General features: G+C 39.3%; 54 protein-coding genes (2 of these 54 running past the window's edge). 11 read left to right on the top strand and 43 right to left on the bottom strand.

What is annotated here, in order from left to right; genetic code table 11:
• The 12 genes from nuoL to hexA form a co-directional block, all read right to left on the bottom strand.
• Positions 1-868, bottom strand: partial view of an NADH-quinone oxidoreductase subunit L gene (gene nuoL / locus GWJ05_RS11865; protein WP_036935580.1) — the beginning only. Its footprint begins 968 nt before the window's first position; only the first 868 of its 1,836 coding nucleotides appear in the window; its start codon is at positions 866-868; its stop codon lies beyond the left edge, outside the window.
• On the bottom strand, positions 865-1,167 hold the full coding sequence (nuoK, locus tag GWJ05_RS11860; protein ID WP_023581731.1) for an NADH-quinone oxidoreductase subunit NuoK: 303 nt from the start codon (positions 1,165-1,167) through the stop codon (positions 865-867). Before nuoK ends, nuoL begins: the two co-directional genes overlap by 4 nt.
• A complete protein-coding gene (nuoJ, locus tag GWJ05_RS11855) occupies positions 1,164-1,697 on the bottom strand; it encodes an NADH-quinone oxidoreductase subunit J (protein WP_036935578.1) in 534 nt (177 codons plus the stop codon). The genes nuoK and nuoJ overlap by 4 nt, the downstream gene beginning before the upstream one ends.
• 12 nt (positions 1,698-1,709) lie before the next feature.
• Positions 1,710-2,252 (bottom strand): NADH-quinone oxidoreductase subunit NuoI, encoded by a 543-nt coding sequence (nuoI, locus tag GWJ05_RS11850; RefSeq protein WP_036935576.1) that lies wholly within the window; start codon positions 2,250-2,252, stop codon positions 1,710-1,712.
• 14 nt (positions 2,253-2,266) lie between these two features.
• A complete protein-coding gene (gene nuoH, locus GWJ05_RS11845; protein WP_006533300.1) occupies positions 2,267-3,244 on the bottom strand; it encodes an NADH-quinone oxidoreductase subunit NuoH in 978 nt (325 codons plus the stop codon).
• A complete protein-coding gene (gene nuoG, locus GWJ05_RS11840; protein ID WP_115370756.1) occupies positions 3,244-5,976 on the bottom strand; it encodes an NADH-quinone oxidoreductase subunit NuoG in 2,733 nt (910 codons plus the stop codon). Before nuoG ends, nuoH begins: the two co-directional genes overlap by 1 nt.
• Positions 5,977-6,029: 53 nt before the next feature.
• Positions 6,030-7,394, bottom strand: a complete 1,365-nt coding sequence (nuoF, locus tag GWJ05_RS11835) for an NADH-quinone oxidoreductase subunit NuoF (protein ID WP_036935572.1) — start codon at positions 7,392-7,394, stop codon at positions 6,030-6,032.
• Positions 7,391-7,936 (bottom strand): NADH-quinone oxidoreductase subunit NuoE, encoded by a 546-nt coding sequence (gene nuoE / locus GWJ05_RS11830; RefSeq protein WP_006533305.1) that lies wholly within the window; start codon positions 7,934-7,936, stop codon positions 7,391-7,393. Before nuoE ends, nuoF begins: the two co-directional genes overlap by 4 nt.
• Before the next feature lie 2 nt (positions 7,937-7,938).
• Positions 7,939-9,735, bottom strand: coding sequence for an NADH-quinone oxidoreductase subunit C/D (nuoC, locus tag GWJ05_RS11825; RefSeq protein ID WP_036935570.1), 1,797 nt, complete (start codon positions 9,733-9,735; stop codon positions 7,939-7,941).
• A 76-nt stretch (positions 9,736-9,811) separates the two neighbouring features.
• Positions 9,812-10,486, bottom strand: a complete 675-nt coding sequence (locus tag GWJ05_RS11820; RefSeq protein WP_004243697.1) for a NuoB/complex I 20 kDa subunit family protein — start codon at positions 10,484-10,486, stop codon at positions 9,812-9,814.
• A gap of 17 nt (positions 10,487-10,503) precedes the next feature.
• Positions 10,504-10,956 (bottom strand): NADH-quinone oxidoreductase subunit A, encoded by a 453-nt coding sequence (locus GWJ05_RS11815; protein ID WP_036912633.1) that lies wholly within the window; start codon positions 10,954-10,956, stop codon positions 10,504-10,506.
• Between the two features lie 800 nt (positions 10,957-11,756).
• The gene (gene hexA / locus GWJ05_RS11810; protein ID WP_036935567.1) at positions 11,757-12,674 is read right to left on the bottom strand and encodes a transcriptional regulator HexA; all 918 of its coding nucleotides are present in this window, start codon (positions 12,672-12,674) and stop codon (positions 11,757-11,759) included.
• Positions 12,675-13,528: 854 nt separating this feature from the next.
• On the opposite strand from hexA, the gene GWJ05_RS11805 reads away from it, so the two are divergent.
• Both GWJ05_RS11805 and yfbR read left to right on the top strand, forming a co-directional pair.
• Positions 13,529-14,743 (top strand): pyridoxal phosphate-dependent aminotransferase, encoded by a 1,215-nt coding sequence (locus tag GWJ05_RS11805; protein WP_036938933.1) that lies wholly within the window; start codon positions 13,529-13,531, stop codon positions 14,741-14,743.
• 136 nt (positions 14,744-14,879) lie between these two features.
• The gene (gene yfbR / locus GWJ05_RS11800) at positions 14,880-15,461 is read left to right on the top strand and encodes a 5'-deoxynucleotidase (RefSeq protein ID WP_036935565.1); all 582 of its coding nucleotides are present in this window, start codon (positions 14,880-14,882) and stop codon (positions 15,459-15,461) included.
• A 99-nt stretch (positions 15,462-15,560) separates the two neighbouring features.
• Here yfbR and GWJ05_RS11795 read toward each other — a convergent pair whose 3' ends face one another.
• The 5 genes from GWJ05_RS11795 to yfbV form a co-directional block, all read right to left on the bottom strand.
• Positions 15,561-16,799, bottom strand: a complete 1,239-nt coding sequence (locus GWJ05_RS11795; protein ID WP_036935563.1) for a hypothetical protein — start codon at positions 16,797-16,799, stop codon at positions 15,561-15,563.
• A gap of 191 nt (positions 16,800-16,990) precedes the next feature.
• Positions 16,991-18,820: an SLC13 family permease gene (locus GWJ05_RS11790; RefSeq protein ID WP_036935561.1), complete on the bottom strand. Its 1,830-nt coding sequence runs from the start codon at positions 18,818-18,820 to the stop codon at positions 16,991-16,993.
• Between the two features lie 97 nt (positions 18,821-18,917).
• Entirely contained in the window at positions 18,918-19,592 is a 675-nt protein-coding gene (locus tag GWJ05_RS11785; RefSeq protein ID WP_036935559.1) for a sugar phosphatase, read from the bottom strand.
• 37 nt (positions 19,593-19,629) lie between these two features.
• A complete protein-coding gene (locus tag GWJ05_RS11780; protein ID WP_087802569.1) occupies positions 19,630-20,124 on the bottom strand; it encodes a YfbU family protein in 495 nt (164 codons plus the stop codon).
• Between the two features lie 139 nt (positions 20,125-20,263).
• Positions 20,264-20,719: a terminus macrodomain insulation protein YfbV gene (yfbV, locus tag GWJ05_RS11775; RefSeq protein ID WP_036935557.1), complete on the bottom strand. Its 456-nt coding sequence runs from the start codon at positions 20,717-20,719 to the stop codon at positions 20,264-20,266.
• A gap of 392 nt (positions 20,720-21,111) precedes the next feature.
• Here yfbV and ackA point away from each other — a divergent pair, with 392 nt between their 5' ends.
• The 3 genes from ackA to GWJ05_RS11760 all read left to right on the top strand — a co-directional run bounded on the left by ackA (position 21,112) and on the right by GWJ05_RS11760 (position 24,833).
• Positions 21,112-22,314, top strand: coding sequence for an acetate kinase (ackA, locus tag GWJ05_RS11770; RefSeq protein WP_036935555.1), 1,203 nt, complete (start codon positions 21,112-21,114; stop codon positions 22,312-22,314).
• A 77-nt stretch (positions 22,315-22,391) separates the two neighbouring features.
• On the top strand, positions 22,392-24,536 hold the full coding sequence (gene pta / locus GWJ05_RS11765) for a phosphate acetyltransferase (protein ID WP_036935553.1): 2,145 nt from the start codon (positions 22,392-22,394) through the stop codon (positions 24,534-24,536).
• A gap of 153 nt (positions 24,537-24,689) precedes the next feature.
• Positions 24,690-24,833, top strand: a complete 144-nt coding sequence (locus GWJ05_RS11760; RefSeq protein ID WP_072024199.1) for a Hok/Gef family protein — start codon at positions 24,690-24,692, stop codon at positions 24,831-24,833.
• Positions 24,834-24,903: 70 nt separating this feature from the next.
• Here the strand turns inward: GWJ05_RS11760 and alr are convergent, their stop codons facing one another.
• The 4 genes from alr to GWJ05_RS11740 all read right to left on the bottom strand — a co-directional run bounded on the left by alr (position 24,904) and on the right by GWJ05_RS11740 (position 28,510).
• The gene (gene alr / locus GWJ05_RS11755; RefSeq protein ID WP_087802114.1) at positions 24,904-26,127 is read right to left on the bottom strand and encodes an alanine racemase; all 1,224 of its coding nucleotides are present in this window, start codon (positions 26,125-26,127) and stop codon (positions 24,904-24,906) included.
• Between the two features lie 354 nt (positions 26,128-26,481).
• A complete protein-coding gene (locus tag GWJ05_RS11750; RefSeq protein WP_036935549.1) occupies positions 26,482-27,738 on the bottom strand; it encodes a PTS ascorbate transporter subunit IIC in 1,257 nt (418 codons plus the stop codon).
• 10 nt (positions 27,739-27,748) lie between these two features.
• Complete coding sequence (locus GWJ05_RS11745; RefSeq protein ID WP_036935547.1) at positions 27,749-28,036, bottom strand: PTS sugar transporter subunit IIB; 288 nt, start codon at positions 28,034-28,036, stop codon at positions 27,749-27,751.
• Between the two features lie 30 nt (positions 28,037-28,066).
• The gene (locus tag GWJ05_RS11740; protein ID WP_036935545.1) at positions 28,067-28,510 is read right to left on the bottom strand and encodes a PTS sugar transporter subunit IIA; all 444 of its coding nucleotides are present in this window, start codon (positions 28,508-28,510) and stop codon (positions 28,067-28,069) included.
• A gap of 227 nt (positions 28,511-28,737) precedes the next feature.
• On the opposite strand from GWJ05_RS11740, the gene GWJ05_RS11735 reads away from it, so the two are divergent.
• A complete protein-coding gene (locus GWJ05_RS11735) occupies positions 28,738-29,784 on the top strand; it encodes a LacI family DNA-binding transcriptional regulator (protein ID WP_161681420.1) in 1,047 nt (348 codons plus the stop codon).
• Here GWJ05_RS11735 and yfcD read toward each other — a convergent pair.
• On the bottom strand, positions 29,781-30,323 hold the full coding sequence (gene yfcD / locus GWJ05_RS11730) for an NUDIX hydrolase YfcD (RefSeq protein ID WP_036935541.1): 543 nt from the start codon (positions 30,321-30,323) through the stop codon (positions 29,781-29,783). The two genes, GWJ05_RS11735 and yfcD, sit on opposite strands and share 4 nt — an antisense overlap.
• Before the next feature lie 198 nt (positions 30,324-30,521).
• On the opposite strand from yfcD, the gene GWJ05_RS11725 reads away from it, so the two are divergent.
• A complete protein-coding gene (locus GWJ05_RS11725) occupies positions 30,522-31,139 on the top strand; it encodes a glutathione binding-like protein (RefSeq protein WP_036935539.1) in 618 nt (205 codons plus the stop codon).
• A gap of 63 nt (positions 31,140-31,202) precedes the next feature.
• Entirely contained in the window at positions 31,203-32,108 is a 906-nt protein-coding gene (locus GWJ05_RS11720) for a TIGR01777 family oxidoreductase (RefSeq protein ID WP_161681419.1), read from the top strand.
• Positions 32,109-32,395: 287 nt separating this feature from the next.
• On the opposite strand, the gene GWJ05_RS11715 is transcribed toward GWJ05_RS11720, so the two are convergent.
• From GWJ05_RS11715 to GWJ05_RS11665, 11 genes are all read right to left on the bottom strand, one after another.
• Positions 32,396-32,977: a UbiX family flavin prenyltransferase gene (locus GWJ05_RS11715; RefSeq protein WP_036935535.1), complete on the bottom strand. Its 582-nt coding sequence runs from the start codon at positions 32,975-32,977 to the stop codon at positions 32,396-32,398.
• A 119-nt stretch (positions 32,978-33,096) separates the two neighbouring features.
• Positions 33,097-34,614 (bottom strand): amidophosphoribosyltransferase, encoded by a 1,518-nt coding sequence (gene purF / locus GWJ05_RS11710; RefSeq protein ID WP_036935533.1) that lies wholly within the window; start codon positions 34,612-34,614, stop codon positions 33,097-33,099.
• 30 nt (positions 34,615-34,644) lie between these two features.
• The gene (gene cvpA, locus GWJ05_RS11705; protein WP_023581692.1) at positions 34,645-35,136 is read right to left on the bottom strand and encodes a colicin V production protein; all 492 of its coding nucleotides are present in this window, start codon (positions 35,134-35,136) and stop codon (positions 34,645-34,647) included.
• Positions 35,137-35,320: 184 nt separating this feature from the next.
• Complete coding sequence (gene dedD / locus GWJ05_RS11700; protein WP_036935531.1) at positions 35,321-35,977, bottom strand: cell division protein DedD; 657 nt, start codon at positions 35,975-35,977, stop codon at positions 35,321-35,323.
• Positions 35,967-37,265, bottom strand: coding sequence for a bifunctional tetrahydrofolate synthase/dihydrofolate synthase (gene folC, locus GWJ05_RS11695; protein ID WP_036935529.1), 1,299 nt, complete (start codon positions 37,263-37,265; stop codon positions 35,967-35,969). Before folC ends, dedD begins: the two co-directional genes overlap by 11 nt.
• Positions 37,258-38,220: an acetyl-CoA carboxylase, carboxyltransferase subunit beta gene (accD, locus tag GWJ05_RS11690; protein ID WP_036935527.1), complete on the bottom strand. Its 963-nt coding sequence runs from the start codon at positions 38,218-38,220 to the stop codon at positions 37,258-37,260. The genes folC and accD overlap by 8 nt, the downstream gene beginning before the upstream one ends.
• A gap of 169 nt (positions 38,221-38,389) precedes the next feature.
• Complete coding sequence (locus GWJ05_RS11685) at positions 38,390-39,091, bottom strand: DedA family protein (protein ID WP_036935525.1); 702 nt, start codon at positions 39,089-39,091, stop codon at positions 38,390-38,392.
• A 24-nt stretch (positions 39,092-39,115) separates the two neighbouring features.
• Positions 39,116-40,000, bottom strand: coding sequence for a tRNA pseudouridine(38-40) synthase TruA (truA, locus tag GWJ05_RS11680; protein WP_036935523.1), 885 nt, complete (start codon positions 39,998-40,000; stop codon positions 39,116-39,118).
• Positions 40,000-41,010, bottom strand: coding sequence for an aspartate-semialdehyde dehydrogenase (locus GWJ05_RS11675; protein ID WP_036935521.1), 1,011 nt, complete (start codon positions 41,008-41,010; stop codon positions 40,000-40,002). The genes truA and GWJ05_RS11675 overlap by 1 nt, the downstream gene beginning before the upstream one ends.
• Before the next feature lie 45 nt (positions 41,011-41,055).
• The gene (pdxB, locus tag GWJ05_RS11670; RefSeq protein ID WP_036935519.1) at positions 41,056-42,183 is read right to left on the bottom strand and encodes a 4-phosphoerythronate dehydrogenase PdxB; all 1,128 of its coding nucleotides are present in this window, start codon (positions 42,181-42,183) and stop codon (positions 41,056-41,058) included.
• Between the two features lie 149 nt (positions 42,184-42,332).
• Positions 42,333-43,115, bottom strand: a complete 783-nt coding sequence (locus GWJ05_RS11665) for an AraC family transcriptional regulator (RefSeq protein ID WP_087802112.1) — start codon at positions 43,113-43,115, stop codon at positions 42,333-42,335.
• A gap of 121 nt (positions 43,116-43,236) precedes the next feature.
• Here GWJ05_RS11665 and GWJ05_RS11660 point away from each other — a divergent pair, with 121 nt between their 5' ends.
• A complete protein-coding gene (locus GWJ05_RS11660; RefSeq protein WP_036935517.1) occupies positions 43,237-44,157 on the top strand; it encodes a DMT family transporter in 921 nt (306 codons plus the stop codon).
• 561 nt (positions 44,158-44,718) lie between these two features.
• Here GWJ05_RS11660 and fabB read toward each other — a convergent pair.
• On the bottom strand, positions 44,719-45,930 hold the full coding sequence (gene fabB, locus GWJ05_RS11655) for a beta-ketoacyl-ACP synthase I (RefSeq protein WP_036935515.1): 1,212 nt from the start codon (positions 45,928-45,930) through the stop codon (positions 44,719-44,721).
• A gap of 205 nt (positions 45,931-46,135) precedes the next feature.
• Here fabB and mnmC point away from each other — a divergent pair, with 205 nt between their 5' ends.
• The gene (gene mnmC / locus GWJ05_RS11650; RefSeq protein WP_036935513.1) at positions 46,136-48,187 is read left to right on the top strand and encodes a bifunctional tRNA (5-methylaminomethyl-2-thiouridine)(34)-methyltransferase MnmD/FAD-dependent 5-carboxymethylaminomethyl-2-thiouridine(34) oxidoreductase MnmC; all 2,052 of its coding nucleotides are present in this window, start codon (positions 46,136-46,138) and stop codon (positions 48,185-48,187) included.
• A gap of 80 nt (positions 48,188-48,267) precedes the next feature.
• Here mnmC and GWJ05_RS11645 read toward each other — a convergent pair whose 3' ends face one another.
• From GWJ05_RS11645 to prmB, 7 genes are all read right to left on the bottom strand, one after another.
• Complete coding sequence (locus GWJ05_RS11645) at positions 48,268-48,819, bottom strand: GNAT family N-acetyltransferase (protein WP_036935511.1); 552 nt, start codon at positions 48,817-48,819, stop codon at positions 48,268-48,270.
• 110 nt (positions 48,820-48,929) lie between these two features.
• Positions 48,930-49,826 carry a hypothetical protein gene (locus tag GWJ05_RS11640; protein WP_087802110.1) on the bottom strand — a complete coding sequence of 299 codons (897 nt, stop codon included), beginning with the start codon at positions 49,824-49,826 and terminating at the stop codon, positions 48,930-48,932.
• Between the two features lie 329 nt (positions 49,827-50,155).
• Positions 50,156-50,428: a YfcL family protein gene (locus GWJ05_RS11635; RefSeq protein WP_036935508.1), complete on the bottom strand. Its 273-nt coding sequence runs from the start codon at positions 50,426-50,428 to the stop codon at positions 50,156-50,158.
• Between the two features lie 153 nt (positions 50,429-50,581).
• Entirely contained in the window at positions 50,582-51,136 is a 555-nt protein-coding gene (locus GWJ05_RS11630) for an elongation factor P hydroxylase (RefSeq protein ID WP_036935505.1), read from the bottom strand.
• Positions 51,137-51,154: 18 nt separating this feature from the next.
• Positions 51,155-51,955, bottom strand: coding sequence for a sulfite exporter TauE/SafE family protein (locus GWJ05_RS11625; RefSeq protein WP_161681418.1), 801 nt, complete (start codon positions 51,953-51,955; stop codon positions 51,155-51,157).
• Between the two features lie 173 nt (positions 51,956-52,128).
• Positions 52,129-53,214, bottom strand: a complete 1,086-nt coding sequence (gene aroC / locus GWJ05_RS11620) for a chorismate synthase (protein WP_036935501.1) — start codon at positions 53,212-53,214, stop codon at positions 52,129-52,131.
• 85 nt (positions 53,215-53,299) lie between these two features.
• Positions 53,300-54,232, bottom strand: a complete 933-nt coding sequence (gene prmB, locus GWJ05_RS11615; RefSeq protein ID WP_036935499.1) for a 50S ribosomal protein L3 N(5)-glutamine methyltransferase — start codon at positions 54,230-54,232, stop codon at positions 53,300-53,302.
• 585 nt (positions 54,233-54,817) lie between these two features.
• Here prmB and smrB point away from each other — a divergent pair.
• The gene (smrB, locus tag GWJ05_RS11610) at positions 54,818-55,360 is read left to right on the top strand and encodes an endonuclease SmrB (protein WP_036935497.1); all 543 of its coding nucleotides are present in this window, start codon (positions 54,818-54,820) and stop codon (positions 55,358-55,360) included.
• Between the two features lie 78 nt (positions 55,361-55,438).
• On the opposite strand, the gene sixA is transcribed toward smrB, so the two are convergent.
• Together sixA and fadJ are read right to left on the bottom strand one after the other, a co-directional pair.
• The gene (gene sixA / locus GWJ05_RS11605; RefSeq protein ID WP_087802109.1) at positions 55,439-55,912 is read right to left on the bottom strand and encodes a phosphohistidine phosphatase SixA; all 474 of its coding nucleotides are present in this window, start codon (positions 55,910-55,912) and stop codon (positions 55,439-55,441) included.
• Between the two features lie 390 nt (positions 55,913-56,302).
• On the bottom strand, positions 56,303-57,671 hold the 3' portion of the coding sequence (fadJ, locus tag GWJ05_RS11600; protein WP_161681417.1) for a fatty acid oxidation complex subunit alpha FadJ. The gene runs 788 nt beyond the window's last position; only the last 1,369 of its 2,157 coding nucleotides appear in the window; its start codon lies beyond the right edge, outside the window; its stop codon occupies positions 56,303-56,305.

Genomic DNA, 57,671 nt, shown 5'->3' with positions numbered 1-57,671 from the left:
TGATTGCACCGATAATACCAACTAATTCCAGCACATCTGGAGCCATTAAGAATAGCGCATTGCTACGTGCCACTAAGTACACACCCGCTGTAACCATGGTTGCAGCGTGAATTAATGCAGATACCGGTGTTGGGCCTGCCATAGCATCCGCTAACCAAGTTTGTAATGGAAGCTGTGCAGATTTACCTACGGCACCGCCTAATACCATTAACATTGCCCAGTTAATGACACTTGAGCCTACTGCTAATTGTTCAGGAGCAAGCACTGCCATTTCACGGAAGCTCAATGTCCCTAATTGGTCAAACAGGATAAACATACCAATCGCTAAGAATACATCACCGATACGCGTTACAATAAACGCTTTCATCGCCGCTGCGCCATTAGCAGGATTGCTATAATAGAAACCAATTAACAGGTAGCTACATAGACCAACCCCTTCCCACCCCATATACATCAACATCATGTTATCAGCCAGTACTAAAACAACCATACTTGCGATAAATAAGTTGGTATAAGCAAAGAAACGAGAATAGCCTTCTTCGCCACGCATATACCACGATGCATACATATGAATAAGGAAGCCAACACCGGTAATAACACCCAGCATGGTTAATGAAAGGCCGTCAAGAACCAGCGTGAACGGAATATTAAAATTCCCTGCTGACATCCAGTTCCATAAAGTCAGAACAGAAGTTTCTTGCCCATTGGCAAAAAAATCCATCCCCACCCAAAGTGTCACTAACGCCGATAAACCAACCGAGCCAGTACCAATCCATGCAGATACGTTTTCAGACCAACGACCACGTGAGAAAGCAAGCAGTAAAAATCCCAGCAGTGGTAGCAGAATGGTTAAATAGAGTATATTCATCCGCGCATCTCACTAACTGTATCAATATTGATGTTTTGGCGATGTCTATGAAGCTGTAACAACAATGCCAAACCAATACTTGCCTCTGCCGCTGCCAAGCTGATTGCCAGAATATACATTATCTGACCATCTGTTTGACCCCAAAAGCTACCCCCGACAACAAACGCCAGTGCAGCTGCATTAATCATAATTTCTAGTCCGATCAACATAAACAACAGGTTGCGGCGAAGTACTAAGCAGGTAAAACCTAACACAAACAGTACCGCAGCCAAGATCAAACCATGTTGAAGAGGTATCATTTTTGCTCCCCTGCGTTTTCGTTTTCAACGAGATCGTCATGGCTCTGATCACGACCAATGTGATAAGCAACAATCAATCCAGACAATAAGAGAACAGATGCTAACTCAACAGCCAGAATATACGGCCCAAATAAGCTAATACCGACCTCTTTCGCGCCAATCACTTCTCCAGCAATTTCGCCGTGAGTGACACTACTAATGGCATAAATTAACACCGCTAATAGCGCCAAAGATAAAAGTGCAGGTCCAATCCAAAATTTCGGTTGTAGCCACTTTCTCTCTTGATCAACGACAGATTTACCTAAGTTGAGCATCATTACCACGAAAACGAACAACACCATAATGGCGCCAGCGTAAACAATGATTTCTAATGCTCCTGCAAAATAGGCACCTAACGAGAAGAAAACCACAGAGAGTGCAATCAAGGAAATCACCAAGTACAACAGTGCGTGTACTGGATTGGTATGAGTGATAACTCTCAATGTTGCAAGGATGGCAATCAGCCCCGCGATGTAAAATGCAAATTCCATGAATATCGCTCCTTACGGTAACAGGCTTTTGACATCGATAGGTTTAGCTTCATCATCTGCTTCACCTTTGTCTTTGCCATTAATCGCCATACCTGTTTTACGGTAAAAGTTATATTCAGGATATTTGCCGGGTCCAGAAATCAACAGATCGTCTTTTTCATAAACCAGATCCTGACGTTTAAACTCACCCATTTCGAAATCCGGCGTTAATTGCAACGCCGTTGTTGGGCAAGCTTCTTCACATAAACCGCAGAAAATACAGCGAGAAAAGTTGATACGGAAAAATTCCGGATACCAACGACCATCTTCATGTTCTGCTTTCTGTAATGAAATACAGCCAACTGGACAGACTGCTGCACACAAGTTACAAGCAACACAGCGCTCTTCACCATCGGGATCACGCGTCAATACAATACGTCCACGATAGCGTGGTGCAACATTGACAGGTTCTTCCGGGTACATCTGTGTTTCACGTTTGGCGAAAGCGTGTAAGCCAATCATCCAAATGCTTCGTACCTGGGTGCCGAAACCAGTCAATAACTCTTTTAAAGTCATGGTTCAATCACCCCTTATTGAGCGTTGTAAAGTATCACTGCAGCAGTTACCAGCAGATTGATAAGCGTTAACGGTAAGCAAATTTTCCAACCAAAAGACATCACTTGGTCGTAACGCGGACGCGGTAACGAAGCACGAATAAGAATAAACATCATCATGAAGAATCCTGTTTTCAGTGCAAACCAAATGAATGACGGTAAGAAAGGACCTTGCCAACCACCAAAGAATAACGTCACGATAAGACCTGATACCGCAACGATCCCGATATATTCACCGACAAAGAACAAACCGAATTTCATACCGGAATATTCAATGTGATAACCATCCGCAAGCTCTTGCTCTGCTTCTGGTTGGTCAAATGGATGACGGTGACAAACAGCAACACCGGCAATCGCAAACGTAATAAAACCAAAGAATTGTGGAATAACATTCCACATATTCGCTTGTGAATTCACAATATCTGTCAAGTTAAAAGAACCTGCTTGAGCAACAACCCCTAAGATTGAGAGTCCTAAGAACACCTCATAACTTACGGTTTGTGCTGACGCACGCATTGCACCTAACAATGAATATTTATTATTACTTGACCAACCTGCAAATAACACGGCATAAACCGCGATACCCGCAACCATCAAGAAGAATAAAATACCAATGTTTAAGTCAGCAACAACCCATGTTGAACTAACCGGTACAATGGCAAATGACAGCAATAAAGATGAAAACGCAATTACTGGTGCTATGGTGAAGATAAAGCGGTCAGCAAATTTTGGGATCCAGTCCTCTTTAAAGAACATTTTGATCATATCCGCGATTAGCTGTGCTGAACCTGCATAACCTACACGGTTAGGCCCATAACGATTTTGGAATAACCCCAGTAATCGGCGTTCCCCCATACTCATAAAAGCACCACAGGTGACCACGACAAGCAAGATCACCACGGCTTTTAGAACAGTGAGTAAAATCTCTGTAACTTCAGGAGATAACCAGCTCATTATGCAATACCCCGCAGTTGACGAACCGATACACCCACCAGCGATGGAGAAATACCTGCCATACCTAACGGCAAGCCGATTTGACCTTGAGTCAGGTGAGCACTAATTTTCACAGGTAAGGTGAATTCACGACCTTCATAAGTAAACATCGCTTGCTGACCTTGAGTTAACGCTAATGCTTGTGCATCAGATTCGCTCAATGTCAAATAAGCGGTTTCCATACGAGATTGGATAACTTCCGCGCGTTGCGATAACTCTTCACTCCCAAATAAACGGTAGTAAGGTGCGACAATCCATTGATTTTTCTGGGCATTAAATGGCGCAGGAATATCTGTGAAGTAGTCAAGTGTATTATCACCACTTTCGATTAAGCGTACACCCGGATCGCCAAAGCGTAAGCTCCCACCCACTTCTGCTTGGAATTTGTTCCATGCTTGAGGTGAGTTCCAACCCGGAGCCCATGCAAATGGAATTTGTTGGCGAGGTGCTGTTGGGCTGTTATTACCTTCCATTGAGAATGCAAATGGCGTATCGATATCTTTTGGTTGGCGTTGTTCATGAACAGATACATTTGCCAACATGGAAGTACGACCACTGTAACGATGTGGCTCACGCGCTAGTTTTTGACCACGTATACGGAATGACGCATTCGGGGCTGCATCAACAATGCCTGCAAACTGAGGAAGACTTGTTGCACAATGCTCAATCACATCGTCTAACTGAGTCCAATCTAACGTTCTTTCATGCCATTGTGAATCAACTGCACTTAACCAACGCCAACTTTCATGCATCACCACTTCTTTGTTATAGAAAGAAGGTTCGAAAACTTGGAAGTAACGTTGTGCTCTACCCTCTTGACTCACCATTGTTCCGTCGCTTTCAGCAAACGAAGATGCAGGAAGAACCAGATGTGCTTTCGCCATAATTTCTGTTTGCTGGTGGTCAATAACAATTAAGTTATCAACTTTCGCAATCGCATCATCAATCATGTTGGCATCGTAATGGCGATATAAGTCATTTTCCATAACAACAACGGTGTCAGCTTGACCACTGCGCATAATTTTTAAAGCATTATCAATAGGTTGCGCATTAATCATAGCAAGCCCCATGCTGTTTGCATCATCAGCAACAAACGAAAGCCCTACTTCATTACCTTTTGCTTTTAATGCAAACGCAATGTTGGCAGCAGCTTTAATAACGTCTTCGCTACCTGCATGACTACCACTGATAATTAGTGGTTTTTTCGCTTGAGAAAGTGCTTGAACAACCATCTCGATATGTTTATTCAGCGCTTCATCAATGCCATCAACCGCAGGTGCTTCACCATTAATGTTATTGGCAATTGCAAAACCTAAGCGTGCTTGATCAACAACCGGGGCGCGATAACTCCACGCAGCAACATCATCAAGACGAGTTTCATCAACATGAGTCACAAACAGAGGATATTTCGCACGTTGCCCGATATTCATAATCGCAGCAATTTGCCAGTCAGCAACTTTTTGAGCGGCAGCCATTTCGCGTGCTTTACCTTTCACTGCTTGGCGTACAGACAATGCCATACGAGCACCGGTTTGCGTTAAATCTTCACCTAACACTAAAACCGCATCGTAATCTTCAATTTCACGCAGAGATGGCGTATGAACACCACCTTTCTGTAAAATCTCTAGCATTAATGTCAAACGTTTCTGCTCTGATGCAGAAATACCGCTATAGAAGTTTTCAGCCCCCACAACTTCACGTAATGCAAAGTTACTTTCGATACTTGCACGTGGTGAGCCAATGCCGATAATACGCTGGCTTTTCTTCAGCATATCCGCGGCAGCTTGAGTTGCTTGTACAGCATTGATCTCTAACCAGTTACTTCCTAAACGTTTTTTAGGTTGGCGAGGTCGACTTGCTAAATTCACATAACCATAGCCAAAACGACCACGGTCACAGAGGAAATAGCGGTTCACTGTCCCGTTATAACGGTTTTCAATACGACGTAGTTCGCCATAACGCTCACCTGGGCTTGTATTACAGCCCATGCTACAGCCTTGGCAAATACTTGGTGCAAACTGCATATCCCACTTACGGTTATAACGCGATGAGTGAGTTTTATCAGTAAATACACCTGTCGGACAAATTTCAACTAAGTTACCCGAAAATTCGCTCTCTAATGTGCCATCTTCAACACGACCAAAGAAAACGTTGTTATGCGCACCAAAAACACCTAAATCAGTACCATCAGCATAGTCTTTGTAATAACGAACACAGCGATAACAAGCAATACAACGGTTCATTTCATGAGAAATAAACGGTCCCAGATCTTGGTTTCTATGTGTACGCTTTGTAAAGCGATAGCGACGCATAGTGTGACCTGTCATTACCGTCATATCTTGAAGGTGGCAGTTGCCTCCTTCTTCACAAACTGGACAGTCATGAGGATGGTTTGTCATATACCATTCAACAACGCTTTCACGGAATTTCTTCGCTTCTTCGTCATCAATAGAAATAAACGTGCCATCAGTCGCGGGTGTCATACAAGACATCACTAAACGACCGCGGGTATCCTCAGCATTTTGATACTGCTTAACCGCACACTGGCGGCAAGCGCCAACGCTTCCCAGCGCTGGGTGCCAGCAAAAATAAGGAATATCTAAGCCTAAATTAAGACAGGCTTCTAACAGGTTATCAGCCCCGTTAACTTCATATTCTTTGCCGTCTACATGAATCGTAGCCATAGTCAGCATGCTTCCCAAAGGCCTGCACAGCAGGCGTTAAACCTAGAATGTGTCGTGAAAAATTACCAGCGGCTTTTCAGCAAGTTAGGCTGAATACCTCTGATCAAGTTGGCATTGGTATAATCTTCTTGAATAATGCCCGCTTCAAATTCTTCACGGAAATATTTAATGGCGCTTTGTAAAGGTTCTACTGCACCCGGTGCGTGAGCACAGAATGTGTGTCCTGGACTTAAAGAACGACATAAATGCTCAAGGGTTTCAATATCACCAGGACGACCTTTACCGTTTTCTATCGCACGTAAGATTTCGACACTCCATGGCAAGCCATCACGACAAGGTGTACACCAGCCACAAGATTCGCGCGCAAAGAATTCTTCTAAGTTGCGCGTTAATGAAACCATATTAATTTCATTATCTACCGCCATCGCAAGCGCTGTGCCTAAACGGCTACCTGCTTTGGCAATCGTGCCAAAATCCATTGGGAGGTCGAGGTGATCTTCAGTGAGAAAGTCAGTACCTGCCCCCCCTGGTTGCCATGCTTTCAATTTAAGGCCATCACGCATACCGCCTGCGTAATCTTCAAGGATCTCACGCGCTGTTGTACCAAAGGGTAATTCCCATAAGCCCGGAAATTTCACGCGACCTGAGAATCCCATTAATTTAGTCCCCGCATCTGGGCTTTTGCCTTCACTTAAGCCGATATACCAATCTTTACCGTGTTCAATAATCGCAGGCACGTTACACAGTGTTTCGACGTTATTGACACAAGTTGGTTTACCCCATGCGCCTGATGTTGCGGGGAATGGAGGTTTAGATCGCGGGTTCGCACGACGACCTTCTAATGAGTTGATTAAGGCTGTTTCCTCACCACAGATGTAACGACCTGCGCCTGTATGAACAAACAATTCAAAATCAATACCTGAACCAAAGATGTTTTTACCAAGAAAGCCTGCTGCTTTTGCTTCCTCGATTGCGTGACGTAAATGCTTAGCGGCTTCAACATATTCACCTCGAAGGAAAATATAACCACGATAAGCTTTTAGTGCGTGAGCACCGATAATCATCCCTTCAATTAACAGATGAGGAAGTTCTTCCATTAAGAGACGGTCTTTATATGTTCCCGGCTCCATTTCATCTGCGTTACAAAGGATGTAACGGATATTCATGCTTTCATCTTTTGGCATCAGGCTCCATTTCAAGCCTGTTGAGAATCCAGCACCACCACGACCTTTTAGACCAGCATCTTTAACTTCAGTGGTCACTTCCGTCGGTGACATACCTTTTAATGCTTTTTCTGCCGCTTTATAACCGTTTTTAGCACGGTATTCATCCAACCATACAGGCTGACGATCATCGCGTAAGCGCCACGTTAGCGGGTGCGTTTCTGCGCTACGAATAATCGGTTTTGCTCCCGAAATTGCTGTCATGGATACTGCTCCAGTAACGTTTCAATCTCTTCAGGTTTAACAAAGCTGTGAGTATCGTCATCTACCATCATAGTAGGACCTTTATCACAATTACCTAAACAGCAGGTTGGCAGTAATGTAAAGCGACCATCTGGTGTTGTTTGACCTGGAATGATATTAAGATGCTTTTCAATTGCTGCTTGAATGCCTTGATAACCTGTAATATGACAAACCACGCTGTCACAAAAACGAATAATGTGACGACCAACGGGTTGACGGAAAATTTGGCTATAGAACGTAGCAACGCCTTCAACATCGCTAGCAGGGATCCCAAGAACATCCGCAATCGCATAAATTGCGCCATCTTCGACCCATCCACGGTTCTTTTGCACAATTTTCAGTGCTTCAATAGACGCGGCTCGCGGATCTTCGTAGTGATGTTTTTCTTGTTCAATTTCAGCGCGTTCTTCTTCAGTTAATACAAACGTCGCTTTCTTTGAGTGCGTGACATCAACAATTTCAATCTGCACAGCATCATCTTTTTGGTTTAATTCATTTTGCATGATTAACGATCCACATCCGACATTACAAAATCAATACTTCCCAGATACACAATCAAGTCAGAAACCAAGCTACCGCGGATAACCGCTGGGATTTGTTGTAAATGAGCAAAGCTAGGCGTACGAATACGTGTACGGTAGCTCATTGTGCTGCCATCACTGGTTAAGTAATAGCTGTTGATCCCTTTAGTGGCTTCAACCATCTGGAATGATTCATTAGCAGGCATAACCGGGCCCCATGAAACCTGTAAGAAATGGTTAATCATCGTTTCGATATGCTGTAATGTGCGCTCTTTAGGTGGAGGCGTTGTCAGTGGATGGTCTGCTTTAAATGGCCCTTCTGGCATATTTTTATAGCACTGTTCCAAGATGCGTAAGCTTTGGCGTAACTCCTCTACTTTTAGCATTACACGATCGTAACAGTCACCATTACTTGCGACAGGGATTTCAAATTCAAAGTTTTCATAACCTGAATATGGACGCCATTTACGTACGTCAAACTCCACTCCTGTTGCACGAAGACCCGCACCTGTAACACCCCACTCTAACGCTTCTTTCGAGTTATAGGAGGCAACACCGATAGTGCGGCCTTTCAAGATGCTATTTTGCAGTGCTGCTTTTACGTAAGAATCTAGACGTTTTGGCATCCAATCTAAAAATTCACGTAATAAGCGTTCCCAACCGCGAGGTAAGTCATGAGCAACACCGCCAATACGGAACCATGCTGGGTGCATACGGAATCCGGTAATCGCTTCAACAATGTTGTAAACTTTCTGACGATCAGTAAAGGCGAAGAACACTGGCGTCATGGCGCCAACGTCTTGGATAAAAGTACTGATATACAATAAGTGACTATTAATACGAAATAGCTCAGATAGCATGACACGAATGACTTTAACGCGTTCAGGCACTTCAATACCGGCAAGTTTTTCCACTGCAAGTACATAAGGCATTTCGTTCACGCATCCGCCAAGGTATTCGATTCGGTCTGTATATGGGATATAGCTGTGCCAAGATTGGCGCTCACCCATTTTTTCAGCACCACGGTGGTGGTAACCCACATCAGGTACACAGTCGACGATTTCCTCGCCATCAAGCTGAAGAATAATACGGAATGCACCGTGAGAGGATGGATGGTTAGGGCCGAGGTTTAAGAACATAAAGTCCTCATTCTCCGTACCGCGCTTCATCCCCCACTCTTCAGGTTTAAATGTCAGCGATTCCATTTCCAGATCCTGCTTCTGCTTTGTCAGCACATAAGGATCGAACTCTGTCGCACGCGCAGGATAATCTTTACGCAGTGGATGACCTTCCCAATCAGGAAGCATCATTATACGGCGTAAATTTGGGTGCCCATTAAAGACAATCCCAAACATATCCCAGACTTCACGCTCATACCAATTCGCGTTAGGAAAGAGAGATGTGATAGTCGGAACATTAAGATCATTTTCACTTAATGCGACTTTCAACATAATATCTTTATTACGATCGATTGATATCAGATGATAGAAAACGGAAAAGTCTGCTGCTGGTAAGCCTTGACGGTGTGTACGAAGACGCTCATCAAAGCCATGCATATCAAACAGCATGACATAAGGTTTTGGTAAAGATTTGAGGTATAGCATTACCTCAATGAGTTGTTCCCGCTTAACCCAAACAACTGGCATGCCAGTACGAGTAGGCTGGAACGTAAACGCATCTGGCCCAAATTTCTGACGCAGTTCATTAACCACCTGATCATCAATATGATCGGTCGTTTCCCACGCTGGCCGAGCGCCTTTTTGCGCTATCTGATCGGTCATTTCTATTCACCACAACGTTGATCAGGGTTACTATGATCGCAACACATTGCTCTGGTTACGTCTTAGGCAAAAGCCTTTAAATTTCGTCAGGAGTACGCAGATTTTTAACTGCGATACGCTCACCGTGTTTTCTTTCTCGTTCTGATTGCATATTGGCACGGTAAACGCCTTGGTCGCCGACAACCCATGATAATGGGCGACGTTCTTTTCCAATGGACTCTTGTAATAACATTAATGCTTGCATATAAGCTTCAGGGCGTGGCGGGCATCCAGGAATATACACATCAACAGGGATAAACTTATCCACACCTTGCACTACAGAATAGATGTCGTACATACCACCAGAGTTAGCACATGCCCCCATAGAGATAACCCATTTAGGCTCCAACATCTGATCGTATAAACGTTGAATAACAGGTGCCATTTTCGTAAAGCAAGTCCCCGCAACCACCATAAAGTCAGCTTGACGAGGGGATGCACGTAATACTTCTGAACCAAAACGTGCTACGTCATGCACAGCCGTAAATGACGTCACCATTTCAACGTAACAACAAGAAAGACCAAAGTTATATGGCCATAAAGAGTTTTTCCGTCCCCAGTTCACAACGTCATGCAACGCATGTTCCAGTTTTCCCATATACACGCTGCGATGAACGTGAGCATCTAATGGGTCACTGACGATTTCCTGTGATTGCAGGGGATAACGGTCATTCTCACCGTTCGGATCGATGCGGGTGAGTGTATAATCCATTTCTAATGCCTCGCTTATTACTGCTGCGGATGTTTGCCGCTGGTTAATCGAACATGGCTTTTACTCGCAGTTTCACGGCGAGAACGGACAGGCGTCCAATCTAATGCGCCTATGCGAACCAAATAGAATAATCCAGCTAATAAAATAGCGATGAAGACTGATGCTTCAATAAAGCCTAACCAGCCGACTTCACGAACGGAAACAGCCCAGGCATAAAGAAACAGTGCTTCAACATCGAAAATAACGAAGAACATGGCAACTAAATAGAATTTAGCCGACATGCGCAGACGAGCGCTGCCAACAGAATCAAGACCTGATTCATAAGGAACATGTTTTGCCCTTGCTTGTGCGCGTCCGCCTAAATAGCGGGCACCCAACAACATGAGCGAACATAACCCCAATGCGCCTATGAGGAAGACAGCAAATGCCCAGTGATGGGCGATAACTTCGGTGGTTGTAGACATACTCATTGCTTACTCATCAAAGGTGGTGTCAATTAACCAACTCTTATCCGGCGGTTTACACCACATTTCTAATTACGAAAAAAAAGGCGAATTAAACAGACTTGCTAATTAAAGAAATAATAACAGTCTATTTATACCTTTCTTCTTTTTTGGAAAACTTTGCGACAAATCACTCAGTTTTCCATCGCGATTTAACAAATTTAACACTCGTTTTTAACATACAATTACTGGCTAATGCTAAAACGTGTCAGTCAACCTACAAATTTTCTGCTAACACGCTTAGTCTAACCGATAATTCGATTTTACTACACCAGTATCTCAGGAAAAACCTGACTCAATACAGGCAAATGTGCCTTATTTTTTTGATCAAACTCACAAAATAGTCGAAAAAATACTTAATCAGTTTAAAATTTATCCAAATTTTAACAAATTAACTTTCCAATATTGTGGAGGAGGTCAAATATCCATTTTGATTTGTGTTTTTATTCTCTTAAAACCTAGACAATCTTTTTATTTGTTAACAAATCCTACAACTGATTAACCAGGGGGGAAGGTAAACATTTTTTTAACACGTGGTTGAGAGGGTTATGGAATGAAATGTCACAAAGATGAATACATAAATCAACATAAATATTAACATAATGTTACTATCCACCAAAATGATAATAAAAAAACGGGAGTAAATGCGTTTAATTGCATCTATTCCCGTTTATCATTATTTATCACTACTCAGTCTTATTTGACTGTTTTTTTAATCTTTAATTTTTGTGTTCTAACACACAATATTTACACAATTATTAATATGATTATTCCAGTTCCGTAGAGTTGATATCTTCAGGAGCAGTGACAGTATAAGGTGTTTTCTTGTTTTCAATTGCATTGAATACAGTTAACACCGCTTCATTTTGTTCATCAAAGTTACGATATAACCAATATTGTGTTTCAGGTAAACGCGGTAAACCTTCGCTTTCACCTAAAATACGTAAATCGGCATTTTGCATTTCAAGTGGACGCGCTGTAATACCCACTTCTGCATTTACAGCAGCACGAACAGCAGATAAAGAGGCTGCTTCATAAGCAATACGCCATTGAATACCCGCATCATCGAGTGTATTCGTTGCTAATTGACGAAACGGATTCGTTTCATCCATGACAACTAAAGGGATAGGTTCATTCATTTGTACTTGGAAATCAGGCGCACAGTGCCATAACACGGGTGCTGTACGTAATGCTGTACGTGGATGATGCCCAATCCGTGCCGTTGTTAATGCTAAATCAATTTCATGATTATCTAACATTGTTTCAATATATTGAGAACGCTTAATACGGACATCAACCGCTAAACGTGGATACACTGATGCGATACGGTTTAATAAAAAAGGTAATAACGTATCAACAGAGTCGTCAGAAGCACCAATACGTAGCTCTCCTTCCGCATCGCTATACGTTAATGACGCAGTTGCATCATCGTTTGCACGTAAAATTTGACGCGCATAACCTAATAATTGAAGGCCATGCTCTGTAAGTAATTTATTACGACCATGACGGGCGAAAAGCTCTCTGCCCACCAATTGCTCTAAACGTTGCATCTGCTGGCTAACAGCAGACTGGGTTCGACATACCGCTGCAGCTGCAGCTGCAAACGTGTTTAAATCTGCTACAGCGACAAACGTTCTAAGCAGATCGAGGTCGAGATTCATTATCGGACGATTTGCATTAATCATTGTTTATTCTTCACTTATTTTTGATTTTTAAATTACATATACCTGGTGTTTTTTATCAAAAGTCTAAAAAAGACTTCAGATTTAGACAGTACTCTACTCTGAAAAAGAGAGCAAAGACATACAGATTACTTTACATTTGTTTCTTATCGTTTACACCTCCTAGATAGAAAGGAATTGCATATTTTTGTAACAAATTAAATTTTATTATCATTTTAAGCATTCACAAGAAAGAACTGTATACCATCATCACAAGTTAGACATGGATCATACTATATTGCTTTCTCATGCATAATTTTTAACATTTTGAAAATAATTTAAATTACCTTAACTATGCACTCCAATTTAAGTATCTTCCCCTATAAATTAAATTTAAGATTTAAATTTAATTTATACTTAAACTGATTGATTGCTATAGAATAAAGTAGATTTAACCATATTATTTGAAAATTTAATATATTAAGTCAGATAATACAAACCCGATAAAATTATTCAATAATTGATTATGCAACATTTCGTCTACCTGCCTACCACATCAACTTATCTCTGATCACCACACTAAAAAGCCCCCTCTCTTCGGAATAATAGTCTGGTTTTAAATTTAAAAGTAAAACATAACACCAACATAAGCGATACAATCAGTTATCAAAATAGTATTCTAAGAATAAACTGACCTTTTACACCAAAAATTACCTAGCATCTTCAAAAGTTTGTAACGTAAGAGTACAGTGATAGAACAGTTATTTGCTGGGACAGCCTTTTTATTCGTATCTTTCTATATGAATAGTCATTGGCGATAAATGTCGTTAAGTCGCCACAGCGGAGATACACGTCAGACCCTATTAGGTAAACGCGCTATGAATCAAATTAAAAAATCAAATAAACTCGAACATGTCTGTTACGACATTAGAGGTCCGGTTTTGCAAGAAGCAAAACGTCTGGAAGAAGAAGGTAACAAAGTTTTAAAACTCAATATTGGTAACCCGGCACCTTTTGGCTTTGAAGCACCTGATGAGATCTTAGTAGATGTTATTCGTAATCTACCAAGTTCACAGGGCTATAGTGATTCGAAAGGGCTGTTCTCTGCGCGTAAAGCTATCATGCAGCATTATCAAGCTCGTGATATGCGTGATGTCACTGTTGAAGACATCTATATTGGTAATGGTGTTTCTGAATTAATCGTACAAGCAATGCAAGCCTTATTAAATAATGGTGATGAAATGCTTGTACCAGCCCCTGATTATCCTTTATGGACGGCTGCTGTTTCTCTCTCTGGGGGAAATGCGGTTCATTATATGTGTGATGAACAACAAGGTTGGTTCCCTGATCTCGATGATATTCGCAGTAAAATTACAAAAAACACCCGTGGTATTGTGATTATCAATCCAAACAATCCAACAGGTGCGGTATATAGTAAAGATATTTTACTGGAAATCGTTGAAATAGCCCGTCAACATAACCTTATTATCTTTGCCGACGAAATCTACGATAAAATTCTCTATGATGATGCAGAGCACCACTCTATTGCAGCGATGGCGCCTGATTTATTAACAGTCACTTTTAATGGTTTATCAAAAACCTATCGGGTTGCTGGTTTTCGTCAAGGTTGGATGGTATTAAACGGCCCTAAAAAGCATGCTAAAAGTTATATTGAAGGCTTAAATATGCTAGCTTCTATGCGTTTATGCGCCAATGTCCCGATGCAACATGCCATTCAAACAGCATTAGGTGGCTATCAAAGTATTAGTGAATTTATTCTGCCAGGTGGCCGTTTATACGAACAACGTAATCGCGCTTGGGAACTCATCAATCAAATACCAGGTGTATCTTGTGTTAAACCAATGGGTGCATTGTATATGTTCCCTAAAATTGACTTACATCGCTACAGTATTAAAGACGATCAGAAAATGATCCTTGATTTATTACTGCAAGAAAAAGTGCTATTAGTGCAAGGTACAGCGTTTAACTGGCCATACCCAGACCATTTCCGTATTGTCACCCTTCCTCGTGAAGATGATTTAGATATGGCAATTCAAAAATTTGGTCGTTTTATTGTGGGTTATCACCAATAAAATTATCTTATATTAGAACAAAACGCAGTATAACAATCCGTTATATTGCGTTTTTTATTTTCTTTTTTTATTGGCGTTTACATCTGATGGCTATCCACTCACAATAATGCCTTCAATCACGCAATTGGGAGATATTATGAGTTACTTTTTTGCCCACCTTTCTCGCTTAAAACTCATTACTCGTTGGCCTTTAATGCGTAATATTCGCCAAGAAAACGTTTCTGAACACAGTTTACAGGTCGCTTTCGTTGCCCATGCCTTAGCCATAATTAAAAATCGGTTGTTTGACGGTAATGTCAATGCAGAACGTATCGCATTACAGGCGATGTATCATGATGCCAGCGAAGTGATCACCGGTGATATGCCAACACCGATTAAGTACCATAATCCACAAATTGCTCATGAATATAAAAAAATAGAAAAATACGCACAGCAAAAATTGATTGAAATGTTACCCGAAGAGTTACAAGACGATTTTCGTCCTCTTATCGATGAGCAACGACATAGTGAGGAAGAAACCTTTATTGTAAAACAAGCCGATAGCTTATGTGCTTATTTAAAATGCCTTGAAGAATTAGCTGCGGGCAATAGCGAATTTAATTTAGCTAAAAATCGCTTAGAAAAAACCTTAGCGGAGAGAAATAGCCCTGAAATGGACTATTTTATGAGCGTTTTTGTGCCAGGCTTTAGTTTATCTCTAGATGAGATTAGTGAGTAATTAAGTAAAACATTTTTATAAAAAGGTGAGTGATAACAATAATCACTCACCTTAAAATTTGAGGCTGTAATTTAATTTTTATTGATTTAATGATATGAATCAATCTTCATTTTTCACTCTGTCTTTATCAGGATTAATATCATTATCACTTATATTTTTTATATTTTCCATTTCCCTTATATTTTCTGCTAAAAGCTTCAATGTATTGGATTCAAAACTTACGATCAAACCTTCTGTTAATTTATTTAGTCTATCGATTTTGCTATTATCTTTACCAATAACTAAATTTCTTATTCCTTTCACACCTCGCATAAACATATTACTTCTATTGATACTTTTTGTTTTTCCCATAGCAAGCTTTATTATATCATTTTTATTTTCATAAAGTTTTAGTGCTTCCATATAATCTAATGCTTGGTCAATTGCCGAATTAACTGTTTCCAATCGCTTTTCTGAGTTCAATGTAGCAGCAAACTCTAGACCTTTATCTTTTATCATTTTCTCAATAATATTTTCAGCTTGTTCTAAATTAACATGAATATTATTATCATTAAGATAATTTTGAGTTATTCCTTGGAAGATATCATGTGTATTTAAATCACTTTTATTTCTAACGATATTTTTATTTTTAAAATCATTAACAAGTTCAAAAAGGTTTTCTATTTTTTTATCAAACTTATTTGACCCCATTGTTTTTAATATATTCTTCGCTCTGTTAGTGATGTTTAATTTATTTTTTCTAGCATCTATATATCCTTGGTATTTCTCATTTAAATAATCCTTTACATACTCAACAGAATCATTCTTATTATTATTTTCTAATATAGAAAATATTATTGCCTCATCAGCATATTTTAATTCTAATGAAATAGAAAAATCACTCATTGCTTTTGATGATTTATTATGAAACTCAGGTGCTAATGAGGTGAAATTATTATATTTTGATAATATTTCATTCCCCACACTTTCTTTATTATTATTAATCAAACTATTCGCAATCAATCCTTTAAAAACAGTATGACGTGTAGAAATAGCCTGTTTTATCTGTTTTAAATCATCGCTAACACTTTGAGTCATATTTTTATTGTGCTCATTAGAAAAAACACTGTTTTTATTATTCACTCTTGTTGTTGATTTACCCTGAATATTTTTTTCTATTATTAACTCTTTTATTTTACCACTTAATACTTTATTACTTTCTTCTGAGGTACGATTATTTCCATTAGCTTTAAAGTCTATACTACTGTTTAATATGGTACTTATACGCCTATCACTTTGACTATGTTTATCATTTGAAATCGAAATGCTTTTTTGGGCAGTTACTAGCTTTATGTCCATTATATATCTCTCTTATTAAATTATATTCAACTCAATAATATGACTATACTTTTTTTTCTAAGAAAGATTTTAAAAAAACACACATCCATCAGCATTACATATGCAACACATAAAAAATCATCAGTCAATAAATAAAAAACGTCGTTTATTAATTAATAAACGACGTTTCAGCAAAGTAAAAATATTGATATTTAGAATGGAAATAATAGTGGGATAAGAAATACACTTATTGCCATCACAATAATCGTAAATGGCACGCCTATTTTCATAAAATCAGCAAACTTATAACCACCGGGCTCAAGAATAAGCGTATTTACTGGTGATGAAACTGGTGTCATAAATGCAGCAGAGGCAGCAACACCAATCACCATGGCAAAAGGGAGTGGTGAAACATTCATTTGATTTGCCGCTGCAATAGCAATTGGCGCCATTAATACCGCGGTTGCCGTATTCGAAATAAACAACCCGATTGACGCGCAAAGTATAAATAAACATACCAGCATCACTTGTGGACCCGCACTACCCGCAACATCCATTAAACCGTTTACAATAAGCTCAATACCACCTGTTTTTTGTAATGCAGCAGCAAAAGGCATCATACCTACAATCAAAATAATGCTTGGCCAATGGATGGAACGATAAGCACTCTCCATATCAATGCACCGGAATTTACCCATTAATAAACAAGCAATAAGTGCCGCAATAAAATTAGGCACTTCATTTGTCACCATTAATGCCACCATTAATGCTAACGAAAATAATGCATGAGGTGCTTGAGATGAAGCTGGAGCAACCGTTTCAATTTCTGCGGCTAAATTTAATACGATAAAATTACGCGGTTTAGTTGATAAAATTCGAATAAGTTTCCAATCACCAATCACCAATAACACATCACCAAGGCGTAATGGTTCATCGACAATTTTACCCGGCAACGCATTACCTTCTCGACGAATAGCAACAACATTTAATCCATAGCGAGTACGAAATTTAATTTCTCTTAATGATTTTCCTAATAACTCTGAATCAGGGTTCATTGATACTTCAGCCAGTCCTACATCACGGGATTGCTCAGAAAAATATTCTCCACGCAATACCATGGGCTCTAACATCTGCTCACGACAAAACTCGCGTAAATCGACATCACTAGCTGACATATCGACTAACAAAACATCGCGCTCTCTTAATTCAGTCCCCCCTGTTGCGCTGACCATCACGCGCCGAAACCGCCTCCAGCGTTCGATGCCAACAACGTTTGCACCATAACGAGAACGTAGGTGTAACTCATCAAGTGAATGCCCTATAAGTGGAGAGCCTTTACGAATCGCTAAACGACGAGCACGTCCTGCTAATTGATAATCACGAATAAGATCACGGAATGTACGACGATAAGCCTCTTTATGTTTGCCATTATCATTATTTCCTAACCAACGGCGTACTACCAGCATATATAAAATGCCCGCTAATAATACGGCGATACCAATAGGCGTAATGGAGAAAAATTGAAAGCTGGGTAAACCTTCTCTGACTAATTCACTGTTAACAACCATATTAGGTGGCGTTGCCACTAAGGTCATCAATCCACTGATAAGCCCCGCAAAACCTAGAGGCATCATTAAACGACCTGGTGATGTTTTCATGCGAGCAGCAACACTCAGTACAACAGGAATAAAGATGGCAACAACGCCTGTCGAACTCATAAATGCACCTAAACTTGCAACACATATCATTAATAGCACCAGCATTTTAACTTCACTGCTACCCGCAACACGAACTAACCAATCCCCCATTTGATAAGCGACACCGGTTCTTACTAGCCCTTCGCCAATAACAAAAAGAGCTGCAATCAGTAATACGTTAGGATCGCTAAACCCTACCGTGGCTTCATTTAAAGTAAGTGTACCGCTAAGAACGAATGCGATGATGACAAGTAAAGCGACCACATCCATGCGGATTTTGTTGGTCGTAAAAAGGACAATAGCTATCAATAGCAGGCTTAAAACCCATAATAATTCGCTATTCAAAATGGCCTCGATCAGCAATAAGTGAAAACAGGTTAAGACATCAATTCACTACATTGATAAGTAGACCATTTTTACATCAATAAATCTTCTAGTATGATCAAAGAAAAGACTCTCTTTTGTGCGTTATTATCACTTTTTCAGCTTGCTTCTCGATTTGAATATCATTCAAAGAATCAATAATTAAATGAATCTCATTACGACGAGGGAGGGAGAGAGGGGCATGAACAGCAACCACTTGACATCCAGCATCTAAACCCGAGTAAATACCTGCGGCTGCATCCTCAAAAACCACACATTCTTGTGGCAATAAACCTAATTTTTTTGCGCCTAGAAGATAAGGTTCAGGATCAGGCTTGCCTTTACTAATACATTCAGCTGTAACCCAATATTTGGGTTCAGGAATACCTGTAACAGATTGACGCGTTGATGCGATTGGTACGGTACCTGAAGTCACTATTGCCCAAGGAATATCTAATTCATTAAGGTGGTTAATTAGCTCAATGGCCCCCGGAAGAGGTGCTAAGCCCTCTGTTTGGGTTGATTCTAACTTTTCTAACCAACGAAAAGTTTCTGTTACCTCTTGCTCAGTAGCATTAGGCATAAAATGGCGAATCGACTCAATGGCAGGCTTTCCATGGATATAGTCATTAATTTCTTGTGTTGATACGCCAACGCGCTCACCAAATAGCGCCCAACAATATTCAACGACAGGTAATGAATCAACTAATGTTCCATCTAAATCAAACAGAAAACCTTTACATGTGATCGCCATAATTTATGCCTACCTTAGAATGATGCGTTACTTATTATTACGCATTAAGAATTTGTTGGATTTCAACGGCGCTAAGGTGATATTGACGAGGGCAGGCTAACCAAACAGCCAGCATTCTTTGGTATTTTTCCCACATCGGTGTTTGTGAGTTGAAACCATGACTGCCACTATCAAAATGTGTATAGCGCCCTTCTGTATTCACCATAAAACGCACATAACTAAGATAGCGGGATTCTGTCGCCGCATCAAAGCCGATAAATGCGACTCGACGTGCATCAGGCATTTCTTGTTCTTTTAAATTATCACGAGAAACTTGCAGTGCATGGTACATTTCCATGACGTTAATAATGGTACGGCAAGTCTCCTCAGACATTTCATCAAAATCACGGTCTAGTTCACGTAATTGTAATCCGTAACCGCGTTCAATGATTGTCTGATAACGACGATAACGTTCAGCGTTATCAGGATCCATCATCATCATCATTTTATATTGATTAGAGAGGATCAAGCGTTGTGCATGTGTCATTTCCATCATTAATTCTCCAAAGAAATCATTGAGGAGAGCATGACATTAATCAAAAGTATTGAGTAGTGTTAACGACGCGTTTTTTGATCTCAACGGGGTAATTCTAAGGACAATAATGACAAATGACGAAGGTAGAACAAATGTTCTACACATCATCAAGAAAAGAGCGATCAAGTTGCTTAAAAGCACGTTTTAATAAATGTGCTAGAGAAAGGTAAGTCGGTGTTTGTTCTACCGGTGCTAAAGCAATGCCCGCTTCTTCAAATTTAGCGCGAATTTCATAAAACCAGCGTAATAATGCCGCAGGAAGTGGCGTTGATGCACGCTTGCCCAACCACCATAATCCTTGCATTGGTAAGCTACAAGCAAAGAGCGCTGTGGTAATTGCGGGACCTAAATTTCCGCCCAATGCAATCTGCCATGTCATGGTAAAAATGGCGATGGGTGGCATATAGCGAATGCCAAATCGTGTTGCCTTGACAATACGGTTTTCAGGGAAAACAGGCGCTAACTGCTTTTCAACCGGCCAGGTTTTTAAATACTCATTACCCAAACGAAGCTTCTTAAAAAAGCCGGGAGGAGTCACTGTCGGTTCGCTCATAATGACCTCAATCAATTTCTTCTGTAACTTTTAAAAAATATCTATAAAGAATAAAAATCTTTTAGTAGAATTAAGTATATTTTGTCTTTGTTGCCTTTACTCTGTATCCTGTGCCCATTCTAAAGGTTTGTGGCAATAAAGCGCTATATTTTGTTTGCCGGCGTGATTTTCAACCCTTTTCGCCGATTTTAACGCGAAAAGTTAATGGGTGAATAAAAATCGTCCAATTAATGATTGGCAACTATAATTAGCATCAAGTTTTTTACTTTAAGCATGATGCGCGTCATTAATGTCATCATAGTAATGCGATAGGCTTTTATGATTGACGTTTTATTAACCACCGTCTTTATAATATAAAAGACACTACGACAACAAGATAAATAGGTAATTCCATGTCAAGTAAGCTGGTGCTGGTACTGAACTGCGGTAGTTCTTCTCTTAAATTTGCAATTATCAACCCAGAAAATGGTGAAGAATTCCTTTCAGGTTTGGCTGAATGCTTCAACCTTCCTGAAGCCCGCCTGAAGTGGAAAATGGATGGCCAAAAACATGAAGCTGCGTTAGGCGCAGGTGCTGCTCATAGCGAAGCATTAAACTTTATCGTAAATACTATTCTGGCTGAAAAACCAGAACTGTCTGCTCAAATTGCTTCAATTGGTCACCGTATTGTTCACGGTGGTGAGAAGTTCACTAAATCTGTCGTGATCACTGACGAAGTTATCAAAGGTATTGAAGCTGCTATCCCATTTGCTCCATTACATAACCCAGCTCACCTTATTGGTATTGAAGAAGCGCGTAAAGCATTCCCTCATTTAATTGAGAAAATGGTTGCGGTATTTGACACTGCATTCCACCAAACAATGCCAGAAGAAGCTTATCTGTATGCACTACCATACAGCTTATATAAAGATCACAGCATCCGTCGTTACGGTGCTCACGGAACTAGCCATTTCTTTGTTTCCCGTGAAGCCGCTAAAATGTTAAACAAACCTGTTGATGAACTGAATGTAATCACTTGCCACTTAGGCAATGGTGGTTCTGTTTCTGCTATCGTTAACGGTAAATGTGTTGATACTTCTATGGGTTTGACTCCATTAGAAGGTTTAGTGATGGGTACACGTAGTGGTGATATCGACCCTGCTATCGTGTTCCATTTACATGACACGTTAGGTATGAGCGTTGAAGATATCAATAAACTACTAACTAAAGAATCTGGTCTATTAGGTTTAACAGAAGTCACTAGTGACTGCCGTTATGTTGAAGATAACTACGACACTAAAGCTGATGCTAAACGTGCAATGGACGTTTACTGCCATCGTTTAGCGAAATACATCGGTTCTTACTGCGCACTGATGGAAGGTCGTTTAGATGCTATTATCTTTACTGGTGGTATCGGTGAAAACGCAGCAATGGTACGTGAATTATCACTGAAAAAACTAGCTCTGTTAGGCTTTGAAGTCGATCATCAACGTAACTTAGATGCACGTTTCGGTAAATCAGGCACTATCACTACCGATAACAGCCGTCTCGCTGTTGTTATCCCAACTAATGAAGAATTAGTTATCGCTCAGGATGCAAGTCGCCTGACCGCTTAAGTTCTTTGATGTACTGCCAGTGTCATGCTGGCAGTACTGTTTTACATAACGAGCAACCGATATTTAAAGAGGTTTCCGTGTCCCGTACAATTATGCTAGTCCCAACTGATACACGCGTGGGTTTAACCAGCGTCAGCTTGGGTGTTATCCGTTCTATGGAACAAAAAGGCGTTCGCCTTAGCGTGTTCAAACCTATTGCACAACCTCGCGTAAAAGGTGCATTAGATCAGACAACTGCGATTATCCGCTCTCACTCCACTATTCAATCATCAGAACCTTTAAACATGGATTATGTTGAGTCTCTGCTCAGCTCAAACCAAAAAGATGTTCTGATGGAAGAAATTGTTGCTAGATACCATGAAAATACCGCTGATGCTGAAGTTATTCTCATCGAAGGTCTAGTGCCGATGCGTAAGCACCCTTTTGCACAATCATTAAACTATGAAATTGCAAAAACATTAGGTGCTGAAATTGTTTTCGTTACTGCATTAGGTAACAACACGGTTGAACAGCTAAAAGAGCGTATCGAATTTGCACGTGCTGAATTCGGTGGTGTAAAAAACCAAAATATCACCGGTGTTATTGTTAACAAACTAAATGCACCTGTTGATGATCAAGGCCGTACTCGCCCTGACTTATCTGAAATCTTTGATGATTCAAGTAAAGCGATTATCTCAAATGTCGATTTAAAAACCATTGAAAAAAATAGCCCACTGCCTTTACTGGGTTGCATTCCATGGAACTTCGATTTAATCGCTACCCGTGCAACAGATATGGCAAAACACTTAAATGCGACTGTCGTCAATAAAGGCGATATTGAAACCCGTCGTATTAAATCGGTTACTTTCTGTGCACGTAGTATCCCACACATGTTAGAGCATTTCCGCCCAGGTTCACTTTTAGTCACCTCTGCGGATCGTCCTGATGTATTAGTTTCAGCGTGCCTTGCTGCAATGAATGGCGTTGAAATTGGTGCTATCCTACTAACGGGTGGTTACCAAATCGATGCTCCTATCAAACAACTTTGTGAACGTGCATTCGAAACTGGCTTACCAATCTTTATGGTTAATGCGAACACTTGGCAGACCTCTTTAAATCTGCAAAGCTTTAGCTTAGAAGTACCTGCTGATGACCATGAGCGTATTGAAAAAATTCAGAACTACGTTGCTCAACATATCAATACACAATGGATTGATTCACTGACCGCTAACTCTGAACGTCCTAACCGTTTATCACCACCAGCGTTCCGTTATCAATTAACAGAATTAGCGCGTAAAGCGAAAAAGCGTATCGTTTTACCAGAAGGTGATGAACCTCGTACAGTTAAAGCAGCAGCAATTTGTGCTGATCGTGGTATCGCAACTTGCGTACTGTTAGGCGATCCTGAAGAAATTCGTCGTGTAGCAACTGCACAAGGTGTTGAATTAGGCACAGGTATTGAGTTAGTCAATCCTAAAGAAGTGCGTGAAATCTATGTACCTCGCTTAGTTGAACTACGCAAAAATAAAGGTATGACAGAAGTTGTTGCTCGTGAACAACTAGAAGATAACGTTGTTCTCGGCACATTAATGCTAGAAAAAGGCGAAGTAGACGGCCTAGTTTCTGGTGCTGTTCATACAACTGCTAACACTATTCGCCCACCATTACAGTTAATCAAAACTGCACCAGGTAGCTCATTAGTGTCTTCTGTGTTCTTTATGCTGTTACCAGAACAAGTTTATGTTTATGGTGACTGTGCAATTAACCCAGATCCAACAGCAGAACAGCTGGCTGAAATCGCAATCCAATCTGCAGACTCTGCAATTGCATTCGGTATCGACCCACGCGTTGCGATGATCTCTTATTCTACTGGTAACTCTGGTGCAGGTAGCGATGTAGAGAAAGTTCGTGAAGCAACACGTTTAGCACAAGAAAAACGCCCTGATCTGATGATTGATGGTCCTTTACAATACGACGCAGCTGTTATGGCTGATGTTGCTAAATCTAAAGCACCAAACTCACCCGTTGCAGGTAAAGCGACTGTGTTTATCTTCCCTGATCTGAACACCGGTAATACCACTTATAAAGCGGTACAACGTTCAGCTGACTTGGTTTCAATCGGACCAATGTTACAAGGTATGCGTAAACCAGTGAATGACCTTTCTCGTGGTGCATTAGTAGACGATATCGTCTACACCGTTGCGTTGACAGCTATTCAAGCAAGCCAACAAGAAAACGCATAATTATTGAAGTTCGCTTTAAATAAAAAAACGCCAGATGATTGATTTCATCTGGCGTTTTTTTATTCTACAGATTTCTTATTTGACTAAAATCCGAGGCAGTCTCAAAACCAGACAACTTGTTTCTGTCTCCTTTATAAAGGAGAGTCAAGAGAAATGACTAAGCTTGCCCTATTAGGGCTGATTACTGTATGTATTACAGTTTTGTGTTTTGCTTTACTGAAACATGAAAGATTATGTTCTTTTAATATCAGTAGTAGCGACACCGTAGTTCAAGCTATTTTATCTTGCGATAAATAGTTTTGTGGGGGAAATTCCCCCACAATTTCTCTCAAAAGTTGTTGATATTGGTGATCACAAGCACCCTACTTTAATCCACTAGCACACGCTGATTGGTCGCACCCCACAAAATCGACATCTCTGTAAATAATGCACCACTAATATCTTCAACCTCTTCAGCAGTGATCTCTGCATTACCTTGCTTACCAAAGAACACGACTTCATCCCCTGATTTGATATTTTTAAGATCGGTAATATCAACAATCACTGTATTCATTGATGTTTTACCTAAAACAGGAACACGTTGACCACCAATTAAAGCATGTCCTGCATTACTAAAGACTCGACGATAACCATCTGCATAACCGACAGGAATATTAGCTAACACTGAGTCACGTTTTAGTGTGTAAGTGCGATCATAACCAACAGTATTGCCTTTAGGATAATAATTGATTGAGGCAATATTGGATTTAAAAGTCATAACACGTTTGTAATCTGTACTTGCGATGGTATCACCATAAAAAATCCCGCCTACACGCACCATATCTAGCCATGATTCAGGGACGGTAATTGTGGCAAAAGTATTTGCCATATGCAGAGTAACGTCTTTATGATTTAGCCCAGTAACATCCAATACCTTTTGTGATTGCTGTTTAAAACGAGCGAGATCTTCTCTTACTTTATCCGCATCTTCTTCAGGATAATGAGACATAATGCCAACCACTTTAAGGTTAGCTAATTGAGTAATTTGCTTCGCCTCTTCGAGCCCCACATTGTTATTAACTTCTAATCCATTACGAGACATTCCACCTGAGTTTAAGGCAAGATGAATAGGGATCACTTTATTTTGTTGTTTAGCAATGGCATCTAATTTCTTAGCCATATCTAAGTTACCAATCAATTCTTCCACGTTATAGCTTGTCGCCTGAGCCATTTCTTGCTCAGTGGCATTACGTACACGCATTAAACGACCTTGAAATCCTAGATCACGAACTTCTTTTAGCTCCTGGTTATTCGTTACACCAATACATTGCACATTATTTTCAATCATAACAGGTGCAACTAATGATAAATCATGTCCATATGCATCGCCTTTTAAAACAGCACAAAGCGAGGATTTATCACCTAAAAGTGATTGGACTTTTTTCACATTAAAATCGAGCGCACTACGTGAGATTTCAATCCATGAGTTATTCACAATTGCAGGTTGAACCTGAGCTGTTTGAGTCGTTGGTGGATTGTGATTAACCGGTTGTTGGCAAGCAGTGATAACAAAAAGTGGTAACAACGCAAGATATCGAATACCAAAAGACATCTTCTTTTTCCTTAGTGATTATGATGTTAAACCTATTTTTATAATTAATTAGGTACGAAAATATACACATCGTGAATATTCACTCAGGATAATAGCATTATTATTCATAAAATAAACATATTAATTCAAAATGATATATGTATCAGATCAATGACGAAGATGAATAGAAAAGGGAAAGAAAATTATAGGTGTGATCCCAGTAGGAAACGCCAGTCTATCCCCGTGCATACTGGAAACACTTTAATCATAATATATTGAATATATAGAGACATTTAAGTACATTATTTCTAACCAAAAAAATGCCCGACTGATTAGAAAGTCGGGCATCTATTAATATTCAATAAACAAATATTATCAACGAACAATAATACCTAATAGAATACCGATAACACCGAAGTCTGCATCACTAAATGTGGTGTTAGCAATACCGATATCTCCAAGTACTGGTAATAGGAATACAGGCAAGAAAGTAATTAATAAACCTTGAACGAATGCCCCAAAAATCGCACCACGACGTCCACCGGTTGCATTACCAAATACCCCTGCTGTTGCACCCACGAAGAAGTGAGGAACCACACCAGGAATTATTACTGTCCAATCTAAAGCATACAGAATGAACATGCCAATAACACCCGCAGCAAAACTACTTAAAAAGCCAACTAATACCGCATTGGGTGCATAAGGAAATACAACTGGGCAGTCTAAAGCAGGTTTGGCATTAGGCACTAACTTATCTGAAATACCTTTAAAGGCAGGAACAATCTCAGCAATAACCATACGCACACCTTGCAGGATAATATAAACACCAGCGGCAAAAGTAATGGATTGCATTAATGAAAACATAAACCAGTTTTTACCACCACTGACTTCACGAACAAAGGTATCGCCCGCAAATAAACAGGTAATGATAAAGATAATGCCCATAGTGAAAGCTATAGCAACGGGTGTATCACGTAAAAAGAGTAAACTTTTAGGCACATTCATCTCTTCAGTTGAATGCTCTTTATTACCAAATTTACTGCCGATAAAGCCCGCAACGACATAAGAAATCGTTGAGAAATGCCCTAATGCCACATCATCAGAACCGGTAATTTTTTTCATATAAGGATGTGCAATGGCTGGAAAAAATACCATTGAAACCCCAACAACTAATGAACCTACCGCTACTAATACAGCACCTTCTAAGCCTGCTGTTGCCAGAATAACTGCCACCATCATTGACATAAACAATGTATGATGACCCGTTAAGAAAATAAATTTCCACGGCGTTAAGCGAGCAATTAAGATATTAATCAACATGGCAAAGAACATAATCAGAGCCATCTCTTTACCAAAGCTTTTTTGTGCAATAGAGACAATTGCCTCGTTATTAGGCACAACACCTTGAATGCCAAATGCATGTTGGAAAATCGTTGAGAAATCACCCAGTGAGTTAATAACAAGACCTGCACCAGCACCTAAAATCACAAAACCCATAATGGTTTTTACCGTGCCTTTAATACATTCTGTTACAGGTTTTTTCTGGGCGATTAAACCAATCAATGCGATCAAACCCACTAAAATAGCAGGCTCTGAAAGCACATCACTCATTAGAAAGCGGAAAAAGTCCATGATAGGCTCCTTATAACGCGCCTAATTCACGTAATGCGACAGAAAGTTTTTCTTTCATCGCGACTTTATCAATCATATTATCCAATGAAACCACTTTTCCATTTACGGCTTGTGAATTCAGTTGTTCTGCAATATCACGAGTCCCGACATAGATATCACTTGGCGTACCTTTTGCCGAACCCAAATCAACGTGATCCACGTCTGCATTGACAGCGAGATCTTTTAAAATACTTTTGATACTCATTTCCATCATTAAGCTACTGCCTAAACCATTTCCACACACAACTGTAATTTTCATGGTATTCCCCTTGGTAATGTTAAATTGTCATTAATAGTTGTTGATAACGGCGAATACATCCGCTTTGCTTTTCGCATTAAATAGCATTTGAATATCTTTATCGTTATCAAAAAGTTCAGCTAATTTCATAATGGCATTAATATGGCTATCGTTATCTGTTGCGGCCAAAACAATCAGTAATTTCACGGGATCATTTTCATCGGCTCCAAACTCCACACCTTGCTCAACAATCGTTAATGCAAGAGAAAGTTGATTAACACCATCTTCAGGACGAGCATGAGGCATCGCAATACCTGGGCCTAAGACATAATATGGCCCTATTTTTTCATGTGACTTATAAATCGCATCGATGTAACGAGGTTCAATGCACCCTTTATCAATTAATGGCTGACATGCCACTTTGACTGCATCTTTCCAATCGCTAACGCTTGGAACCACTTGCACCACATCGGGCGTTAATAACGTTTTAAGCATCTTTGTAACCTCAATAAGACTCTCTTTGAGCTTCGTTATTAAGGATAGTAATCATTAATGGTAGCGCTATCTAGATAGATCATTCGTAATTGTGATAGCGCTATCATTTTAATGAAATGTTAATTGCAGAAAATGCCAACAATTGACACTGTATTGTTTCAGCATAATAGGAAGATTTCAGGTAGGATCTGCGGTTAATAAAATAGGCTAAGCAAGCATAATCACACATGATCAAAACACGTAAGCGCCGAAATACAGGTCGCGTCACATTACAAGATGTCGCTAAACACGCAGGAGTTGGTTCAATGACCGTCTCGCGTGCATTACGAACGCCTGAATTGGTTTCTGATAAATTAAGAGAGAAGGTTAATCAAGCTATAGAGGAACTTGGCTATATTCCTAATGCCTCAGCCGGTGCTTTAGCTTCGGCTCAAAGCCATATTATTGCAGTACTATTGCCGTCTTTCACAGATAAAGCCAGTGCCGATTTTATGCAATCTTTACAGCAAATATTAAATCGTCATCATTATCAAATTTTAGTCGGTTGTTATGAACATCAACCGCATAAAGCCAGCGATGTAATCAATATGCTATTACAAAGTAACCCCGCGGCATTGGTTGTCTTTGGTTCACAACTCAGCCCTACTCACTTTTTACATATTAGTAATGCCAATGTGCCGGTAGTTAGTGTCGCGAGTCAATCTGATGAACAAGCTGCCATTAGTATTGATTGTTCTTATGAACAAGCAACATACGATTTAACAAAGTATTTAGTCACTCAGGGCAAACGTTGTATAGGCTATATTGGCGCTTTACAAGGCCAGCGTTTACATCACCAGCAAATTACAGGTTGGTCTCGAGCCTTACTCAAACATTATTTAAATGCAGAGCAGAGCGTTACAACGCCCGATCCCGCTTCGATGGCTTATGGTAGACAAGCTTTAACCGAGATTTTATTGCGCCAACCTGAATTAGATGCTGTTATTTGTAGTCATGAGAGTATTGCATTAGGAATGATTTTTGAGTGCCAAAGACGATTAATTAAAATTCCACAAGATCTGGCAATTGCTTGTTTGGAAGGATCTGATAATAGTGATCAGATATCCCCTTCTCTTACTTCAATTCGTTTTGATTATCACAAAATAGGTAAAGAGGCGGGAAAACAGCTTATCGCCCTTTTACAACGCTTAAAAGACGAAGATGATAACGCTATATTCGAAGATACCGTTATCAACTATGCTTATCGCTTTGAAATAGGGCAAAGTACCCCTTAGTCGGCAGTTTCTCGGGATTCTAAACGTGTACTGTTATTACGCGTTAACCAAAGAGAAAGTGCTTTTAATGAATCTGGTGTAAATTCATCACAGCGCTCTGTAATTTCAGAGGGAGTTAACCAACACACTTCCTCAATTTCTTCTGCTTGCAGAGCAAAAGGCCCATGAGAAACACAACTAAATAGGCTTCCCCAGACACGGCAACTTTTATCATCATAATAAAATTGACCATGTTCAGCGAAAGGAACGCCCGCAATACCTAATTCTTCTTCTGCTTCACGACGCGCACTTTCTAGTAAATTTTCACCTTGTTGGACAACCCCCCCAGCAGTGGCATCTAACCAACCAGGATAAAAATCTTTTGTTTCTGTTCTACGTTGCGCCAAAATTTTACCCATTCCATCATGAACAACAATATACGTTGCTCTATGTCGTAGGTTTTCAGCTCGCATTTGTTGACGTGTTGCTTGTGCAACCACTTCATTTTTATCATCAACAATATCAACCCACTCAACCAATGCCGTCTTTTCTTGTTCCATCCTCAACAAACCTTTTTTAACCGATACTAAACGATCGTAATTTTTATCCTGAATATACCAAAATCACTATTTTTCACCACTACAATAATCATACGTGACTTGTTTTATGCATCTTGCACTTTTTTGCTTTTTATGATGTTAGAAGGCAGACTGTGGATATACTAAGTATTTCGTGCCTACTTTACTTTGGAGCTTTCAATGATTGATTTATATTATGCAGATACCCCAAATGGCCATAAAATAACGCTTTTCCTTGAAGAAGTGGGTCTACCTTATCAGGTACATCACATTGATATTAGTAAAGGCGATCAATTTAAACCGGAGTTTTTAGCTATCTCACCCAATAATAAAATTCCCGCTATTGTTGATAAATCACCTGCTGATGGCGGTGAGCCAATCTCTATTTTTGAATCAGGTGCTATTCTTATCTATCTCGCTGAAAAAAGTGGCAAATTACTGAGCACAAACATGAGAGAAAAAACAACACAACTGCAATGGCTGTTTTGGCAAGTGGGGGGTTTTGGCCCAATGTTAGGACAAAATCATCATTTTACTCGTTATGCGACCGAAAAAGTTCCATACGCAATTAAACGTTATACTGAAGAAACACAGCGTTTATATGACGTATTAGAAAAAAGGTTAACACAATCACCTTACCTTGGTGGAAAAGAGTACAGCATCGCGGATATCGCCACATATACATGGGTTCGTCGGCACGAACATCATAACATTGATTTGGCAAATTACCCTGCGGTAGAAAAATGGCAAAACAACATTACCCAACGCCCAGCTGCGAAAAAACTCTTTGGTGAATAAACGCAATTCATATATCAGGATGATATTTATTCTTTATTAGGCAAGATGATCAGGAGGATGGTGATGAAAATACTTATTACAGGTGGTACAGGATTAATTGGCAAAGCATTAGTGTGCGAACTTGCACTATCTAATAATGATATTACGGTGCTTTCTCGTTCACCTCAAAAAGTCTATTCGCATTTTTGTAATGAAATCGCCTGTTGGACCCAACTCAGTGATAAACAAAATCTGAATGAGTTTGATGCCGTTATTAATCTTGCTGGAGAGCCTATTGCTGATAACCGTTGGACTCCCTCTCAAAAACAGAAACTCGTGGATAGTCGTTGTGATTTAACCCAAAAGTTGGTTGAATTAATTAAAGCTAGCGATTCTCCCCCTACTGTGTTTATTTCTGGCTCTGCGGTGGGATTTTATGGTGATCAAGGTGATAATCGTGTCACTGAAGAAACACCGGCAAACCCTGAATTTACCCATGAACTTTGTGCCAAATGGGAACGTATCGCACTTGAAGCACAAACCCCTTTAACTCGCGTTTGCTTATTGCGTACTGGTATTGTGCTTTCAACACTCGGTGGCGCACTCCCTAAAATGAGCAAACCCTTTAAGCTCGGATTAGGCGGTAAACTAGGAAATGGGAAACAGTATATGCCGTGGATCCATATTGATGATATGGTCAATGCGATTATTTTCTTGCTTAAGACTCAAGATGCTAAAGGTGCTTTTAACTTAACAGCGCCTAACCCTATACAAAATAAAGAATTTACTCGCCTATTAGGTAAAGCTTTTAATCGCCCAGCCTTAATGACCGTTCCTGAAAGTGTATTACGTCTAGTGATGGGAGAAAGTGCAACATTAGTGTTAGGCGGGCAACAAGCCATCCCTGAAAAATTACTTAATGCTGGTTTTGAATTTCGTCACCCACATTTGGAAGAGACATTAAAAGATATTATAACCACAGGAAAATAATCTCTTTTAATTCGGTATAAATATTCTACCGAATAAATACTCTAAATAATTCAAGCTGTAGCTAGGCGACAAGTGAATGAGTCTCTAAGCGCATACTATATATGTGGCTAGTACGAATGAACGCAGTCAACAATGCTACAACTTAAAGGATAGCGTGTAAATACTCTAAATAATTCAAGGTGTAGCTAGGCGACAAGTAAATGAGTCGCTAGGAGCATACAATAGTATGTGACTAGTGCGAATGAACGCAGTCAACAACGCTACAACTTGAAGTATGACGAGTATACTTAGCGAGCAGGTTTATCGCCTTCCCACCTTTGAAATAAATCATCAGGCAAATCAATCTCAAACTGATCGAGTACACGATTAACCGTTTGATTAACAATATCATCAATGGTTTTAGGCTGAAAATAGAAAGCTGGGACAGGTGGCATAATTACTACACCTAATTCAGACGCTTGTGTCATCAAGCGCAAATGGCCTAAATGCAGAGGCGTTTCGCGCACACATAACACTAATTTTCGCCCTTCTTTCAGCACAACATCTGCAGCACGAGTGACTAAAGTATCGGTATAACTATGAACAATGCCTGATAAACTTTTAATTGAGCAAGGTAAAATTACCATCCCATTAACACGAAATGATCCTGAAGAAATTGACGCACCAATATCACGATCGTCATAAATCACATCTGCTAACGCATGGATATCTTTTAGCGAATAATCCGTTTCTAATGAAATCGTACGGCGCGCAGCTTGGCTAATCACTAAATGGGTTTCAACTGACGGCACAGATTTCAGAATTTCTAATAAGCGTATACCGTAAATTGCACCACTGGCACCAGTTAGCCCAACTATCAGCTTTTTCATTATAATCCTCAGAATATATATCAACATAAATCATTATGATGATAAACCCTCAAAAAACAAGCGCCGATGCAGAACACACTGGCATCGACGCTTTATAAGGGAACTATTCTACCGAAAAACTAACCTTCGTTATAGATTTCCAAGTTTTCTATTTCATTTTGATCTCTGATCTTGTGTTCATCATCACGACGAAGATTTTCCAAATAATCTAGATAATCTTGGTCAATATCTTTCGTGATATAAACACCATCAAACACGGAACATTCAAACTGACTAATATCAGGGTTTTCTTCTTGTACGGCGGCAATTAAATCAGAGAGATCTTGGAAGATAAGGCCATCCGCACCAATTAATTTACGGATTTCATCCACTTCGCGTCCATGAGCAATAAGCTCATTGGCATTTGGCATGTCAATACCATACACATTAGGGAAGCGAACTTCCGGTGCTGCTGAAGCAAAATAAACTTTCTTCGCACCAGCTTCTCTTGCTAACTCGACGATTTGCTCTGACGTTGTGCCTCGAACAATGGAGTCATCAATCAATAAAACATTTTTATCGCGAAACTCTGCACGATTTGCATTCAATTTACGTCTTACTGATTTACGACGTTCTTGCTGACCGGGCATAATAAAAGTACGCCCCACATAGCGATTTTTTACAAAACCTTGGCGATACGGTTTATTAAGAATATGAGCGATTTCTAATGCGATATCACAAGAGGTTTCAGGAATAGGGATCACCACATCAATCTGTAAATCTTCCCACTCTTTCGCAATTTTAGCGCCTAATTTTTGCCCCATACGCAAACGCGCATTGTAAACCGAAATTTTATCTATAAAGGAATCTGGGCGAGCAAAATAAACGTATTCAAATAGACATGGCATTAATTGTGGATTTTCAGCACATTGGCGGGTAAAGAGTTGGCCTTGTTCTGTGATATAAACCGCTTCTCCTGGTGCAACATCACGCAAAAATTCAAAACCCAAAGTATCAAGAGCAACGCTTTCAGATGCGACCATATATTCATGGCTACCATCTTCTAATGTACGTTTACCTAACACTAAAGGACGAATACCAAAAGGATCACGAAAAGCTAATAAACCGTGACCAATGATCAACGCAACACAAGCATAAGCACCACGTAATTTTTTATGCATTGCCGCGACGGCAGCAAAGATATTATCAGGCTCTAGAGGGAAATGGTCAAAACGGTCTAATTCATATGCCAATACATTGAGCAGGATTTCTGAATCAGAGGTGGTATTGATATGGCGACGCGCTGTTTCAAATAATTGGCGACGTAATAAATGCGCATTGGTTAAATTACCATTATGTGCCAACGTAATACCAAAAGGTGAATTCACATAAAAAGGTTGCGCTTCTGATGCACTAGAACTACCCGCTGTTGGATAACGGACATGCCCTATCCCGATAGTACCTTTTAAACGCAACATATGACGGGTTTCAAACACATCTTTAACCAGTCCGTTAGCCTTGCGAAGACGGAAACCGTTGTTACCGTCTATCGTTGCAATGCCAGCTGCATCTTGACCTCGGTGTTGTAACACCGTTAACGCATCATAAATTGATTGGTTTACTGGATTCGCTCCAGCGATACCGACAATACCGCACATGAATAGATCCTCATCAGCCAGACGGAGAGGTTATATTCTCTCCGACACGAAACTTGACGCATTTTGCAGGTAGTCAAAGAACCACCTAATAATATGGTTGAATTGAGGAATAAGTTCAGAACGTTGCCAATCAGCGCTATCTGCCATAGGCGTAAATGCCCCTAGAACAAACAATAATGCCGACACGATCAGCACACCTCTTAATGCTCCGAAACAGACCCCCAAAACTCGATCTGTACCTGATAACCCTGTGCGTTGAACAAGAGAGCTAATCACATAATTAACAACGGCACCGACAATCAGTGTCGCAATAAACAAAGTGACTATTGCTATCCCGTTACGAACCAGCTCATCTTCAAACCGAGTAAAATAGACGGCAAGATAAGGATAAAACTGACTAGCAACAAAAAAACCACAACCCCAGGTGATGAGTGACAGTGCTTCACGAACAAAGCCACGGATCAGGCTGACTAATGCGGAAAAACCAATAATGGCAATGATGGCGTAATCTATCCAGACCATAAATTCTTTATCCAATAACGATGCTCCGCATTAATACGGAAGCATTCTAACAGAAAACGAAAACGTTTGCGTAATGCTAATTTTCGCTAATTTCAAAATAATTTACGGCGATATGAAAAATCATAATCGCCGCAATCAGTTAACGCTTTGTTACATCACTCATCAGATGACACGTTTAGAAAAATTAAGGCTTATATGCCCTTACCTCACCTTGCAAGCCTGTAAGCTCTTTTAAATGCGGTAAAATGTCCTGTAATTCAGACTTAGAAGCACTTGGCCCAATGTAAATTCGAGTCATTTGTCCCGCAACAGGACGCGCAGGAACGGTATATACTGGATAACCTGAGAAATGCATTTTCGCAATAATTTCTTCTACCTTCGCCGCATTTTTCAATGCACCCAGTTGAACAACCCACGCTTCGCCTTTTGGTGGTTTCGTTTCTTGTACTGGAGGTACTGATGGTTGTACAGGTGGCGTGACCACTGGTGGCACAGGTTTGGGTTGTTCTGGTGGTGTAGGTGTCGGTTGTTCTAATGGTGTAACAGGAACAACGTTTGGCGATTGTGGTGGTGTTGCCGTAGGTTGTTCAACACCGGTTACTGCTTCAGAAAGCATAGCTTCAGAAGCACCTTCAGATGGCGTTGACGGTGTTGTCGTTTGCTCTATAGGTGCGATAGATTCAATTTCTTGCTCATCGCCTGGTTTGGGTACTAAAGGAATAGCGGCAAATTGGTCTTCGTTATATTTCTTATCGCCGTCAAGCAACGCAGGTAAAAAAATAACCCCGACAGCCACTAATACCACGGCTCCGACTAAACGATTTTGAAATTTACTCGCCACCCATACTCTCCTTTTCCAAAAGTTCCATCACATGCGCGACTGTATGAAATGAGCCACAAACCACGATGATATCATCAGGATTAGCATCAGACATAGCTTGTTTCCATGCCGTCTCTACACTCTCAAATACCGATGGATTTTCAAGATGCTGAGCAAGCACGTGCGCTGAGGCGCCACGAAATTCATTAAGTGGAGCAACATACCAACTATCAGCCAATGGTATTAAGCACGCTAATGTTCCCGCAATATCTTTATCACCTAGCATACCAACAACAATGCGCACTTGGGTATCAGACTGACGCGGTAATTGTGATAATTTTTCAGCTAAATATCCCGCCGCATGAGGATTATGCGCCACATCAAAGATAACCAGAGGGTGTTGTGAAATGATCTGAAAGCGCCCCGGTAATTGCGCACGAGACATGCCTTCAATAATACTTTGATGTGTAATTGCTTGACTAACTTTATCATCAGATTTGAGCAAGCAACGAATAACACCCATGGCAGTAGCTGCATTAGCTAAGGGAATATTAGGGATTGGCAACGCATCAAATTCACAATCAGCACAATGCCAATGCCAATGATCACCTTCAATAACAAAAGACCAATCAACCCCACGACGAAAAAGTTTAGCCTGTTTTTCATTTGCCACAAGCGCTATAGAATGAGGCATATCAGGCTCACCCACAACAGCATAGTGATCAGTGCGGAAGATACCCGCTTTCTCATGACCAATATGTTCTCTATCGGCCCCTAACCAATCCGTATGATCAAGCGCAATACTCGTGATAGTGGCAACATCAGCATCAACGATATTGGTGGCATCTAATCGTCCCCCTAATCCTACTTCAAGGATCACAACATCAAGTTGTGCTTGCTGAAATAGTTTCAGTGCTGCAAGCGTGCCATATTCAAAAAAAGTAAGCGAGATATCGCCTCTAGCTTGTTCAATTTCCGCAAAAACTTCACAAAAAGCGTTTTCAGAGAGTTCATTGCCTTGAATGCGGACACGCTCAGTGTAACGAACAAGATGAGGGGAGCTATAAACGCCGACTTTCAATCCTGATGCCATCAAGATTGACTCTAGCATATGACAGGTTGTGCCTTTTCCATTTGTACCTGAAACAGTAATGACTTTAGGCGCAGGACGTAACACATTTAATAATTTTCCTACCTTACCCACACGTTCTAACCCCATATCAATGGCGCTTGAATGCAAATGTTCAAGATAAGAAAGCCACACCGACAGAGGCGATGTGGCTTTAGGAGCGGTTATGATATTAGACATCTTCTTTTTTGTTCGTTTCGATGTTAATTTCTGGCTCGTTATCAGTAGATTCGATTTCATCAGCAATCATTTCTTCGCTAATGATTTCATCTTCATCTTCGACTAAATCATATTGAGTCAGCTTAGCCAGTAATTCAGCCAGCTCATCACGCATTTCTGGACGACGTACAATCATATCAATCGCCCCTTTTTCTAACAAAAACTCACTGCGCTGAAAACCTGCTGGCAGTTTTTCACGAACAGTTTGCTCAATAACGCGAGGACCCGCAAAACCAATCAGTGCTTTAGGCTCCGCAACGTTAATATCACCTAGCATGGCTAAACTTGCAGAAACTCCCCCCATTGTAGGGTCAGTCATGACTGAAATGTAAGGCAAACCACGCTCTTGCATTTTTGCTAATGCTGCACTGGTTTTCGCCATTTGCATTAATGACATCAGCGCTTCTTGCATACGAGCACCGCCACTTGCAGAAAAACAAACCAGAGGACAATTATCTTCTAACGCTTGTTCAACCGCACGGACAAAACGTGCTCCCACAACAGAAGCCATAGAACCGCCCATAAACGCGAACTCAAAAGAAGCTGCAACAACGGGCATCTTTTTCAATGTTCCTTTCATGACGATTAATGCGTCTTTTTCTTGAGTTTGTTTTTGAGCAGCGCTAATTCTGTCTTTATATTTTTTGGAGTCGCGGAATTTCAGAATATCTTTAGGTTCTAATTCACTACCTAATTCTATCGTACTTCCTGAATCAAGGAACGTCTCAAGGCGACGGCGCGCTGAAATGCGCATATGGTGATCACATTTAGGACAAACCTCTAAATTGCGCTCCAATTCTGCGCGATAGAGTACCTGTCCACAGCTATCACATTTAGTCCAAACCCCTTCTGGGATATTGGCTTTACGTGAACTTGTGATAGTGCTTTTATTTAGAATTTTTTCAATCCAGCTCATTAACGGACCTTTTCGTCTGAATCTGACCTTCGCCAGTAAAATTATTGTGAGCGTATCAACCACAATGCACTGGCTGTGTGGTTAGCAAAGTTTATGATGATACCGCTTACTGAATTTCAGCGCATCTCTTTATTATGGCTATTCTACGGCAAAAACCGATGATAACTGCTCAAACCTCTTTGTTATCACTTTCTTTCTTCGCTTTTGCGCTCGCTCTACGATGGCGCATGATCTCAATGACGCCCGGTAAAATAGAAATAACAATAATGGCAACAATTAGCAATTTTAAGTTCTTTTGAACTATATCTAAGTCACCAAAAAAGTAGCCAGCATAAGTAAATAGCAGTACCCATGCAATTGCCCCAGTTACATTATAAAAGGCAAAATGACGATATGACATTTTTCCCATTCCTGCAACGAATGGCGCAAAAGTTCGGATAATCGGCACAAATCTTGCCAAAATAATCGCTTTACCACCATGTTTTTCATAAAAAGCATGGGTTTTATCCAGATATTCACGGCGGAAAATACGTGAATTCGGTTTACTAAATAGCTTTTCGCCAAAAAGTCGTCCAATAGAATAATTTACTGCATCACCTAAAATCGCAGCACAAAGCAACAGTAAAACCATAATATGGACATTCACATCATTGGTATCTAAAGCAGCCAAAGCACCTGCAACAAACAGCAACGAATCACCAGGTAAAAATGGCGTTACCACCAGCCCCGTTTCACAAAAAACAATCAGAAACAAAATGGCATAGACCCACGTACCATATTGAGCAACAAGCTCTGCTAAATGTGCATCAATATGTAAAATGAAATCAATTAGAAATTTTATTAAATCAACAAATTGCGTTAATATTTCCATAAATCCTCAGAGTACTGGGTGTTTTTATGATTGAGATATCTCAATAGGGTTATCCGCTAAAAATAGTGGGCCCATTGCAGGTTTTGGTAATTCAAAATGTTCAGGATAATCTACGGACACCAAATACAAACCATTCGCTTTCGCTGTTGCCGCAGCTTTGGTTCTGTCTTTTAAGGCTAATAGTTCAGCCATCCAAGTAATATCCTGGTTGCCACACCCTATTTCTAAAAGGCTACCGACAATATTTCGCACCATATGGTGTACAAAAGCATTCGCTTTAATATCCACCACAACATAATCACCATATCGAGAAACGTTAACATGCATAACGTTACGCCATGGCGTTCGTGATTGACATTGAACGGCTCTAAAAGAGGTAAAGTCATTTTCACCCAATAAACATTGCGCGGCTTGATGCATACGTTCAGCATCTAAAGGGTAATGAAAATGTGTCACTCCAGATGACAAAATAGCAGGACGGTAACGATGATTAAAAATCACATAACGATAACGCCTTGCCGTTGCACTAAAACGCGCATGAAAATCATCAGACACCGTTTTTACCCAACGGACTGCAATATCCGCAGGTAAATGCGTATTAACGCCCATTGTCCATGCCGGATCTTTGCGGTGTGCCGTTGTTTCAAAATGAACAACTTGCCCTGTCGCATGTACACCAGCATCAGTTCTTCCTGCACAAAAAACCGATATAGGTTCATTAGCCACCTGTGAAAGCGCTTTTTCTAATCGTTCTTGTACACTACGTACTTCATTTTGGCGTTGCCAGCCATAATAGTGGCTACCATCATATTCAACGCCTAACGCGATTTTGATTGTTGTGCTTCCAGAAAGAACCGTTGACTCAGTCAAGGATTGTTCTGCAACTTCAGCACTCACTGACGCATTCATTAGTAAAACTGCTCCTGCATTAATTGTTCTGCTACTTCAACAGCCATTAATGCTCCACCAAAGCGTACATTATCTGCTACTGACCAAAATTGTAATGCTTCTGGCATACCATAATCATTGCGGAAGCAACCTAAATTTAGGTTCACATTCCCCGAAGCATCGGTGACTTGTGTTGGGAAATCATTTTCTTCACTAATGCTCAGATCTTCATTTTCTTGTAATGTTTCACGCGCTTCATCACTGCCCATTGGGCGTGATGTTTCTAATTGCACTGATTGTGCATTACCATAGAAAACAGGCGCCTGTAATGTTGTCACAGAAATTGGAAGGCCTTCGTCTTGTAAAATCTTACGAATTTGGTCAACCATACGACGCTCTTCTTGTACTGAACCTTCGTCATCAACCATGAGAGGTAAAATATTAAAAGCCAGTTGCTTATTAAAACGACCTAATTCAGGTGGGATCCCATTAAGCAAACGAGCACTTTGTCCAGCAAGTTCATCAACAGCTTGTTTTCCTAAACGGGAGACAGACATTAAATTAGTCACACTAAGACGTGTCAAACCAGCAGCTTCTGTTAATGGATTAATCGCTCGTAACAATTGGCTGACCATGCTATCTGCAATGGAGACAATATTACGGGTGCGATATTCTGCTAGCATTGCGCTGTTCACACCAGGAACAACCAACGGTACATCCCAATCCATTGCAAAAATGCCACTACAATCAATAATAATACAGCCTGCATCTGCGGCTTGTTGTGCATATTGCGCACTAATTTCAGTAGGAGCAGCAAAGAAAGCTAATTGAATATCTGCCCAATCGATATTGTGAATACCTTGAACAGCAACACTTTTGCTGTTTACACGCACAGATTTTCCAATGCTGTCTTCACTCGCAATTGCCGTCAGTTCGCCAATGGGAAATTCACGCTCTTGTAACAGCTCTAAAATTGCCTCACCAACAGCGCCTGTTGCACCCACAACAGCAATATTCCAACCTTCTCCCATAAGATATCCTCCAATACCGTAAAATTTTTAAAATAATGTTGTGCTTTATTTGTGTGTCGCACTAAAACCAATCGCATTTAATGTATTGGCTGTGGTTTGGTTATCACAAATCACATGCAGTGAAGACCATTCTCGGCGTACAGGATAAAGTTTGCGTAATTTATCAAACTCTCCTTTTACGCCTGCCACTTTTCGTAATGATGCATCATCACGACGCACATCATAAACAAGGTGGATGAGTTGTTTTAATAACGTTTGTGTTAGCTCACCTTGCACTGAAATGGTTGAGATAGTCGGCGCTGGCAACAAAGTTGATAATTCAACTTGTTGAGGCTGTCCAATAAAACCACAATAAGCTTCAAATACTTGTGTTGTACCACGTGCTTTACCCTCTAAGGTATAACCCGCAATATGTGGAGTGCCTATATCGACTTTATTTAATAATTCAATAGAAAGATCAGGCTCTGGCTCCCAGACATCTAAAACCACACGTAAGGATTTACCTTTGTCAAGAATTGATAATAATGCTTTATTATCAACCACTTCACCACGGCTTGCATTAATTAAAATACGCCCTTCTGGTAATTCTTTAAGGTTGCTCTCGTTAATTAAATGATAACTTTTGTATGGACCTGATTTATTAAGAGGTGTATGAAAAGTCAGAATATCTGCTTTTTCTAGTAGCGTTTCCAATGAATGGAATTCTTCATTATCACCATTATCTGCTCTAGGTGGATCGCAAAGTAACACAGCCACCCCCAATGCACGTAAGCGTGTTGCTAACCGCCCGCCTACATTTCCCACCCCCACAATACCAACGACTTTATCAGTTAATTGAAAGCCGTCTTGCTCTGCAAACATCATGAGTGCAGAAAAAACATACTCAACAACAGCAATAGCATTACAACCTGGCGCTGATGAAAAACCAATTTGTTGTTGCTCCAGCCATGCAATATCCACATGATCAAAACCTGCCGTTGCCGTTCCAACAAATTTCACTGGCTTGCCTGATAATAAGGACTCATTGACTTTAGTAATTGATCTCACCATTAAGGCATCAGAATCATTAAGTTCATCAATAGGTAAAGGACGACCAGAAACCGCTTTTACCTCACCTAATTGGCGGAAAAGCTGTTCCGCATAAGGCATGTTTTCATCAACCAGAATTTTCACTGTGTTATCTCACTGATTTGGTATTTATGTGTGTCAACAATCTATCGAAAAATAAAATTAAGCGGTCTATTTTGCCACTTATTAACAACAAAGCCTATTATTGACAGTAAAATCTGCCTAGATTTTAAGTAAATATATGAAAAGAAGATTTAACAACTAGGTAATCGACGAAAACGCTCTGGCGTCGTACCCGCAAATTGTTGAAACATTGCAATAAATGAAGACGAAGAGCTATAACCCACATCGAAGGCAATTTCATTCACACTTTTCCCTTGTTCTAATAAAGAAATCGCATGTAAAAAGCGCAAGCGCTTACGCCATTCGCTAAAAGACATACCTAATTCTTGCTGACAACGTCGGGATAGTGTTCTTTCTGAGGTATAACGTTTTTTAGCCCATTGCTCTAATGATGTATTATCAGCTGGATTTTGTTCTAAAATAGATAATATAGGCGCCAATAATTTATCTTTAGATGAAGGTAAATAAGTGTGATGGATCGGCGACACTTTAAGTTGATCAATTAACACTTGTGCTAATCGAAAATCTTCTTCTGTTTGGGGTTTACAGATACCGCGATAAAAAAAATCAGAAAATATAGTTGAAAAAATAGCACTTAATTGAATTAAACACGGTTTATCCAACAATCCTTCACACCAATTAGGTGCAATATCTAGGACTTTAAAAGAAAGTGTTTTTTTATTATAACTAGCATGCCCTACATTTTTAGGGATCCACACACTAAATTCAGGGGGTGCTAAGAATCGCTGTCCTCCCGCTTCTAAATCCATAACACCTGAAATCACATAAAGTAACTGACCAAAATCATGTTGATGATAAACAAACTCCGTTTCTGCTAATAATTGCTCATCACGAAATCGAACCGTATCTGGATCAGACAATAACCCTTGTATTTTTTGTTGTTCAATTGTCATCTTTATGTTGTTCTCATGTCATGTTGTCTTTATTGACCTATCTGTTGTCTGGTTTTCATTATATATATCTAATCAGACAGGCTTACAATAGCGATCTGGTTTAAAAATAGATATGAGAACAATGAAGAATGCAATTTTTCCGCTCTTAGCGGTACTGATCTGGTCCATTAATGCCGTCGTCAATAAAGCTGCTGCGTCTGTTATCGATCCTGCGGCTATCTCTTTTTATCGTTGGTTTCTCGCCTTTTTAATCATGACGCCTTTTTTGATCATGCCGGTTTGGCATCATCGTAAAATCGTCAAACAATACTGGTGGAAATTATTTATTCTTGGTGCATTAGGAATGGTGATGTACCAAAGTCTAGCTTATTATGCTGCACATTATGTTAGCGCCACATTTATGGGTATTTTAAATTCGCTGATCCCATTACTGACTGTAATTATCAGTATTTTTGTTTTACGAGTAGTGCCTACTGTTGGGATAGTGCTAGGTACAGTACTTTCAATTAGTGGTCTGGTCTGGCTAATTAGCCGTGGCGAACCCTCTCATCTACTCTCTCAAGGATTGGGCTATGGCGAGCTAATGATGTTTATTGCATCAGCATCATACGCACTCTATGGCGTTTTAACAAAACGATGGTCAATCACGCTACCTAATTGGCAATCACTTTATGTTCAAATTGGGTTTGGTGTTCTGTTATTATTACCAAACTTCTTTCTTACCGAAAGCGTAGCATTATCGAAAGATAATGTTGGGTTAGTCATTTTTGCAGGTATTGGCGCTTCTATTCTTGCACCTTATTTGTGGATCTTAGGTGTGATGAAATTAGGTGCGAATACAACCTCTATTTTTATGAACTTGATGCCATTATTTACCGCAATGATTGCCATCGCACTTCTTGGTGAAGAAATGCACAGCTATCATTTAGTCGGTGGTGGTATTGTGTTACTGGGTGTGCTTTTGGTTCAACAACTTAGAACACCGCTGAATTTCCGACGTCAATCTGCAACGAAAAAAGCAGATTGTCATCAGGAGATGTGAGTCAATGTCCAAAAGACGATAATAAAAAAATGCCGGCTAAACTTTTAGCCGGTCACATTCATGATATTAGATTTAATGAATAAAACTAACATAAGAAATCAAAGTATAAAATATAAAGTAATACAAGTATCCGTGACAAACATTACCAACTTTTATATTAAATAGCTCCTACTTATTTGTAATAAAATAATCCAGATCAATTTTTTACCGCTCTTTTTGTCCTATTGGCCCTTTCTATTAACCTAACTCTATATAAAACAAAACATTTAATGATTTTAGTTACAATTAAATTAAACGATTGAAATAAAACACACTTGAATTTACTTTATAATAAAAACAATTAGTTATAAAAAACCGTCTATTTTATTAGAATAATAAAATCAGTAACTATTAAGATAGGTATTTTAAAAAATTATTTATATAATCTTTTTTAAATATTTTTTATTCGAAAGATATCTTTATTAGAATAATAATTTATTTTATATATTGGATTTAAAATAAAAAGCAGTCTCCATTAAAATGAAGCCTGCCTTTTTTATATAAGAAAATAAGTATTAGTAACTAGTTTTTATATTTACTCATTACTAATGATGCATTCGTACCACCAAAACCAAAGCTATTTGACATAACTGTGTTTAACTTTTGTTCTGTTGGCTGAGTAATAATATTCATACCCAGTGCTTTATCGTCTAATTCTTCAATATTAATACTTGGTGCAATAAAACCGTGTTCTAGCATTAATAGACTATAAATTGCTTCATGTACACCAGCAGCACCTAATGAGTGACCAGTCATGGCCTTCGTTGCTGAAATGGCAGGAGTGTGTGTGCCAAATACTTCAGTGATAGCTTCAAGTTCTTTTAAATCACCCACTGGCGTTGAAGTACCATGTGTATTGATGTAATCAACTTTCTCAACATCTTGCATTGCCATTTGCATACAACGCACAGCCCCTTCACCGGAAGGTGCAACCATATCTGCACCATCAGAAGTGGCACCATAGCCCACAATTTCAGCATAAATATGTGCGCCACGCGCTAATGCATGTTCTAATTCTTCAACAACCACAATGCCACCACCACCAGCGATAACAAAACCATCACGGTTTTTATCGTAAGTACGGGAAGCTTTACTTGGTGTTTCGTTATATTTCGTTGAAAGTGCGCCCATTGCGTCAAATTCGCAGGTCATTTCCCAACTTAATTCTTCGCCACCACCAGCAAATACAACGTCTTGTTTGCCTAATTGGATAAGCTCAACAGCGTGGCCAATACAGTGTGCTGATGTAGAACAAGCAGAACTGATTGAGTAGTTAACGCCTTTAATTTTAAACGGTGTGGCTAAACACGCTGAAACACCTGATGCCATTGCTCGAGTTACCATATAAGGACCTACACCACGTAGACCTTTTGCTCTCATACCATCAGAACCTTGAACCTGATTACGTGGGGAACCACCACCAGATCCTACGACTAAACCAGAACGAATATTAGAAACTTGGTCTTCACTCAGACCTGAATCAGCTATCGCTTCTTGCATAGATAAATAGGCATAAACCGATGCGTCGCTCATAAAACGGCGGATTTTACGGTCAATAAGACCTTCAGTATCAAGCTTAACGTTGCCCCAAATGTGGCTACGAAGCCCCATCTCTTTAAATTCTTCTGAGAAAGTTATCCCGGAACGGCCTTCCTTTAAAGAATCCAGCACTTCTTTCTGGTTATTACCAATGCTCGAAACAATACCCAGACCCGTGATCACTGCGCGCTTCATTCATACCTCTTTACAATAATTGTTGTAGCTGCGGGATTTCTGAGTAGCACTTTAGCGTACAGTTGTACGCCGAACAAGTCCGATCAGGATCTTTTTTACAAAAATGCAGATAAGCTGATAAAACACTTTCCCCTTAAAGGCTGGCACAACCTTCCTAACAGCGCTAAGATATTAGATAATTTTTTACAGAAATACAGGCAGTTCCGTGAATAATAGCCCAATAAATACCGCATCTTTAAGTTGGAATGAACTTGGCACCCCTATCTCAGAACAATTTGGCGATATTTACTTTTCAAACCAAGATGGTCTAGAAGAAACGCGACACGTATTCTTACATGGAAATCACTTTCCATTACGTTTTGGTACACATGTACGCTCTGAATGTGTTATTGCAGAAACAGGGTTTGGTACTGGGCTTAATTTTTTAACCCTGTGGCAAGCATTTGAACAATTTAAGCAAACATCACCCAACGCGCGTTTAAAGCGTCTTCACTATGTCAGCTTTGAAAAATTCCCTCTCACAAAAAATGATTTACAATCCGCACATTGCAATTGGCCTGAACTTGAAAAATATTCAAAAGCACTTTGTGCTCAATGGCCGTTACCTCTCGCAGGCTGTCACCGCATTATTCTCGCAGATGGGGCAATTACACTAGACTTATGGTTCGGTGATATCAATACATTATTACCACAAACTCGCCAAGCACTGCACAATAAAGTAGATGCATGGTTTCTCGATGGCTTTGCCCCTTCTAAAAATCCACAAATGTGGAGTGAAACGCTCTTTCAATCCATGGCAGATTCAATGAGAGAAAATGGGACATTTTCGACATTTACTGCAGCTGGCATTGTAAAGAGAGGCTTGCAACGTGTTGGATTTGAAATAAAAAAGATCAAAGGATTTGGGCAAAAAAGAGAGATGCTGACAGGTGTATTCCCTCATTCTCCCTCTCCCGAATATCTACCTTATTATGCACGGCCTCATGCAACACAAGCACAAGATATCGCTATTATAGGCGGCGGTATTGCCAGTACCTTTATCGCACTTTCTTGCTTAAGAAGAGGCGCTAAAGTCACCTTATATTGTGAAGATAAACAGCCCGCAACAAATGCATCAGGTAATCGACAAGGGGTGTTATATCCTTTGTTAAATGGTAAGTCAGACGAAATAGAGCAATTTTTTACAACCGCATTCTTATTTGCTCGACGTACTTATGACAATCTACGTCAAGCTGGCATTATGTTTTCTCATCAATGGTCGGGTGTTGCTCAGCTTATTTATAATGATAGAGTGCGAAAAAAGGCAGAACGGATCATTAATCATTCTGTATCTTTTCACGAAATAGCTCGTTACTGTTCTCAAGATGAGATAAACACCCTGTGCGGATTAGATATTAATTACGAGGGGCTTTTTTATCCGCAAGCAGGTTGGCTTTCTCCCACTGAATTAACCACTCAAGCACTAAAATATGCTCAGCAATTAGGGTTAATACTGCAATTTAATCATCAAGTCACACAAATAAATGTACAAGGTGCATTTTGGTGCTTAGATATCGTTCATCAGAATGAAAATCAAGTCACACAAGTTCAATCACAACATGATTGCGTTATATTGGCGAATGGGCATCGAATTACTGACTTTTCTCAAAGTGCTAAGTTACCTATTAGCGCTGTCAGAGGCCAAGTTAGCCATATACCAACAACAAAGACATTATCAAAGCTAAAAACCGTACTTTGTTATGATGGCTATTTTACACCTGTTGATCATCAAGATAATTTGCATTGTGTTGGCGCAAGCTTTCGCCGAGATAGGTTAGACCTGACGGTTTCCAGTGAGGAGCAAGAAGACAATCAATACCATCTTACTCACTGTTTAGCCAAAACACCTTGGTGCTTTGATGTTGATTTTAGCCAAAACAATGCACGAGTAGGTATTCGTTGTACGATACGCGATCATCTGCCACTATTAGGTGAAGTTCCTGACTTTGAAAACTTGCTACTAGCGTACACTCATTTAGATAGGTTTAAGCGTAGAAGACAAATACCCGTTTTAGCGCCAGCTTATCATCAACTTTATATTCTCAGCGCATTAGGCTCTCGTGGATTATGTTCAGCACCGTTATCAGCCGAAATTCTCGCAAGCCAAATTTTTGATGAACCCTTTCCGGTTGAAGATAGTGTGTTGAATGCCTTACACCCTAATCGTTTTTGGGTAAGGCCATTACTACGTGGAAAAGCAATTGAAGTCAAAAAGTAGCATATCCAGTTGGCGTCTAAGCAACCATTCTAGGTTGCTTAGCTTACTTTTTTTAACGTTATTATTTTTAATGTTATAACCTAATAAATCTTACATTTCATTGCACAGCGAGTTTCTTTCACAAACCCCCCTTTATCGACTTCATGATCTAAAATTTCTTGCAAAGAGTGTGGAACTTCGTTCTCTGGTAAAATAGAAAAACCTAAGCGTTGATAATACGGTGCATTCCAAGGAACATGACGAAACGTTGTCAGTGTAACAGCATCAAATTTACGTGCTTTTGCTTCATCTTTTACTTTCTGAATAAGTAATTTACCAATTCCGTTATTTTGCCAATCTTGACTGACAGAAAGTTCATGAATAAATAAACTATCAGGCAATGTTTGCGTCATAATAAATCCCACAGGTTCATTGTCATGATTAACCGCGACCCAATGATCATGTTGGTTAATAAATTCTAGATGTGTTTCAACCCCTTGGACATCACTTTCACTGATCCACTTTAAGTCTTCTAATGTGCTAAAAAGTTGCCCTGCTGATTGCTCAATGACAGGTAATTTAATGGCATCATCAATTTGAGTTTGACGAAGTGTAATAGCGTTATTTTTTATTTTATTTTGTGTGATTGTCATATCTATTTCCAGTTCTGTACTTTAATACTTTGATAGTTAAACTTATTAAAAAGCCATCCTATTGGATGGCTTACATTAACATTAAATTGATAACTTCTTTTTCGGCTATTTTAATCTTTCGGTAAAATACCATAAGATTGAAACTTTCTACTCTCTTCAATAAAACGATTATAGTATTTATTGTCTTCCACTGAATCTTTCACAGCTCGGTTACTATTCGCACGTGAAACAGCAAGTGTCGCCTTATAAAGCTTATCTTTTAATATATTATGGATCTTTGGATCTTCACTTTTTTGAATTTGATTTAATAGTGATACAAGTTCTTCTGCTTCAGCTTGAATATCAGGATCAGTAAATTCTGCTGTCGGTAACATATAGTCTAAATTAAGATTAACAGAATCGTTATATTCATCTTCTTGTGTAAATGGTTCTAAATCTTTATTGTATTCTGCTGAAATATATTTAATAAATTCAGGTTTATCAAAGCATTTATTTTTTATGCCACCATCATTATTTTTGTTGCGAGTACGAATTTCATTAGGAAATGGCTCGCCTAAAGCATAAGTGCACTGAAAGTTATTACCATCAATTAACGTGGCATTAGTGCTACGTACGGGAAGTTCAAATTCGTAGCCATTGATAATCACAGGGTAATCAACAGGTTTAAATTGATCTGTTTTTCCCTTTACGGCATACACTTCAGAAAGGGTGTAATACATAAAATTATCAGGATTTAATATGCCACCATTATTATTGTCATAAACCATAAATTTGGCATCATTTCCGGCACTGTCTTTTAAATTATGCTCACCAGGTGATAGCGTTATGTAACCATTTTTACCTGGTTCAACCTGATATTCTTTACCATCAACACTAAAGCTGATCATTTTTTCGCTTGGGTTACTGTAATAAAATTTATTTTTTTTATTATCTAAATCAAGTTGATCACAAGCAGATAAAAATAAAACGGCACTCGTGAATAGGCCTATTTTAAAGAAATTTTTCATCGTATCGTTATCCTTATCATAAATATTCTATGCAAATCATTTGCATCCCGAGAAACATTCCTAAAAAACATTTAAAAGTAATTTTACAGAAATGGCAAGGTATTACAAAAGATAGCACTATTATGCTTAATCAATGAGAGATACATCGACTTTGAAAAATCAAATAAAAACAATTGATAAATAGTGAGGATTAATCTTTGTCTAAAAACTCACCTTTTTCAACATCAAATATCCTAAATATAACTTAAGAGTCATTATTTTAATGAAATATTAAAAAAGAAAAAACAACCGATTAGTACCGGTTGTTCTCTTAGATAGGCATATGCAATTTAATTAATTGAGTTAACTAAATCATGCCACGTCGATAATACTAATGCTTGATCTGGTGGTGACAGCTCGCCTGCTTTTATTGCCTTTTGAATGCTCTCTTCCACACGTGTTCTTAGTGCTTCTAATTGTGTGTTGTTTTCTTGCTCAAGCTCAGCAATAGCCAGTGTAATATGACCTTGCAAATATCCACCTGCAAATAATTCATCGTCAGTGGCATGTTCAACACGGCTATCAATTCTATCTAACAAGTACGTTTCATACTCAGAAAGCATTATTTATCCTCAATATATAATGTTGCTGTACTCGCCATCAGCACTGCATTATCAATACATAAAAACGTGTGATACAGCAACCTTACTACATCAGACTCCACCCTATCGGGTAAAACCTTCACAGTGGATAGGCGATAGTTATTCTCGCAATCCTTAATTAACTAAAGGGTTTTCCTGATAAGGAAACATCTCTTCCGTTAGCTCTGGGGTATTGTAAAACAAATGTAACGCATTAATAAATAGCTGAGCACGAAGTGGCGTGTTTTTATCACGTAAATAAGCAAGAACTTGTTCTCTGACCTTATTTCTAAACGCATAGCGGTCGGGCTCAAAGTTACCTTCTAAATTGTCACAACTGACATTGAAAGGATAACCAGCAGCTTGGCAAAATAACCAATCTAGCGCTTGAGGTTTAATTTCGACTTTCTCAAACTGCCCTTGTGTCGTTTCGTCCCGTCCATCGGGGCAATACCAGTAACCATAATCAACTTGTTGACGGCGAGCTTCACCCGCAATACACCAATGTGAAATTTCATGTAATGCACTTGCATAAAAGCCATGAGCAAAAATAATTTGGTGATAAGGTATTTCTTCATTTGCAGGTAAATAAATCGGCTCATCATCCCCTTTGACTAAACGGGTTTGAAAACTTTCGCTAAAACATTGATTAAAGATATCAATTAACTGTTGATAATGATGTGCTGACATTTAAAAAACCATCTATTCCTAATTAAAAAGTGCAGAGAACCAAAGTGCAATAGTATCGCCATGATTGTCATTAATGAGTTTGATACTCATCAAAAAGGAGATAATGACCAACATAGGTCTTATTAATTTTTGCCCTTTCGTTAAAACGAGACTTGCACCTAAGCGAGCACCAATAAATTGCCCACAAAGCATCACTAAACCAATAGTCCAAATAACTTGTCCACCAATAATAAAAAATAGTAGTGATCCAAAATTAGAAGTGAAGTCGAGTAATTTAGCGTGAGCTGTCGCTTTTGATAGGTTATACCCAAGTAACATAACATAACCTAAAGCGAAGAAAGAGCCTGTGCCCGGACCAAAAATGCCATCATAAAAACCCACACCTCCGCCTAATATTGCACCGAATGTATAGTAACCAATACGTTGCTTACTATCTTGAGCACCAATTGACGGAGTAAGAAGAAAATAGAGACCAATAGCAATAGTGAGAATGGGAAGTGCTTGTTTAAGGATGTCAGGATTAATAAATTGCACCAACATGGCACCAGAAACTGCACCAATAAATGTCATAAAAATCGCAAATCGTTGTGATTTTAAATCAATAACCCGACGGCGTATAAAATAGAGTGTTGCTGAAAATGAGCCACCAACAGATTGCAGTTTATTAGTTGCAAGCGCTTGTACTGGAGAAATACCAACTGAAAGTAAAGCAGGAATAGTAATTAATCCGCCTCCACCTGCTATGGAATCAATAAAACCCGCGATTAAAGCAACAAAGAAGAGAAGAAGGTAGATGCCATCTGAAAAGAGCCAATCCATTTATCTATCCGAGTTATCAGAAATGAAAGGACGTATTGCTGTTTCTTTCGTTTATTTATTTTGAAGAGAGTAACAGCAACACGATCTGAGCATAATAAAATTAGGCGCTCACACCTTTAAAGCTAACATCAAACTTACTACAGCTTATCAACCACGTTATTGATGTAGAATGATTACCATTGCATTAAGGGTGGTACAACATCACCACATTGACCACGCTGACGCAATGCATGATCGAGTAATACAATTGCCATCATCGCTTCTGCGATAGGAATGGCTCGGATACCGACACAAGGATCATGACGACCTTTGGTTATCATATCAACTTCTTCACCATCACGATTAATCGTTTTACCTGCAACAGTAATACTGGAGGTCGGTTTTAATGCGATATGCGCAACAATAGGCTGACCACTGCTAATGCCACCTAAAATTCCCCCCGCATGATTACTGGTAAATCCCTTTTTAGTGATTTCATCTCGGTTTTCTGTACCTTTTAATGTTACAACACCAAATCCATCACCAATTTCTATACCTTTGACAGCATTGATACTCATCAAAGCATGCGCTAAATCAGCATCTAATCGATCAAAGACAGGTTCACCAAATCCAGCAGGTACACCCTGTGCAACCACAGTGACTTTTGCACCAATAGAATTACCTTCTTTTTTAAGTGCACGCATGTATTCATCAAGCGCATCTAAACGTGAAGGATCAGGACAGAAAAATGGATTGCTTTCAACAATAGACCAATCAACAAGATCACATGTAATAGGTCCTAGCTGAGAAAGATATCCTCGAACTTCGATGCCTAATTTCTCTTTTAGATATTTTTTAGCAATCGCACCTGCGGCGACACGCATTGCCGTTTCACGAGCCGAAGAACGTCCACCACCACGATAATCACGCAAACCATATTTTTGTTCATAGGTATAATCAGCATGCCCTGGGCGGAAAACATCTTTAATTTCACTGTAATCTTGAGAACGTTGGTCGGTATTTTCAATCAACAAGCCGATACTTGTACCCGTTGTCACGCCATTAAATACACCCGATAAAATACGCACTTGATCAGGCTCACGACGTTGCGTGGTATAACGTGAAGTTCCAGGCCTACGTCTATCTAAATCAACTTGTAAATCAGCTTCTGTTAAAGACAATCCAGGAGGTACACCATCAACAATGCAACCTAATGCAACACCATGAGACTCACCGAAAGTCGTCACTCTGAATAATTGTCCGATACTGTTTCCTGCCATCCCTTTATTCCTATTTTTTTACTGTGTGATGTTATCAATATGTTATTTGTAATGAATAACAATCTACCGTCTCATTGCTGTTACATCAACGATTATCACTAGAAAAACAGTGTGAATGTTCAACAAGCTGTTCTCGAGTCAACATAAAGACTCCAATCCCACCATTGTCAAATTCAAGCCATGTAAACGGCACTTCTGGGAATTGTTCGACAAGATGAACCATGCTATTGCCCACTTCACACACAAGAATACCTTTTTCACTTAAATATTCAGGGGCTTTTAGTAAAATTTGACGTGTAATATCAAGGCCATCAATACCTGATGCCAACGCTAATTCTGGTTCAACTTGGTATTCATCTGGTAAATCGTCCATATCTTCAACATCAACATAAGGCGGATTTGTCACAATGATATCGTAAGGCGTTGGAACAATAGCGTTAAATAAATCAGATTGCATTGGGTAAACACGATGAGCTAAGCCGTGGTTTTCAATATTAAATTCTGCCACTTCCAGCGCATCTACAGAAATATCAACCGCATCCACTTCCGCATCTTCAAATTCATGAGCACATGCAATAGCGATACAACCACTTCCAGTACATAAATCAAGAATACGTGTTGGCTCTTGCTGAATTAAACCATCAAAATGGTTATTGATTAATTCACCAATTGGGGAACGAGGAATAAGCACTCGTTCATCAACATAAAATTCATGACCGCAGAACCAAGCACGATGAGTTAAATAGGGAACCGGGATCTTTTCCTCAATTCGACTTTCAATCAGTGTAATGATTTCCATTTTCTCAGAGGTTGTTAATTTGCTTGATAACAGCGCATCTGGAATATCTAAAGGAAGTGCAATAGTTGGTAATACAAGCTGTAATGCTTCATCCCATGCGTTATCTGTGCCATGACCATAATAAATGTCAGATGAATTAAACTGACTCATAGCCCAACGTAGCATATCTAGGATAGTGCTTAAATCAGCAACTGCTTCCTCTTTTAGTGTTATATCCAAAATGGTTGTCCTCTGAAGAAATAGAAAGTCTGTAGTTTGCCATGAAGATGGTGATAAATCAGCGGGGAAGCGTAAAAAAACATAACAACATTATTACCGCACTCTATACAAACACACCTACAATGGTTTTAAACTTCAGTCATAGAACAAAAAGCAAAACATACGATATACCTATTATTAAAAAATGATATTTTATACTTTTAATTTAACCTTTATTAGCAAAAAAACAGAATTGAACCATACTTAAAACATGAAATCATTGACTGTGTACCCAAATGCGCCTTAAGAAGTTTTTATTCAATATGATGTCACTTGAAAACAAATACATAATTTAAAGACTCTTTTTTAATCTCTTTTTACCGTATTTTTATCTCCATCTTAAGAGATAAAAAAGTTTTATGCTCCCAGATATTCTAAACAAAGCAACTTGTTAATCACCTTGTATTTGCTAGCTATGTGACTATTTCGGCAGGGTAAATCCCTGCCTTTTTTTATGCCAAATTTATAACCTATATTTTTTATCTCTGACACTATTTCATGTACTATTGCTTTATAAAACAGTAACACTATGAAGAATCATAAAAAATGAATAAGAAATTTTTACTGCCACCTTCTGAAATTGAGTTATTTCAGGAAATGATAAAAGGCACCAAGAAATTACCTCAAGATAAAATACTTCACTCGCCAAAACGTAAAAAAGTGACACACTACGCCGTTGAACGCCTGCAACAAGAGCAAGCTGATGCTTCATATTATTTTTCAGATGAATTTCAACCTAATTTAGCGACAGAAGGCCCGATGCGCTACTTAAGAGACGGCGCAAATGCTTATGAATTGAAAAAACTACGTCGTGGCGATTATACCCCTGAATTTTTTCTAGACTTACACGGACTAACACAATTAATTGCAAAACAAGAAATTGGCGCTTTGATTGCAGCCTGTAGGAGGGAGCACGTTTATTGTGCTTGTATTATGCATGGACACGGTAAACACATTTTAAAACAACAAACACCACTTTGGTTAGCACAGCACCCTGATGTCATTGCGTTCCATCAAGCCCCTAAAGAGTGGGGGGGTGATGCTGCGTTATTAGTATTAGTCGAAAATGATGATATTATCCGTCGTTGAAGTATCAGTCGGCTCAAGCACTACCCCTTAAATCACCAAACAGGTGAAATAAGGCGTTAATTATCATATTGGGCTAGTTTATTTTAAAGTTGAAGGTGGGACTTGCCATAACAATTCTCCCGTACCTTTCGATAAATCAAAATCAACACAAGCTATCGTTGATGTTGAAAACATTGGGGGACACACCGCAGGGCAAAGTTCTGCCACAACATAGCCAACTAAAGGTAAATGGGAAATAACCAGAATATTTTGATATCCCGTATCCCCTAAAGCACGTAAGTAATGTGCAATATGCGAAGGATTACCACCAGGAATGAGCCCTTCATCTGTTTCTATCTTACTCGGTAATGCTAAACCTATTTTTACAGCCTCTAATGTTTGTTGGGCTCGTAAATAAGGACTGACTAAAACATAATCGATAGCATGTCCTTGCGTTGTCATCCATTCAGCCATTTTTATTGATTCACTTCTTCCACGCTCAGTCAGCGGTCTTAGTGCGTCGCTTGCAGCATCAAGAGCTGCTTCTCCGTGGCGCATAATAAAAATTTGCATAGTAAATTATTAAACCTATTTTATTTTTTGTAATCATTGGCATTAACGTCTTTAAGATACTTAATCTAATCAAATTTAAATTAATATATTCTTATATAAAATATTCAATACCCTAATTGTAATAGCATAAATAACCTATTTAAAATCATGCCATTAGTTTACAAAATTCACATTGTTTTTCAGGATTTTATTTAAAAAAACTTCATTTTTAAATTTTTTTTCAAATAACTCTATTGCCGTATCCGGCTATCATTAACAGTTTCGACCTTTTTTTCCATTAAAAATTCATCAATTATTAATCTGACGCAAAAAGTATAAGAAAAAAGGCGCCTAAGCGCCTCAATCAAAACAAGTACCACAAAAGGGAAAAGCAATGGTAAAGCAGTTTCATTAGTCATAAAAACGTTCATTTCGTTTAGCCATTTCAACTAAACGTTCACAAGGGAGATATTTTTCACCATATTTATCAGCCAGTTGATTAAGCTTTTCTGTTATTTTTGTTGTTCCCATGCTATCCATATAACGGAAGGGGCCACCAAAAAAAGGCGGAAAACCAATACCAAAAACAGCGCCGATATCACCATCGCGCGGTTGTTTTATAATTTTTTCATCTAAACAACGAACAGCTTCATTAAGCATCAATAATAAACAACGCTCTGTGATTTCAGAGGGAGATAATTGGCTTTTGGGTTTAATTTGTAAAAGACAATAAATAGCGGGATCGGGCTGTTTTTTATTTTTTCCAAATGAAAAAGGCAGTACCTGTTTTGTATACAGATAAAAACCTCTGCCATTTTTACGCCCTTTTCTATTATCAGCAATAATGGCATCAACAGCAGGTGGAGAAGCAAATCTTTCACCAAATGCGTTCACTAATATTGGTGTTATTTTTGTACCAATATCAATACCTACTTCATCTAATAACTGAATCGGCCCTACAGGGAAACCAAACTGGACAAGAGCTTTATCAATATTTTCAATCGGTTCACCTTGTACTAAGCATGTCAATGCTTCACTGATATAAGGAGCAAGAATACGATTCACATAAAAGCCAGGTTTATCACCAACAACTATTGCAACTTTACCTTGCTTTTTAGCAAAAGCCACCGTTGTTGCAATAGTTTTTTCATTAGTATTTTCATGAGGAATAACTTCAACTAATGGCATTTTTTCTACAGGGCTAAAATAATGAAGCCCGATCACTTTCTCTGGGTATTTCGCTGTTTCTGCGATCTTGTGAATAGGTAATGAAGAGGTGTTAGACGCAAAAATAATTTTGCCTTTACCTAAATCTTCAATATCTGCCACCATTTTCTGTTTTAAAGCAAGATCTTCAAAAACTGCTTCAACAATAATATTAGATTGATGGAAACCGCTGTAATCCAATGAACCAGAAAGTAAGCTCATTTGGCGTTGACGTTCACGTGCCGGCAATCTCTTTTTATTAACCTTGGTAGAAAGCGCTTTCCAACTATAATTTAAAGCTTGAGCAATTCCTTTATCGCTAATATCTTTAATTCTTACGGGTAAATGCCCTTTTGTAGCAGTAACAAAAGCGATCCCCCCTCCCATTAACCCCCCACCTAAAATACCGATATGATGTAAACTATCTGGTTTTTCAGATGATCCCGTTTCATTTTTAAGTGCTGTAGAAGCAAAAAAGAGGTGTCTTAACGATGATGAAACGGGTGTCATCGCTAGCTCACCAAAAGCATTCGCTTCTTCTTTAAATCCTGTTTGAATATCTTTTTCAAGGCCA

The sequence above is a fragment of the Proteus sp. G2626 genome (assembly GCF_009915985.1).
Classification (GTDB): domain Bacteria; phylum Pseudomonadota; class Gammaproteobacteria; order Enterobacterales; family Enterobacteriaceae; genus Proteus; species Proteus vulgaris.
The sequence above is the reverse complement of the archived record's forward strand: the minus strand, read 5'-3'. Positions and strand labels throughout refer to the sequence as shown.

Excerpts from the sequence above, each read along its gene's own strand:
- nuoK (WP_023581731.1), bottom strand. The coding sequence starts at position 1,167 with ATGATACCTCTTCAACATGGTTTGATCTTGGCTGCGGTACTGTTTGTG.
- nuoJ (WP_036935578.1), bottom strand. The coding sequence starts at position 1,697 with ATGGAATTTGCATTTTACATCGCGGGGCTGATTGCCATCCTTGCAACA.
- nuoI (WP_036935576.1), bottom strand. The coding sequence starts at position 2,252 with ATGACTTTAAAAGAGTTATTGACTGGTTTCGGCACCCAGGTACGAAGC.
- nuoH (WP_006533300.1), bottom strand. The coding sequence starts at position 3,244 with ATGAGCTGGTTATCTCCTGAAGTTACAGAGATTTTACTCACTGTTCTA.
- nuoG (WP_115370756.1), bottom strand. The coding sequence starts at position 5,976 with ATGCTGACTATGGCTACGATTCATGTAGACGGCAAAGAATATGAAGTT.
- nuoF (WP_036935572.1), bottom strand. The coding sequence starts at position 7,394 with ATGACAGCAATTTCGGGAGCAAAACCGATTATTCGTAGCGCAGAAACG.
- nuoE (WP_006533305.1), bottom strand. The coding sequence starts at position 7,936 with ATGCAAAATGAATTAAACCAAAAAGATGATGCTGTGCAGATTGAAATT.
- nuoC (WP_036935570.1), bottom strand. The coding sequence starts at position 9,735 with ATGACCGATCAGATAGCGCAAAAAGGCGCTCGGCCAGCGTGGGAAACG.
- GWJ05_RS11820 (WP_004243697.1), bottom strand. The coding sequence starts at position 10,486 with ATGGATTATACACTCACCCGCATCGATCCGAACGGTGAGAATGACCGT.
- GWJ05_RS11815 (WP_036912633.1), bottom strand. The coding sequence starts at position 10,956 with ATGAGTATGTCTACAACCACCGAAGTTATCGCCCATCACTGGGCATTT.
- hexA (WP_036935567.1), bottom strand. The coding sequence starts at position 12,674 with ATGATTAATGCAAATCGTCCGATAATGAATCTCGACCTCGATCTGCTT.
- GWJ05_RS11805 (WP_036938933.1), top strand. The coding sequence starts at position 13,529 with ATGAATCAAATTAAAAAATCAAATAAACTCGAACATGTCTGTTACGAC.
- yfbR (WP_036935565.1), top strand. The coding sequence starts at position 14,880 with ATGAGTTACTTTTTTGCCCACCTTTCTCGCTTAAAACTCATTACTCGT.
- GWJ05_RS11795 (WP_036935563.1), bottom strand. The coding sequence starts at position 16,799 with ATGGACATAAAGCTAGTAACTGCCCAAAAAAGCATTTCGATTTCAAAT.
- GWJ05_RS11785 (WP_036935559.1), bottom strand. The coding sequence starts at position 19,592 with ATGGCGATCACATGTAAAGGTTTTCTGTTTGATTTAGATGGAACATTA.
- GWJ05_RS11780 (WP_087802569.1), bottom strand. The coding sequence starts at position 20,124 with ATGGAAATGACACATGCACAACGCTTGATCCTCTCTAATCAATATAAA.
- yfbV (WP_036935557.1), bottom strand. The coding sequence starts at position 20,719 with ATGAGCGAACCGACAGTGACTCCTCCCGGCTTTTTTAAGAAGCTTCGT.
- ackA (WP_036935555.1), top strand. The coding sequence starts at position 21,112 with ATGTCAAGTAAGCTGGTGCTGGTACTGAACTGCGGTAGTTCTTCTCTT.
- GWJ05_RS11760 (WP_072024199.1), top strand. The coding sequence starts at position 24,690 with ATGACTAAGCTTGCCCTATTAGGGCTGATTACTGTATGTATTACAGTT.
- alr (WP_087802114.1), bottom strand. The coding sequence starts at position 26,127 with ATGTCTTTTGGTATTCGATATCTTGCGTTGTTACCACTTTTTGTTATC.
- GWJ05_RS11750 (WP_036935549.1), bottom strand. The coding sequence starts at position 27,738 with ATGGACTTTTTCCGCTTTCTAATGAGTGATGTGCTTTCAGAGCCTGCT.
- GWJ05_RS11745 (WP_036935547.1), bottom strand. The coding sequence starts at position 28,036 with ATGAAAATTACAGTTGTGTGTGGAAATGGTTTAGGCAGTAGCTTAATG.
- GWJ05_RS11740 (WP_036935545.1), bottom strand. The coding sequence starts at position 28,510 with ATGCTTAAAACGTTATTAACGCCCGATGTGGTGCAAGTGGTTCCAAGC.
- GWJ05_RS11735 (WP_161681420.1), top strand. The coding sequence starts at position 28,738 with ATGATCAAAACACGTAAGCGCCGAAATACAGGTCGCGTCACATTACAA.
- yfcD (WP_036935541.1), bottom strand. The coding sequence starts at position 30,323 with ATGGAACAAGAAAAGACGGCATTGGTTGAGTGGGTTGATATTGTTGAT.
- GWJ05_RS11725 (WP_036935539.1), top strand. The coding sequence starts at position 30,522 with ATGATTGATTTATATTATGCAGATACCCCAAATGGCCATAAAATAACG.
- GWJ05_RS11720 (WP_161681419.1), top strand. The coding sequence starts at position 31,203 with ATGAAAATACTTATTACAGGTGGTACAGGATTAATTGGCAAAGCATTA.
- GWJ05_RS11715 (WP_036935535.1), bottom strand. The coding sequence starts at position 32,977 with ATGAAAAAGCTGATAGTTGGGCTAACTGGTGCCAGTGGTGCAATTTAC.
- purF (WP_036935533.1), bottom strand. The coding sequence starts at position 34,614 with ATGTGCGGTATTGTCGGTATCGCTGGAGCGAATCCAGTAAACCAATCA.
- cvpA (WP_023581692.1), bottom strand. The coding sequence starts at position 35,136 with ATGGTCTGGATAGATTACGCCATCATTGCCATTATTGGTTTTTCCGCA.
- folC (WP_036935529.1), bottom strand. The coding sequence starts at position 37,265 with ATGTCTAATATCATAACCGCTCCTAAAGCCACATCGCCTCTGTCGGTG.
- accD (WP_036935527.1), bottom strand. The coding sequence starts at position 38,220 with ATGAGCTGGATTGAAAAAATTCTAAATAAAAGCACTATCACAAGTTCA.
- GWJ05_RS11685 (WP_036935525.1), bottom strand. The coding sequence starts at position 39,091 with ATGGAAATATTAACGCAATTTGTTGATTTAATAAAATTTCTAATTGAT.
- truA (WP_036935523.1), bottom strand. The coding sequence starts at position 40,000 with ATGAATGCGTCAGTGAGTGCTGAAGTTGCAGAACAATCCTTGACTGAG.
- GWJ05_RS11675 (WP_036935521.1), bottom strand. The coding sequence starts at position 41,010 with ATGGGAGAAGGTTGGAATATTGCTGTTGTGGGTGCAACAGGCGCTGTT.
- GWJ05_RS11665 (WP_087802112.1), bottom strand. The coding sequence starts at position 43,115 with ATGACAATTGAACAACAAAAAATACAAGGGTTATTGTCTGATCCAGAT.
- GWJ05_RS11660 (WP_036935517.1), top strand. The coding sequence starts at position 43,237 with ATGAAGAATGCAATTTTTCCGCTCTTAGCGGTACTGATCTGGTCCATT.
- fabB (WP_036935515.1), bottom strand. The coding sequence starts at position 45,930 with ATGAAGCGCGCAGTGATCACGGGTCTGGGTATTGTTTCGAGCATTGGT.
- GWJ05_RS11645 (WP_036935511.1), bottom strand. The coding sequence starts at position 48,819 with ATGACAATCACACAAAATAAAATAAAAAATAACGCTATTACACTTCGT.
- GWJ05_RS11640 (WP_087802110.1), bottom strand. The coding sequence starts at position 49,826 with ATGAAAAATTTCTTTAAAATAGGCCTATTCACGAGTGCCGTTTTATTT.
- GWJ05_RS11635 (WP_036935508.1), bottom strand. The coding sequence starts at position 50,428 with ATGCTTTCTGAGTATGAAACGTACTTGTTAGATAGAATTGATAGCCGT.
- GWJ05_RS11630 (WP_036935505.1), bottom strand. The coding sequence starts at position 51,136 with ATGTCAGCACATCATTATCAACAGTTAATTGATATCTTTAATCAATGT.
- GWJ05_RS11625 (WP_161681418.1), bottom strand. The coding sequence starts at position 51,955 with ATGGATTGGCTCTTTTCAGATGGCATCTACCTTCTTCTCTTCTTTGTT.
- aroC (WP_036935501.1), bottom strand. The coding sequence starts at position 53,214 with ATGGCAGGAAACAGTATCGGACAATTATTCAGAGTGACGACTTTCGGT.
- smrB (WP_036935497.1), top strand. The coding sequence starts at position 54,818 with ATGAATAAGAAATTTTTACTGCCACCTTCTGAAATTGAGTTATTTCAG.
- sixA (WP_087802109.1), bottom strand. The coding sequence starts at position 55,912 with ATGCAAATTTTTATTATGCGCCACGGAGAAGCAGCTCTTGATGCTGCA.